At 72.3% G+C, this 55,423-nt stretch carries 58 protein-coding genes (1 of these 58 only partly in view); 30 read left to right on the top strand and 28 right to left on the bottom strand.

Annotation, left to right across the window (positions count from 1 at the left end):
• Positions 1-88 precede the first annotated feature (88 nt).
• The 7 genes from cysS to KME80_RS13045 all read right to left on the bottom strand — a co-directional run bounded on the left by cysS (position 89) and on the right by KME80_RS13045 (position 9,719).
• The gene (gene cysS / locus KME80_RS13015) at positions 89-1,462 is read right to left on the bottom strand and encodes a cysteine--tRNA ligase (RefSeq protein WP_219504741.1); all 1,374 of its coding nucleotides are present in this window, start codon (positions 1,460-1,462) and stop codon (positions 89-91) included.
• Positions 1,463-1,471: 9 nt separating this feature from the next.
• On the bottom strand, positions 1,472-3,313 hold the full coding sequence (locus KME80_RS13020; RefSeq protein WP_219504743.1) for a sigma factor-like helix-turn-helix DNA-binding protein: 1,842 nt from the start codon (positions 3,311-3,313) through the stop codon (positions 1,472-1,474).
• A 48-nt stretch (positions 3,314-3,361) separates the two neighbouring features.
• Positions 3,362-5,182 carry a UvrD-helicase domain-containing protein gene (locus tag KME80_RS13025; protein ID WP_219504746.1) on the bottom strand — a complete coding sequence of 607 codons (1,821 nt, stop codon included), beginning with the start codon at positions 5,180-5,182 and terminating at the stop codon, positions 3,362-3,364.
• Positions 5,183-5,185: 3 nt separating this feature from the next.
• Entirely contained in the window at positions 5,186-7,387 is a 2,202-nt protein-coding gene (locus KME80_RS13030; RefSeq protein ID WP_219504748.1) for a hypothetical protein, read from the bottom strand.
• Between the two features lie 145 nt (positions 7,388-7,532).
• Positions 7,533-8,309, bottom strand: coding sequence for a class I SAM-dependent methyltransferase (locus KME80_RS13035; protein ID WP_219504750.1), 777 nt, complete (start codon positions 8,307-8,309; stop codon positions 7,533-7,535).
• A 100-nt stretch (positions 8,310-8,409) separates the two neighbouring features.
• On the bottom strand, positions 8,410-9,471 hold the full coding sequence (locus KME80_RS13040) for an ABC transporter substrate-binding protein (RefSeq protein WP_219504751.1): 1,062 nt from the start codon (positions 9,469-9,471) through the stop codon (positions 8,410-8,412).
• 17 nt (positions 9,472-9,488) lie between these two features.
• Positions 9,489-9,719 (bottom strand): putative acetyltransferase, encoded by a 231-nt coding sequence (locus KME80_RS13045; RefSeq protein ID WP_219504753.1) that lies wholly within the window; start codon positions 9,717-9,719, stop codon positions 9,489-9,491.
• 115 nt (positions 9,720-9,834) lie between these two features.
• Between KME80_RS13045 and fdxA the strand changes: the two genes are divergently transcribed.
• From fdxA to KME80_RS13060, 3 genes are all read left to right on the top strand, one after another.
• Positions 9,835-10,158, top strand: a complete 324-nt coding sequence (gene fdxA / locus KME80_RS13050) for a ferredoxin (protein ID WP_219504899.1) — start codon at positions 9,835-9,837, stop codon at positions 10,156-10,158.
• Between the two features lie 74 nt (positions 10,159-10,232).
• The gene (gene dapC, locus KME80_RS13055; RefSeq protein WP_219504755.1) at positions 10,233-11,303 is read left to right on the top strand and encodes a succinyldiaminopimelate transaminase; all 1,071 of its coding nucleotides are present in this window, start codon (positions 10,233-10,235) and stop codon (positions 11,301-11,303) included.
• Positions 11,304-11,402: 99 nt separating this feature from the next.
• Positions 11,403-12,071: a DUF4178 domain-containing protein gene (locus KME80_RS13060; RefSeq protein ID WP_246644764.1), complete on the top strand. Its 669-nt coding sequence runs from the start codon at positions 11,403-11,405 to the stop codon at positions 12,069-12,071.
• Here the strand turns inward: KME80_RS13060 and KME80_RS13065 are convergent.
• Positions 12,068-12,895 (bottom strand): hypothetical protein, encoded by an 828-nt coding sequence (locus KME80_RS13065; protein ID WP_308125731.1) that lies wholly within the window; start codon positions 12,893-12,895, stop codon positions 12,068-12,070. The two genes, KME80_RS13060 and KME80_RS13065, sit on opposite strands and share 4 nt — an antisense overlap.
• A 37-nt stretch (positions 12,896-12,932) precedes the next feature.
• Between KME80_RS13065 and KME80_RS13070 the strand changes: the two genes are divergently transcribed.
• The 6 genes from KME80_RS13070 to KME80_RS13095 all read left to right on the top strand — a co-directional run bounded on the left by KME80_RS13070 (position 12,933) and on the right by KME80_RS13095 (position 17,859).
• On the top strand, positions 12,933-13,769 hold the full coding sequence (locus KME80_RS13070; RefSeq protein ID WP_219504757.1) for a 2,3,4,5-tetrahydropyridine-2,6-dicarboxylate N-succinyltransferase: 837 nt from the start codon (positions 12,933-12,935) through the stop codon (positions 13,767-13,769).
• A complete protein-coding gene (dapE, locus tag KME80_RS13075) occupies positions 13,769-14,824 on the top strand; it encodes a succinyl-diaminopimelate desuccinylase (RefSeq protein ID WP_219504759.1) in 1,056 nt (351 codons plus the stop codon). Before KME80_RS13070 ends, dapE begins: the two co-directional genes overlap by 1 nt.
• 210 nt (positions 14,825-15,034) lie before the next feature.
• On the top strand, positions 15,035-15,832 hold the full coding sequence (locus KME80_RS13080; RefSeq protein ID WP_219504761.1) for an LOG family protein: 798 nt from the start codon (positions 15,035-15,037) through the stop codon (positions 15,830-15,832).
• An 11-nt stretch (positions 15,833-15,843) separates the two neighbouring features.
• The gene (locus KME80_RS13085; protein WP_219504763.1) at positions 15,844-16,428 is read left to right on the top strand and encodes an LOG family protein; all 585 of its coding nucleotides are present in this window, start codon (positions 15,844-15,846) and stop codon (positions 16,426-16,428) included.
• Positions 16,429-16,483: 55 nt separating this feature from the next.
• Positions 16,484-17,302, top strand: coding sequence for a hypothetical protein (locus KME80_RS13090; RefSeq protein WP_219504765.1), 819 nt, complete (start codon positions 16,484-16,486; stop codon positions 17,300-17,302).
• Positions 17,299-17,859 carry a DNA-3-methyladenine glycosylase I gene (locus KME80_RS13095; protein ID WP_219504767.1) on the top strand — a complete coding sequence of 187 codons (561 nt, stop codon included), beginning with the start codon at positions 17,299-17,301 and terminating at the stop codon, positions 17,857-17,859. The genes KME80_RS13090 and KME80_RS13095 overlap by 4 nt, the downstream gene beginning before the upstream one ends.
• On the opposite strand, the gene KME80_RS13100 is transcribed toward KME80_RS13095, so the two are convergent.
• Both KME80_RS13100 and KME80_RS13105 read right to left on the bottom strand, forming a co-directional pair.
• Positions 17,844-18,623, bottom strand: a complete 780-nt coding sequence (locus tag KME80_RS13100) for an enoyl-CoA hydratase-related protein (protein ID WP_219504769.1) — start codon at positions 18,621-18,623, stop codon at positions 17,844-17,846. The two genes, KME80_RS13095 and KME80_RS13100, sit on opposite strands and share 16 nt — an antisense overlap.
• Before the next feature lie 20 nt (positions 18,624-18,643).
• Positions 18,644-19,420, bottom strand: coding sequence for a PaaX family transcriptional regulator (locus KME80_RS13105; RefSeq protein ID WP_308125732.1), 777 nt, complete (start codon positions 19,418-19,420; stop codon positions 18,644-18,646).
• Positions 19,421-19,601: 181 nt separating this feature from the next.
• Here KME80_RS13105 and KME80_RS13110 point away from each other — a divergent pair, with 181 nt between their 5' ends.
• Together KME80_RS13110 and KME80_RS13115 are read left to right on the top strand one after the other, a co-directional pair.
• Positions 19,602-19,769, top strand: coding sequence for a DUF3117 domain-containing protein (locus tag KME80_RS13110; RefSeq protein ID WP_020545024.1), 168 nt, complete (start codon positions 19,602-19,604; stop codon positions 19,767-19,769).
• Positions 19,770-19,847: 78 nt separating this feature from the next.
• Positions 19,848-21,257, top strand: a complete 1,410-nt coding sequence (locus tag KME80_RS13115) for a leucyl aminopeptidase (RefSeq protein ID WP_219504773.1) — start codon at positions 19,848-19,850, stop codon at positions 21,255-21,257.
• Positions 21,258-21,281: 24 nt separating this feature from the next.
• On the opposite strand, the gene KME80_RS13120 is transcribed toward KME80_RS13115, so the two are convergent.
• On the bottom strand, positions 21,282-21,920 hold the full coding sequence (locus tag KME80_RS13120) for an O-methyltransferase (protein ID WP_219504775.1): 639 nt from the start codon (positions 21,918-21,920) through the stop codon (positions 21,282-21,284).
• Between the two features lie 161 nt (positions 21,921-22,081).
• On the opposite strand from KME80_RS13120, the gene sigE reads away from it, so the two are divergent.
• From sigE to KME80_RS13140, 4 genes are all read left to right on the top strand, one after another.
• Positions 22,082-22,723 (top strand): RNA polymerase sigma factor SigE, encoded by a 642-nt coding sequence (gene sigE, locus KME80_RS13125; RefSeq protein WP_219504778.1) that lies wholly within the window; start codon positions 22,082-22,084, stop codon positions 22,721-22,723.
• Position 22,724: 1 nt separating this feature from the next.
• A complete protein-coding gene (locus KME80_RS13130) occupies positions 22,725-23,252 on the top strand; it encodes an anti-sigma factor family protein (protein WP_219504780.1) in 528 nt (175 codons plus the stop codon).
• A 164-nt stretch (positions 23,253-23,416) separates the two neighbouring features.
• On the top strand, positions 23,417-25,090 hold the full coding sequence (locus KME80_RS13135) for a S1C family serine protease (RefSeq protein ID WP_246644766.1): 1,674 nt from the start codon (positions 23,417-23,419) through the stop codon (positions 25,088-25,090).
• An 89-nt stretch (positions 25,091-25,179) separates the two neighbouring features.
• Entirely contained in the window at positions 25,180-25,533 is a 354-nt protein-coding gene (locus KME80_RS13140) for a sec-independent translocase (protein ID WP_219504782.1), read from the top strand.
• A gap of 42 nt (positions 25,534-25,575) precedes the next feature.
• Here the strand turns inward: KME80_RS13140 and KME80_RS13145 are convergent, their stop codons facing one another.
• A complete protein-coding gene (locus tag KME80_RS13145) occupies positions 25,576-26,715 on the bottom strand; it encodes an Mrp/NBP35 family ATP-binding protein (RefSeq protein WP_219504784.1) in 1,140 nt (379 codons plus the stop codon).
• A 169-nt stretch (positions 26,716-26,884) separates the two neighbouring features.
• Here KME80_RS13145 and KME80_RS13150 point away from each other — a divergent pair, with 169 nt between their 5' ends.
• A complete protein-coding gene (locus KME80_RS13150; RefSeq protein ID WP_219504785.1) occupies positions 26,885-27,340 on the top strand; it encodes a MarR family winged helix-turn-helix transcriptional regulator in 456 nt (151 codons plus the stop codon).
• On the opposite strand, the gene KME80_RS13155 is transcribed toward KME80_RS13150, so the two are convergent.
• The gene (locus KME80_RS13155) at positions 27,324-27,791 is read right to left on the bottom strand and encodes a DUF1003 domain-containing protein (RefSeq protein WP_219504786.1); all 468 of its coding nucleotides are present in this window, start codon (positions 27,789-27,791) and stop codon (positions 27,324-27,326) included. The genes KME80_RS13150 and KME80_RS13155 overlap by 17 nt on opposite strands.
• Positions 27,788-28,993 (bottom strand): magnesium transporter MgtE N-terminal domain-containing protein, encoded by a 1,206-nt coding sequence (locus tag KME80_RS13160; protein ID WP_308125733.1) that lies wholly within the window; start codon positions 28,991-28,993, stop codon positions 27,788-27,790. The genes KME80_RS13155 and KME80_RS13160 overlap by 4 nt, the downstream gene beginning before the upstream one ends.
• A 100-nt stretch (positions 28,994-29,093) precedes the next feature.
• Here KME80_RS13160 and KME80_RS13165 point away from each other — a divergent pair, with 100 nt between their 5' ends.
• Positions 29,094-30,041 (top strand): EamA family transporter, encoded by a 948-nt coding sequence (locus tag KME80_RS13165; protein WP_219504788.1) that lies wholly within the window; start codon positions 29,094-29,096, stop codon positions 30,039-30,041.
• A 4-nt stretch (positions 30,042-30,045) separates the two neighbouring features.
• On the opposite strand, the gene KME80_RS13170 is transcribed toward KME80_RS13165, so the two are convergent.
• The gene (locus tag KME80_RS13170) at positions 30,046-30,426 is read right to left on the bottom strand and encodes a hypothetical protein (RefSeq protein ID WP_246644768.1); all 381 of its coding nucleotides are present in this window, start codon (positions 30,424-30,426) and stop codon (positions 30,046-30,048) included.
• 61 nt (positions 30,427-30,487) lie between these two features.
• Between KME80_RS13170 and KME80_RS13175 the strand changes: the two genes are divergently transcribed.
• Complete coding sequence (locus tag KME80_RS13175; protein ID WP_219504789.1) at positions 30,488-31,420, top strand: HpcH/HpaI aldolase/citrate lyase family protein; 933 nt, start codon at positions 30,488-30,490, stop codon at positions 31,418-31,420.
• On the opposite strand, the gene KME80_RS13180 is transcribed toward KME80_RS13175, so the two are convergent.
• Together KME80_RS13180 and KME80_RS13185 are read right to left on the bottom strand one after the other, a co-directional pair.
• Complete coding sequence (locus KME80_RS13180; protein WP_219504790.1) at positions 31,417-31,959, bottom strand: DUF6529 family protein; 543 nt, start codon at positions 31,957-31,959, stop codon at positions 31,417-31,419. The two genes, KME80_RS13175 and KME80_RS13180, sit on opposite strands and share 4 nt — an antisense overlap.
• Complete coding sequence (locus KME80_RS13185) at positions 31,956-32,675, bottom strand: hypothetical protein (RefSeq protein WP_219504791.1); 720 nt, start codon at positions 32,673-32,675, stop codon at positions 31,956-31,958. Before KME80_RS13185 ends, KME80_RS13180 begins: the two co-directional genes overlap by 4 nt.
• A 101-nt stretch (positions 32,676-32,776) precedes the next feature.
• Here KME80_RS13185 and KME80_RS13190 point away from each other — a divergent pair, with 101 nt between their 5' ends.
• Complete coding sequence (locus KME80_RS13190) at positions 32,777-33,745, top strand: CPBP family intramembrane glutamic endopeptidase (RefSeq protein ID WP_219504792.1); 969 nt, start codon at positions 32,777-32,779, stop codon at positions 33,743-33,745.
• Between the two features lie 341 nt (positions 33,746-34,086).
• On the top strand, positions 34,087-36,945 hold the full coding sequence (locus KME80_RS13195; RefSeq protein ID WP_219504793.1) for a hypothetical protein: 2,859 nt from the start codon (positions 34,087-34,089) through the stop codon (positions 36,943-36,945).
• On the opposite strand, the gene KME80_RS51790 is transcribed toward KME80_RS13195, so the two are convergent.
• A complete protein-coding gene (locus KME80_RS51790) occupies positions 36,946-37,323 on the bottom strand; it encodes an NUDIX hydrolase (RefSeq protein WP_308125734.1) in 378 nt (125 codons plus the stop codon).
• Positions 37,324-37,364: 41 nt separating this feature from the next.
• Between KME80_RS51790 and KME80_RS13205 the strand changes: the two genes are divergently transcribed.
• From KME80_RS13205 to KME80_RS13220, 4 genes are read left to right on the top strand one after another with little or no spacing between them, the layout of a single operon-like run.
• Positions 37,365-38,039 carry a DUF6758 family protein gene (locus KME80_RS13205; protein WP_246644770.1) on the top strand — a complete coding sequence of 225 codons (675 nt, stop codon included), beginning with the start codon at positions 37,365-37,367 and terminating at the stop codon, positions 38,037-38,039.
• Between the two features lie 36 nt (positions 38,040-38,075).
• A complete protein-coding gene (locus KME80_RS13210) occupies positions 38,076-38,684 on the top strand; it encodes a MarC family protein (RefSeq protein WP_308125735.1) in 609 nt (202 codons plus the stop codon).
• Between the two features lie 11 nt (positions 38,685-38,695).
• Complete coding sequence (locus KME80_RS13215) at positions 38,696-39,403, top strand: MBL fold metallo-hydrolase (protein ID WP_219504796.1); 708 nt, start codon at positions 38,696-38,698, stop codon at positions 39,401-39,403.
• 28 nt (positions 39,404-39,431) lie between these two features.
• Complete coding sequence (locus tag KME80_RS13220) at positions 39,432-40,457, top strand: RecB family exonuclease (protein ID WP_219504797.1); 1,026 nt, start codon at positions 39,432-39,434, stop codon at positions 40,455-40,457.
• Between the two features lie 58 nt (positions 40,458-40,515).
• Here the strand turns inward: KME80_RS13220 and KME80_RS13225 are convergent, their stop codons facing one another.
• The 3 genes from KME80_RS13225 to KME80_RS13235 form a co-directional block, all read right to left on the bottom strand.
• Positions 40,516-41,424, bottom strand: coding sequence for an oxygenase MpaB family protein (locus KME80_RS13225; RefSeq protein ID WP_219504798.1), 909 nt, complete (start codon positions 41,422-41,424; stop codon positions 40,516-40,518).
• 13 nt (positions 41,425-41,437) lie between these two features.
• On the bottom strand, positions 41,438-42,328 hold the full coding sequence (locus tag KME80_RS13230) for an alpha/beta fold hydrolase (RefSeq protein ID WP_219504799.1): 891 nt from the start codon (positions 42,326-42,328) through the stop codon (positions 41,438-41,440).
• Between the two features lie 284 nt (positions 42,329-42,612).
• Entirely contained in the window at positions 42,613-44,514 is a 1,902-nt protein-coding gene (locus KME80_RS13235; RefSeq protein ID WP_246644777.1) for a DEAD/DEAH box helicase, read from the bottom strand.
• Positions 44,515-44,866: 352 nt separating this feature from the next.
• On the opposite strand from KME80_RS13235, the gene KME80_RS13240 reads away from it, so the two are divergent.
• Positions 44,867-45,511, top strand: coding sequence for a ferritin-like fold-containing protein (locus KME80_RS13240; RefSeq protein WP_219504803.1), 645 nt, complete (start codon positions 44,867-44,869; stop codon positions 45,509-45,511).
• A 348-nt stretch (positions 45,512-45,859) separates the two neighbouring features.
• Here KME80_RS13240 and KME80_RS13245 read toward each other — a convergent pair whose 3' ends face one another.
• The 5 genes from KME80_RS13245 to ligD (KME80_RS13265) form a co-directional block, all read right to left on the bottom strand.
• The gene (locus tag KME80_RS13245; RefSeq protein WP_049574576.1) at positions 45,860-46,090 is read right to left on the bottom strand and encodes a DUF3107 domain-containing protein; all 231 of its coding nucleotides are present in this window, start codon (positions 46,088-46,090) and stop codon (positions 45,860-45,862) included.
• A gap of 87 nt (positions 46,091-46,177) precedes the next feature.
• Positions 46,178-46,798 (bottom strand): TetR/AcrR family transcriptional regulator, encoded by a 621-nt coding sequence (locus KME80_RS13250; RefSeq protein WP_219504804.1) that lies wholly within the window; start codon positions 46,796-46,798, stop codon positions 46,178-46,180.
• Positions 46,799-46,859: 61 nt separating this feature from the next.
• Positions 46,860-47,072: a hypothetical protein gene (locus KME80_RS13255; protein WP_246644781.1), complete on the bottom strand. Its 213-nt coding sequence runs from the start codon at positions 47,070-47,072 to the stop codon at positions 46,860-46,862.
• Between the two features lie 48 nt (positions 47,073-47,120).
• A complete protein-coding gene (gene ligD, locus KME80_RS13260; protein ID WP_219504807.1) occupies positions 47,121-47,993 on the bottom strand; it encodes a non-homologous end-joining DNA ligase in 873 nt (290 codons plus the stop codon).
• Positions 47,990-48,871 carry a non-homologous end-joining DNA ligase gene (gene ligD, locus KME80_RS13265; RefSeq protein ID WP_219504810.1) on the bottom strand — a complete coding sequence of 294 codons (882 nt, stop codon included), beginning with the start codon at positions 48,869-48,871 and terminating at the stop codon, positions 47,990-47,992. The genes ligD (KME80_RS13260) and ligD (KME80_RS13265) overlap by 4 nt, the downstream gene beginning before the upstream one ends.
• An 83-nt stretch (positions 48,872-48,954) precedes the next feature.
• Here ligD (KME80_RS13265) and ku point away from each other — a divergent pair, with 83 nt between their 5' ends.
• Positions 48,955-49,839 carry a non-homologous end joining protein Ku gene (ku, locus tag KME80_RS13270; RefSeq protein ID WP_219504812.1) on the top strand — a complete coding sequence of 295 codons (885 nt, stop codon included), beginning with the start codon at positions 48,955-48,957 and terminating at the stop codon, positions 49,837-49,839.
• Position 49,840: 1 nt separating this feature from the next.
• Here ku and KME80_RS13275 read toward each other — a convergent pair whose 3' ends face one another.
• Entirely contained in the window at positions 49,841-50,569 is a 729-nt protein-coding gene (locus KME80_RS13275; RefSeq protein ID WP_219504814.1) for a hypothetical protein, read from the bottom strand.
• Positions 50,570-50,759: 190 nt separating this feature from the next.
• Positions 50,760-51,140, bottom strand: coding sequence for a hypothetical protein (locus tag KME80_RS13280; protein ID WP_219504816.1), 381 nt, complete (start codon positions 51,138-51,140; stop codon positions 50,760-50,762).
• Positions 51,141-51,369: 229 nt separating this feature from the next.
• Here KME80_RS13280 and KME80_RS13285 point away from each other — a divergent pair, with 229 nt between their 5' ends.
• The 4 genes in view from KME80_RS13285 to KME80_RS13300 are tightly spaced (at most 50 nt apart) and all read left to right on the top strand, a layout consistent with a single transcriptional unit that may run on beyond the window.
• Entirely contained in the window at positions 51,370-52,266 is an 897-nt protein-coding gene (locus KME80_RS13285) for an alpha/beta fold hydrolase (protein WP_219504818.1), read from the top strand.
• Between the two features lie 44 nt (positions 52,267-52,310).
• The gene (gene moeZ / locus KME80_RS13290; RefSeq protein WP_219504820.1) at positions 52,311-53,492 is read left to right on the top strand and encodes an adenylyltransferase/sulfurtransferase MoeZ; all 1,182 of its coding nucleotides are present in this window, start codon (positions 52,311-52,313) and stop codon (positions 53,490-53,492) included.
• Between the two features lie 50 nt (positions 53,493-53,542).
• Positions 53,543-54,262, top strand: coding sequence for a hypothetical protein (locus KME80_RS13295; protein ID WP_308125736.1), 720 nt, complete (start codon positions 53,543-53,545; stop codon positions 54,260-54,262).
• A protein-coding gene (locus KME80_RS13300; protein ID WP_308125737.1) for a S8 family serine peptidase crosses the window boundary here: on the top strand, positions 54,256-55,423 show its 5' portion. It continues 53 nt past the right edge of the window; only the first 1,168 of its 1,221 coding nucleotides appear in the window; it begins with the start codon at positions 54,256-54,258; its stop codon lies beyond the right edge, outside the window. Before KME80_RS13295 ends, KME80_RS13300 begins: the two co-directional genes overlap by 7 nt.

Here is a 55,423-nt window from a genome sequence, read left to right on the forward strand (position 1 = left end):
CCACCCGCCCCGCCGCACTGCGTACGGCGGGGCGGCTGGGCAGCGGATCAGGCGGGTCAAGCGGACCAGGCGGCTCAGGCGGCCGGGCTCAGCCCCAGCTCTGGCCGTCCGGGGTGTCCGACACCCTGACCCCCAGCTCGGCCAGCTCGTCGCGCAGCCGGTCGGCCGCCGCCCAGTCGCGCGCCTCGCGCGCCCGCGAGCGCTGCTCCAGCAGCTCGGCCGCGCCCCCAGGCAGCGCCGCCGGGGCCCTGCCGATCTGCGTCGACAGGTCCAGCGCCAGCACCTGGTCCAGGTGCAGGAACGACTCGAACTTGGCCCCGGGAGCCACCTCGGGGTCGCGCTCCAGCTCGCGCATCAGCCGCAGCGCCGACGGCGTGTCGAGGTCGTCGTCGAAGGCCGCCTCGACCCGCTGCACGTAGTGCGCGGCCATGGGCGAGCTGGGCGACTCCGACCACTCGGCCACCCGGGTCCGCCAGCGGCGCAGCGTGCGGTCGGCGGCCCGCAGGGTGTCCCAGGTGAGGTTCATCTGCTGGCGGTAGCGGTGCTCCAGGAACGCCAGCCGCACCGCCAGCGGGTCGAGCCCGGCCTCGGTCACGTCGGACAGCAGCACCACGTTGCCGCTCGACTTGGCCATCTTGCGCCCGTCGAACAGCAGGTGCTCGCCGTGCACCCAGTGCTTGACCACCTCGTGCCCGGTCGCCGCGCCGGACTGGGCGCGCTCGTCCTCGTGATGCGGGAAGCGCAGGTCGATGCCGCCGGTGTGGAGGTCGACGCGCTCGCCGAGGAACCGCAGCGACATGGCCGAGCACTCCAGATGCCAGCCGGGGAACCCGGCCCCCCAGGGCGCCTCCCACGACAGGTCGCCCTCGGCGGGCTTCCACAGCGCCCAGTCGGCGTGGAAGCGCTTGCGCGGGTCGACGGCCTCGATGCGGTGGGCGGGCTGCAGATCCTCCAGCCGGTTGCCCGAGATCTCCCCGTAGGAGGGGAAGGTCCGTACGTCGAAGAACACCGATCCGTCCGGGACCGTGTACGCGTGTCCCCGCTCGATCAGCTTGGCCACCAGCTCGACCATCGGCTCGATCGTCTCGGAGGCGCGCGGCGTGTGCTCCGGCGGGCGCAGGTTGAGCGCCAGCGTGTCGCGGCGGAACTCCTCCTCGTACGCGCGCGCCAGCTCGGCGGGGGAGCGCCCCTCGGCCCGCGCCTGCATGCGGACCTTGTCCTCACCGGTGTCGGCGGCGCTGTCGTCCGTCACGTGGCCGACGTCGGTGATGTTCTGGCAGACGACCATGCGCACCCGCTGCCGCTCCAGCACCCGCCTGATCAGGTCGGACAGCAGGTAGGAGCGCAGGTTGCCGACGTGGGCCGACCGGTAGACGGTCGGCCCGCAGGTGTACATGCGCAGGGCGCGGGATCGCTCGATCTCCTCGACCTGCCTGGCACGCGTGTCGTAGATCCGCAGCATCCCCCGATGCTAGCCGCCCAGGTAGCCGAGGATGTCGCGGTCGCCGCGCTCCCGCAGCCTGGCGAGCACCTCCTCGCGTGTCGCCGTCTCCGGCAGGCCGATGCGCGCGCCGATCAGGCGCAGCCCCTCGGCCTCGGAGCTGACGGGCGCGGTGTAGCCGATCAGGTAGAGGGCCCGGTTCAGCGGCGGCATCGCGGTGGCCGCCGCCGGCAGGTGACGGGTCAGCAGCTCGCCGCCGTCGGAGACGGTCAGGAAGACGTGGTCGCCCTCGCTCGCCTTGAAGTCGGCCAGCACGTTGCGGATCGACCCCATCGTCGGCTGGTTGTGCCAGCTGATCACCACGTCGCCGGTCGCCGTGGACGCGGTGAGCTGCCCGCCGGGCGCCATCCCCAGGTAGGCGGCGAACCCGGTCGGCAGCGGCGACCCCGAGCCGCGCAGGTGCTCGGCGTTCACGTCCACCCGGTGCCACCAGCGGCCGTCGCGGCTGCGGAAGCTGCGCCGCGTCTCGGAGACGTCCTTGCGCGGCTGGTACGGCTCCGACTCCCCGGTGGGCGAGGTGCCCGCGACGCGGATCCAGCCGCGCTGGGTCCGCTCGAACCCCGGGCCGCCCGAGTAGGCGCGCACCGAGCTCTCGCTGACGTCGTAGCGGGAGGTGAGGTTGGTGACGATCGTGCTGACCGACGCCTCGCCGCCGGCCCGCTCGATCTCCCGGGCGATCATCTCCCGGATGCCCAGGTACTCGTCGCCGCCCCAGCGGGTCAGGCCGTACTTGTTCCTGTCGACGCGGCGGAAGCGCTCGTCGGCGGTGAGCTGGTTGCGGATGCCGACCAGGCTGTAGTCCTCGCCGATGCGCTCCTGGATCTCCTCAGGCGTCAGCGGGCGCCCGGCCACGGCCAGCACCGCCTCGGCCTTCTCGTTGATGCTGCGCGGCCACGGCACCACGTGCTGGTCGAGCACGCGCAGTTGCGGCACGGCGAGGATCCAGCGCTCGGCCACGTCCTCGCGGACGCCGAGCTGGGTGACCATGGCTACGGCCTCGCCCAGCGGGTGCGGGCCGTCGGCGAACAGCTGCCTGGTCTTCTCGCGCAGCTCGTCGGCGCCGCCCGCGACCAGCCACCCGTCGGCCTGCTCGTAGCCGGTCAGCAGCGTGCGCACGAACCGCCAGGCGGGGATGCCCAGCGTGCGCAGGTCGCCGCGGTGCCACGGCACGGCGGCGGCCAGGTCGTCGGCGGGCACGGCCGAGCCGAGCCGGCCGCGCAGCCAGGCGACGTGGGCGACCAGCGCGGCGGCGTCCGGCCCGGCCAGCCAGGCTTCGACGTGGTCGCGCAGGTCGCGTTCGATCTGCCGGATCCGTTCCCTGGTGACCGAGAAGCGCTGCGCCAGCTCGTCCAGCGTGGCCCGGTCGGCCGCGTACAGCCGGTCGCGCGCGATAGCCTGCTGGCGGTCGTCCAGCGCGCCGAACAGGGCGTCGATCAGCTCGGGCAGCGGCTTGTCCTGGCGGGCCGGCACGGGCGCGACGGCGGCGGGTTCGAGCAGCCGGTCGAAGACGCCCCCGTACAGCTTCTGCACCACGTCCTTGCCGAGCATCTCCGGGGTCCGCTCGGCCTCGGCCGGGTCGGAGAAGCGCAGCAGGGGAAGGATGTCGCCCAGGAGCAGGTGTCCCCAGAAGGCCACGGACAGGTCGGCGAGCCGGGACGCGACGGCCTGCGTGCCGGCGATGGCGCACACGCGGTCGAGCGGGATCGCCTGCCACCACGCCTCGGGCAGCTGGGGCTCTTCCGCGATCGGCGCGATCTGGCCAGGGGAGGTCCAGCGCAGGGGTGGCGCGAGGTCACTCAGGCTGAGGTTCATTGGGGTCCAACCGGCAAAGGGAAGATATCCGCAGTTCAGACTATGTGATCAGAAGGACAGAAAGGGGCTACCTCTTCCGGAATGGGATATGTAGAGCAATGATCGGGCACGCGTGCACGCGACGAACAGCATGCTCCGCTCCCGCTGCAACGCCCTGGCCCGGGCCCCCGGATCGTCGGGCGGACGCTCGGGGACGACGCCCTCGGCCACCCCGATCAGCGCCACCCGGTCGAACTCCAGGCCCTTCAGATGCGCGAACGCCGACACCCGCACCGGCACGTCCCGCAACGCCCGCCGGGCCGCGCGCACCTGCTCCGGGCCGCGCGCGCCCACGGCGATCCGGTCCGCCGGCACGCCGTCATCCAGCCAGGCAGCGATCACGCTCTCCAATCCGGACAGCTCCGCCTCGGGCGACTCGAAGGCCCGCACCACCGGCCGCGCACCGAAGTGCGAGCCGCGGAAACCGTACATCGCCGACATGCCCTTGACCAGCCCATCGGCCGGACCGCCGCCACGCACCCGCACCGCGAACGCCAGCGTCTCGCGCGAGAGCCGGTGCGACAGCCGAAGCTCGTGCGACTCGGCCGGGATGCCCACCGCGCCCAGCGCCACCCGCGTGTCGGTCACCCGCTGGTGCGGGTCCCCGACGACGAACAGGTCGTCGTGCGCGCGCGGCGCAGCCGCGCGCAGCAGCCGCCACTGCGCCGGGCTCACGTCCTGCCCCTCGTCCACCACGATGTGACGGTACGGTTTGCGCCCCGGCTCCAGCTCGTCGAGCACGTCGCCCGTCGTCCTGGCCAGCAGCCGCAGCGCCTCCTCGGTCAGCTCGGCCATGCTCCGCGCGCCCGGCCCGACCAGCGCCGGACGACGCCCCTCCGCCAGGCCCACGATGCGCATCGCCAGCCGTTCCGGATTGTCCACGTCGATCCGCTTGCGCAACGCCACGTCCCGCACGAGCAGGTCCAGCCGCGTCGCCAGGTCCTCCGCCAGCCCCTGCGAGAACGTCACCAGCAGCACCGGCCCGCGCCCGTGCGCCGCCAGATGCGCCGCCCGGTGCAGCGCCACCACCGTCTTGCCGGTGCCCGCCCCGCCCACCACCAGCACCGGACGCTCGTAACGCGCCGCCCTGGCCAGCCGGTGCTGCGGCGGATGCACGTACGTGCACCACTCCGGCGCCGTCAGCACCTGGTCCAGCTCCGACTTGTCCGCCGCGAACGCCGCCCGGTCCGGGCTGCGCAGCAGCGCCGCGTGCAGATCCTCCGGATCGACCGGCTCCTCCGGCTCCGCCAGCGCGCGGCAGCCGTCCAGCTCCCGCCACGCCTCCGTCAGCGTGCCGCCCCTGGCCAGCACCGCCAGCGGCAGATACTGCGTCGGCGGAAGCAGCGGCTCCAGCGCCTCCAGGTCCGCCTCGGTCGTCACGAGCCGCACCAGAGGCAGCGCCCGCGCGTCGATGCCCAGCGCCAGCAGATCACCATCACAGATCCGCTCGAACAGCCGCGAAGCCCCCGCAGACCGGCGTAACGCCGGCTCCACCCGCTCCAGCGCCTGCGCGTCCCACTCCTCGACCACGCCGATCACCGGGTTGACGCCGTAACGATGCCGCTGCGCGAACGACCAGGCGTCCGCGTCCGGCAGCACCGTGCGCAGCCAGTAGACGTCCCGCTGCCGCACCACCACCCCGCGCAGCCCCTCGGCCAGCCGCAGCGTCGCGACCCGCGCGTCCCGGCCGCCCCGCACCCGCTCGGGATGCGGCGCGCCCGCCACGTTCAGCAGGAACCGCCGCAACGCGACCACGGCGTCCCTGCGCACCGGCTGGGCCAGTGCGCTGAGCTCCCTGGGGGACTCAGGGCCGATCGCGAGCCGCGGCACGGCTCAGTCCAGAAGGCCGAGCAGGTCGCGGTCCCCGCGCTCACGGAGCCTGGTGAGCAGCTCGGGCAGCCCCACCGGGCCGGTCATCCCGATCCGCGTCGCGATCACCCGGGCCGCCTGCTCCCGCGTGCCGCCCGGAGCCGTGTATCCGACCAGGCGCAACGCCTTGGTGATCTTCTCGGCGCCCTGCGCGGCCACCGGCAGGTGCCGGGCACGCAGCACGCCCTCGTCCGACAGCGTCAGGAACAGGTGGCCGCCCTCCTTGGCGCCCACGTCCACCAGCAGCCGCTCGATCGACTCCAGCACCGGCCTGCCGTGCCAGGTCATCGTCAGCTCACCCGCCGCGCTCCTGACCGTCCTGCTCTCACCCGGTGACAGCCCCAGGTAGGAGGCGAACCCGGTCGGCAGCGCGCACTCGCCTCCGGCGAGCTGCTCGGCCGTCACGTCGATCCGTAGCCACCAGCGCCCGTCCGGCTGGCGGAAGCAGCGGCGGGTCTGCGACACGTCCTTCAACGGCTGGTACGGCTTGCCGTGCTCGCCCGAGTTCCCGTTGCCGTCCCCCGGCACCGGCACGGCCGGGGCGAACGCCTGGAACTGGGACGGCACCGGATCCGGCGGCACGAACCCCGGCGGCAGCGCCCCCAGCGGCCCGAGAGACCCGAGCGGCGTCGGCGGCTGCAACGGCGCCGGGGCCGGCTTCGGCGTGAACGCCGACGGGGCCGGGGGCGCCGGAGGTGCCTGAGGGACGGGCGGCGCCGGCGGTCCGGGTGGTGGAGCCGGCGGGCGCGGCGGCAGCGTCGCCAGCACGAACTGCCACGCGGGCACCTCCAGCGCGCGGATCTCCACCCCGTGCCAGTCGGCCGCGTCGATCAGCCGCTCCTTCGGCGCCGCCGGGCCGATCGTCCTGCGCAGCTCGTCCAGATGCGCCCGGTACGGCGCCGCCTCCTCGCTGGCCAGCCAACTGTCCAGCTTCGCCCAGAGCCGCTCCTCCGTGGCGGAGATCTCCGCCGGCGGCACCGCGAACAGCTTCGCCAGCTGGTCCACGGCCGACGGCTGGTCGGTGAACACCCGGTTCTGCGCGACGGCCCAGCTCTTGTCGTCCAGCCCGGCGAACGCCGCCTCGATCAGCTCAGGCAGCTCACCCGCCTGCGCCGACCCTTCCCCGGCGGAGTCCTGGCCGCCCGCCTCCTCGGCCCCCTCACCCCAGCCGGCCTGCGCAGCGAAGGCCCCAGCGGGCTCATCCGCGGCGTGCTCCTCGTCGGCGGCGGCATCCTCGTGCTCGCGCTCGTCGTCGTCGGCGGGGGCCGCGTCCTCGTGCTCCTCCGCGAGGGCCGCGTCTCCGGCCTCTTCGGCGGAGGCGGCGTCCTGGCGTTCGTCCTCTTCGGAACGGTCACCCTCGGCGGCGGGGTGCGGGGCCTCCTGGGGCGCGCCGTCCGCGGCGAAAAGCGCGGCCGCGCGCTCCTCCACGGGAGCCGCGTCCTCGTGCTCCTCGGCGGCGGCGTGCTCGCGCTCGTCGTCGGCGGCGTCCTCACGCTCCCCAGCGGCGGTGCCGTCCTCACGCTCCTCGGGGGAGGTGGCGTCTGCGCGCTCCTCCTCCCCATCCGGACGCCCGCCCTCGGCGGCGGGGCGCGGGAGCTCCTGGGGCGCGCTGTCCGCGGCGAGGGGCGCGGCTGCGGCCTCCACAGCGGGCGCCGCGTCCTCGGCGGGGGCGGCGTCCTCGGGCTCATCGTTCTCGGGACGTTCGCTCGCGACGGCGGGGAGGGGCGTGGCGGGGAGTTCGCGCTCGTCGTCGAGGGTGACCGCACCGGACCCGGGGCCGGCCCAGGCGCCGGCGCCCGGGGCCAGCCGGTGGAGTGCGGCCGAGAAGAGGGTGCCGAGCACGGGCCGGGCCTGGATGAACGGCTGGTCGGCCAGCTCGCGCCCGGTGAGCGCCAGCAGCCCCGGCCACGACCCCGCGCGGTCGAGCGCGATCGCGACGTGCGGTTCGTCCGCCTCGTCGGGGTCGAGCACGTGCAGCGCGGGCAGGATGTCGCCCACGGCGGCGGCGGGCCAGTGCTCCAGGGCGATCTCGGTGAGGAGTTCGCCGAGCGATTCCGGTCCGATGGCGGCGAGCACCCGGGGCATGGGCAGGCTGCGCCACCAGGCGTCCGGCAGGTCCGGCTGCCCGGTGAGCAGCGTGATCGTGGACGAGTCGCTCCACCTCAACGGTGGTACGAGGTCGCTCAGGCAGAAGTTCATCCCGTTCCGTTCACCAGCCCCTCACGCCGCCGTCTTGTAGCGGTGCCATCGTCGTCGCCCACGGAACAGACCATAGTCCGGCAAAACAGCCCTACGCATCATGCACTACGCATCAGCGTCGAACGGCGGCAAACCGTAGGCGCACGTAGTCGGCCATCCAGCCGCTCTCCCTGCGAAGGGCGGGCGCGGCGAGCTCGTTCACCCGCTGGAGCAGGGGTTCCACGAGGTCCTGGGGCAGCCCGTCGAGCGCCGAGGCGGCGAACATGCGCACCCAGTCGGCGGCCCCGCGCGGGCATTCGTCGAGCGGGGTGGGCCGGTCGAAGTACTCCAGCAGCCGCACGACGAAGCCTTCCTGCTCCAGGCGGCGGGCGTACTCGGCGGGGGTGGGGAAGTACCACGGCAGTTCGGGCTCGCGCAGGCCGTGCTCGCGCCAGGCGGTGAGCATCGCGGCGGTGAGCTCGGCGCAGTTGCCGGAGCCGCCCATCTCGGCGACGAAGCGCCCGCCGGGGGTGAGGGCTTCGCGCACGCTGGCGATGACGGCGGAGGGCTCGCGGCTCATCCAGTGGAGCGCGGCGTTGGAGAAGACGGCGTCGTACGGCCTGGCCACGGTGAAGTCGTGGCCGTCGCCGACGATGAAGTTCATGCCGGGGTACTGCGCGATGGCCTTCTCGATCATGGCGGCGGAGCCGTCGATGCCGAGCACCTCGGCGCCGCGGAAGGCGATCTGCGCGGTCAGCACCCCGGTGCCGCAGCCGAGGTCGAGAACCCGTTCGCCCGGTTGGGGGTCGAGCAGGTCCACGAGCGGCGCGCCCTGCGTGGACACGTAGCCGAAGCTGCTGTCGTAGGCGCGACTGTTCCACCGCTCCACGCTCGGTGTGTCGTATCGCAAGCCGATCAGCTCTCATTCGTCAGACATCGGGCCCCCGTGGCCGTGCTGTCCGTTCACTTTAGAGCCAATTGTCGCTACGACATATCAGGTCACTTCAGGCTCATCCCACGCTGCGCGCCCACTCCTTCCTCAGGTACGCCTTGGCGGCGTCCGTCTGCGGGATGGTCAGCAGCACGGGCGGCCCGGGGGCGACCGGCAGCTTGGCCGCCTGCTCGGTGTCGAGCGTGCCCTTCATCAGCATGGCCTCGCCGCGCGCCGGCCTGGCGTACCCCTTCTGGAACAGGTTCTGGCCCTCGTCGGAGAAGAGGAACTCCTGCCACAGCCGGGCGGTGGCCGGGTGCGGGGCGTCCTTGTTGATCGCCTGTACGTGGTAGGCGCCCAGTTCGGCGCCGCGCGGGATCGTCACCTTCCAGGAGGTGGCGTCCTGGGCGGAGCGGGCGGCGTTGAGGTGGTCCCAGTCGACGATCACGTTCGCGTGGGCCGGGTCGGTGAGCTGCCCGGCCTGCTTGAGCCTGCCGAACAGGTCGACGGCGCGCTTGGGCTGCGGCATGCCGCCCTGCAGCGACGCCGCCATCACGCCCTTGAACGCCGCGGCCGAGCGCAGCGGGTCGCCGTCGAGCGCCACCTTGTAGCCGGGCTTGAGCAGGTCGCTGAACGACGCGGGGGCGGGCACGGCACGCGGGTCGTACCCGAGCGACATGTAGCCCCCGTAGGCGGCGTACCAGGCGCCGCGCGGGTCCTTCACGTGGTCGGGCAGGTCGAGCCAGCCCTGCACCTTGTACGGCGCGAACCGGTGCGCGTTGGCCACGGCCACGTCCATCGTCAGGTCGAACACGTCGGGTTTGAGCTGTGCGGCGGCGTCCAGCGAGCGCTTGCTGTTGGCCCCGGGCTCCAGTTCCTTGACCTCGATGCCGTACTTGTCGGCGAACGTGTCGATGATCTCGCCGTAGTTGACCCAGTCGCGGGGCAGCGCGATCACGTGCAGCGTGCCCTCCTGCTTGGCGGCCTGGGCCAGGCGCTCCATGCTGGTGAAGCCCTCCTTCATGGAGGCGGCCCTGGCGTTGACCGGCGGCCCCGTCGGGGCGGCTTCTTGGGTGGACGACGCGCCGCATCCGGCGCTGGCGAGGATGGCTACTGCGGCGGCGCAGGTACGTACGGTCACAAGCTGAATACTTACGGTTACTTCCGCCCGGGTCGAGGAGGCGCGGCGGGAACGACGCGCCCGGCCACCAGCGTTTCCTCGGAAATCTCCACCAGGGTGCCGTCGCGCTTGCGGACGCGCAGCACGCCGCCCTCCCACGATTCGAGGATTCCCACGGCGTCGCGGAACCCTCCGGGCACCTTCCGGCGTGTGGTGATCCGTGCGCCGATGTCCGCGGCTGAGATAGTGATGACGAGGCGAGCGGCCACGAGTTTGCCACCCTCCGTTTCAGCCGGGGTCCGGGCACGGCAATACTAGGGCCTAGCAAACCGCGGTCAGAGTCATGCCATGGTGCGGAATGGTGCGGAGAAGAAGGAGCTCGAGGTGACCTACGTCATCGCGCAGCCTTGCGTGGACGTCCTGGACAAGGCGTGCATCGAGGAGTGCCCCGTCGATTGCATCTACGAGGGCGAGCGCATGCTTTACATCCACCCCGACGAGTGCGTGGACTGCGGCGCGTGTGAGCCTGTGTGCCCGGTCGAGGCGATTTTCTACGAGGACGACCTTCCCGAGCAGTGGAAGGACTTCTACAAGGCCAACGTCGACTTCTTCGAGGACCTGGGCTCGCCCGGTGGCGCCTCCAAGGTCGGCAAGATCGAGAAGGACCACCCGGTGGTGGCGGCCCTGCCGCCGCAGGCCGAGGGATAGCGGGCGCAGGCACGCCCGCGGGTGCTCTGCCCGCGGGTCGTTCCCGCATGTACGGCGCCCGACCAAGGAGAAACGTGAACAACCTGCCCGACTTTCCCTGGGACCGGCTGGAGCCGTACAAGGAACGCGCCCGCGCCCATCCCGACGGCATCGTCGACCTGTCGGTCGGCACGCCCGTCGACCCGGTGCCCGCACTCGTCCGTGACGCGCTCGCCGGGGCGGCGAACAGCCCCGGCTATCCCTTCACGCACGGCACGAAGGCGCTGCGCGAGGCCGCGGCCGGCTGGCTGCGCCGCAGGCACGGCGTCAGCGTGGGCGAGCAGGACGTGCTGCCGCTGATCGGCTCCAAGGAGTTCGTGGCCTGGCTGCCGACCTACCTGGGCGCCAGGCGGGTGGTCTTCCCCGAGCTGGCCTACCCCACCTACGACGTGGGCGCGCGGCTGGCCGGGGCCGAGGCGACGGCCGCCGACGGGCTGCTGAAGCTTGGGCCGGAGCGCGCAGACCTGGTCTGGGTCAACTCGCCCGGCAACCCCACCGGCAAGGTGCTGCCTGTCGAGCACCTGCGCAAGGTGGTGGCGTGGGCGCGCGAGCGCGGCGCGGTCGTGGCGTCCGACGAGTGCTACATCGAGCTGGGCTGGGAGGACCGGCCGGTCTCGATCCTGCACCCCGACGTCTGCGGCGGCTCGCACGAGGGGCTGCTGGCGGTGCACTCGCTGTCCAAGCGCTCCAATCTGGCCGGCTACCGCGCCGGGTTCGTGACGGGCGATCCCGTCCTGGTCAAGAGGCTGCTGGAGATCCGCAAGCACGCCGGCATGCTGATGCCCCAGCCGGTGCAGGCGGCGATGACGGTGGCGCTCGGCGACGACGCGCACGCCGACGCGCAGCGCGAGCTCTACGCGGCCCGGCGGGCGGCGCTGCGGCCCGCGCTGGAGGCGGCCGGATGGCGGATCGACCATTCGACGGCAGGGCTGTACTTCTGGGCCACTAACGGGCAGAACTCCTGGGACCAGGTAAGCAAGCTTTCCGAAATCGGCATATTGGTCGCGCCGGGCGAATTCTATGGATCAGCAGGTGAGCGGCACGTGCGCATCGCGCTCACGGCCACTGACGAACGGATCGGTGCGGCGGTGCGCCGCCTCCAGTAGGATCGCCCCGCAAGCGCCCCTTCCCGGGGGTGACATCCGCGAGCACAAATAGATATCGGTCGTTTGCCTAGGCGAACCGCGAGTGGAGCGAGCCGAACGATGAGCATGACCTCCGTGGTCGTCCTCGGGCTGAGCATCGCCACCGTCCTCCTCCTTCTGGGGGCCTTCCTGGCCACCCTCCGCCAGGACAGGAAAGGCCGCACGACAGCGCCACCGGTCGAGGCCGCTCCCGTCGAGCCCCCGCTGCCGGCGCCGGTCAGCGAGCCCGCGCATGCCGGTGCCGACTACACCGACCCGCGCACCATCAAGGTCGGCGACAAGATCGAGGTGTACGGGGCTCCCGCCCGCGTGCTCGGCGCGATGCACCTGTCCTGGCAGGGCCAGCAGTGGATCGAATACCGGCTGCGCGACGCCGCCCGGCGCGTCCAGTGGCTGTCCGTCGAGATGCGCCAGGGCCCGGCCGCCGGCGACCCGCCCTTCCTGGAAGTGCTGCTCTGGACCGGAGTGCCGACCCAGGGCATGGTCCCCGCCCGCAGCTCGCTGGTCATGGACGACGTCGAGTTCCACCCGCTGGAGCGCGGCACCGCCGCCTTCCGCTCCGAAGGCAACACCGGCGCCCCCGACCGGGGCCTGCTCGACTTCGCCGACTACCGCGCCACCGACGGCCGCCTGCTCTCCTTCGAGCGCATCCAGGGCCAGGCGTGGACCGCCTCCTACGCCCAGCCGCTCCCGCCCGGCTCCATCTCGATCGTCAGCCGCGCCACCTAGGCGAGCTCGACCTGCCTGGCCCCCGCCTTGCCGCCTTCCTTCCAGCCGGTCGTCTCGACGTCGTTGACCCAGGTGGCCCCGCTATAGGCGACCTGGCTCAGGCCATACTCCTGCGCGTGGGCCACCGACCAGGCGGCGATCAGCCACCCGCGCTTCTCACTGGTGACGGCGGCGCTGCCGAGCGCCCGGGTGAGCTGGCGGCGCGCCTCCCGGGTCCGCGCCTTGCGGGCCGCCTGCGTGACGCCGGGGTCCGACGGATAGACGCAGTGCACAGCCCTGGGCAGCCTGCCGGTGAACGCCGCGGCGAGGATGCGGGCGTCGTGCTCGTGCTGGGCGTAGGCGTAGCCGGCGGCCGAGCGCTGCACCGCCTGGGCCGCGTCGGCGATCGGCATCTTGCGGTAGCCCTTGACCTTGGCCAGCGCGGCGAAGAACTTGTTGGCCGAGTAAACAGGGTCCATGATCTGCTTCTTGGTGCCCCAGCCCTGCGACTCGCGCTGCTGGAAGACGCCCACCGAGTCGCGGTCGCCGTAGTTGACGTTGAAGAGCTTCGACTCCTGCAGCGCGGTCGCGTAGGCGATCACCACCGCCCTCTCGGGCAGCTTGCGCCGCGCCGCGACGGCCGCGATCGTGGCGGCGATCTGCGCCTGCTCGACGTCCAGGCTGAGGGCGACCTGGTCCTTGGTGAGCGCGACGCAGCCCGGCTCCGTGACGGCCAGCGGCTTGGCCCGCTTGAGCAGCTGGTAGAGGCCGAACGAGATGGCCACGGCCAGGACGACGACGATCACCGCGATGGTGACGACGCCGCGGGAGAAGCGCAGGTGCACGCAGAAGAACCTACCCGGCCAGATAGGCTCCGTGGCCATGACAGACGTGAGCACCATGTCACCGTTGCCGGCGGTGATCGACGAGCTGTGGGAGCGTCGTGCGGAGTTGTCGGCTGCTGACGCGGAGGCGCGCCACGCGGTGGTCGCCGCCGTGGACCTGCTCGACACCGGCAAGGCCCGCGTCGCCCAGGTGACCGGCGACGGCCTGGTGGCGGTCGACGAGCGGGCCAAACGGGCGATCCTGCTGAGCTTCAAGGTGCTCGGCATGGCCAGGTCCCAGGTGGGCGACTTCCAGCACCACGACCGGGTGCCGCTCAAGAGCACCTTCGACGGCGTGCGGGTGGTGCCGGGCGCGATCGCACGCTGGGGCTCCTACCTGGCTCCGGGCGTGGTGCTCATGCCGTCGTTCACCAACATCGGCGCGTACGTGGACTCCGGAACCATGGTCGACACCTGGGCCACGGTCGGCTCGTGCGCGCAGATCGGCCGCGACGTCCACCTGTCGGGCGGCGTCGGCATCGGCGGCGTGCTGGAGCCCCCGAACGCCGTCCCGGTCGTGGTCGAGGACGAGGCGCTGATCGGCAGCCGCGCGATGATCGTCGAAGGGGCCCGGGTGGGCCGCGGCGCGGTCGTCGGAGCGGGCACGATCCTGTCGGCCTCCATGCCCGTCATCGACGTCCACACCGGCGAGGAGCTCGGCCGCGGCCGCGTCCCCGACTGGTGCGTGGCCGTGGGCGGCACCCGTCAGAAGGAGTTCCCCGGTGGCACGTTCGGCCTGCCGTGCGTGCTCGTGCTCAAGCGTCTGGAGCCGGGGCAGCGGCACGACAAGGCAGCGCTCAACGACGTGCTGCGCGAACACGGAGTGAACACCTGATGCTCGACCTCACCCAGGACGTACGCACACTGACCGCCCGCATCGTCGACGTCGAGTCGGTGAGCGGCGCCGAACAGGCCCTCGCGGCCCAGGTCGAGCAGGCGCTGACCGCGCTGCCCCACCTGAAGGTCGACCGGTCCGGGCAGACCGTCGTCGCCCGCACCGAGCTCGGCCACGCCGAGCGGGTGCTGATCGCCGGCCACCTCGACACCGTCCCCGTCGCCGCCAACCTGCCCAGCCGCGTCGACGGCGACCTCCTGTACGGGTGCGGCACGTCCGACATGAAGGCCGGGGTGGCCGTCGCGCTCAAGCTGGCCGCCACGGTGCCCGCCCCCGTGCGCGACGTCACGTACGTCTTCTACGACTGCGAGGAGATCGAGGCCGACCGCAACGGCCTCACCCGCGTCGCCCGCGACCACCCCGACTGGCTCGCCGCCGACTTCGCGGTGCTGATGGAGCCCACCGACGGCGTCATCGAGGGCGGCTGCCAGGGCACGCTGCGCGCCGACGTCGTCGTGCCCGGCAAGCGCTCCCACAGCGCCAGGTCGTGGTACGGCATCAACGCCATCCACCGCGCCGAGCCGATCCTGGCCAGGCTCAACGCGTACGAGGCGCGGCTGCCGGTGGTCGACGGGCTGGAGTACCACGAGGGGCTCAACGCCGTCGGCGTCCGCGGCGGCGTCGCCGGCAACGTGATCCCCGACGAGTGCGTGGTCACCGTCAACTACCGTTTCGCCCCCGACCTCACGATCGAGCAGGCGCAGGAGCACGTGCGCGACGTCTTCGACGGGTACGAGGTCCGCTTCGTCGACGCGGCGCCCGGGGCGCGGCCCGGCCTGACGCACCCGGTGGCCGCCGCGTTCACCGCCGCCGTGGGCGGCACCCCGAGGGCCAAGCTCGGCTGGACGGACGTGGCGCGCTTCTCCGCGCTCGGCGTGCCTGCCGTCAACTACGGCCCCGGCGACCCCAACCTGGCGCACCAGCAGGGCGAATACGTGTCGCTGACGCGGATCGTGGAGAGCGAGCAGGCGATGCGCACCTGGCTGACGACCTGACACCCGGCAGACAACATGAAAGTGGCTCTCCTCGCCGGCCATTTGGCGGGGAGAGCCACTTTCAGTCCCGAGCAGCACCCTCGCCGGTTAGACGCAGGGTCCGCGAAATTCGGTTCCAGGTTTCCCGGGAAGTTTTTCAAGATTCTTCCGAGCCGGGTAGACGTGGAGTTCGGGCACGATCCGCACCACACGAAGGGCTAGCGTGAACTCATGAAATCAACCCGCCGGGAAAGGCGTCAGGGGCAGGCGGTCGTACGCGGCGACATGGTCCCCTCCTCCACCCACGACCAGCGGCTGCTCGCCCGACAGGGCCCGGCCGACTGGGTGCACATGGACCCGTGGCGGGTGCTGCGCATCCAGTCGGAGTTCGTCGAGGGCTTCGGCCAGCTCGCCGAGCTGCCCAGGGCCGTCACCGTGTTCGGCTCCGCCAGGACCCCCGGCGACTCGCCCGAGTACGCGGCCGGCCGCGCCCTCGGCAGCGCGCTGGCCAAGGCCGGCTACGCCGTCATCACCGGCGGCGGGCCCGGCGTCATGGAGGCGGCCAACCGCGGCGCCTCCGAGGTCGACGGCGGCGTGTCGGTCGGGCTCGGCATCGAGCTGCCCTTCGAACAGCGCATGAACGACTACGTGGACCTCGGCATCGAGTTCCGCTACTTCTTCGTGCGCAAGACCATGTTCGTCAAGTACTCCTGCGGCTTCATCGCCCTGCCCGGCGGCTTCGGCACGCTCGACGAGCTGTTCGAGGCGCTGACGCTGGTCCAGACGCACAAGGTCACCTCCTTCCCCGTCGTGCTCATGGGCAGCGAATACTGGGGCGGCCTGATCGAATGGATCAAGGGCACGCTGCTCGGCACCGGCAAGATCGCGCCGCAGGACCTCGACCTGATCACCGTCACCGACGACGTGGACGAGGCCGTCAGCATCATCGTCGAAGCCGACCGGGCCCGCTCCCAGCAACGCGAGGAGGAGATCCGGGCCACCCAGTCGCAGGTCGCCGAGCCGCAATAGGCTGGCTCCTCGTGAACATCTGCGTCTACTGCTCCTCCAGCCAGAACATCGACGGCAAGTACCTCCGCCTCGCCTCCGACGTGGGCACCGAGCTCGCCAAGCGCGGCCACACGCTGGTGAGCGGAGGCGCCACCGTGTCCTGCATGGGCGCCGTCACCACCGCCGCCCGCGCCGCCGGCGGCCACACCGTCGGCGTCATCCCCCAGGTGCTCGTCGACATCGAGGTCGCCGACCGCGACTCCGACGAGCTGATCATCACCGCCGACATGCGCGAGCGCAAAGGCGTCATGGACGCCAGGTCCGACGCCTTCCTCGTCCTCCCCGGCGGCATCGGCACGCTGGAGGAGCTGTTCGAGATCTGGACCGCGCGGGTGCTCGGCATCCACGACCGGCCGCTGGTCATCCTCGACCCGTGGGGCCTCTACGGGCCGCTCAAGGAGCTGATCGTCGGCATGCACGACGCCGGGTTCACCCGCGCCGGGGTTTTCGACGCCATCGCCTGGACCACCACCCTGGAAGAGGCGTTCGACCAGCTCGAAGGCCGTGCCACCCCCGTCAGGCCGAGCGTCGCCGAGCTCGGAGAGGCCGTCGGCTGAGCGGGATGCGGCAAGTGCGGGACTCATGCCTCCGTGGTATGAGTACGATGCCAATGTGCTGGTCATACTCGCCATTGCCGCGCTCGCCATCCTGGCCTGCGTGGTGCTGGTCTCCCTCGGCAGGGGCGGTGAGCTGACCGAGTTCCCGCCGGACGTGCCGCCGCTCAACCTTCCCGAAGCCGGCAAGCTCACCGCCGTCGACTTCATGGCGCTGCGGCTGCCCGTCAACCTCGTCGGCTACCACACGCAGTCCGTCGACGAGACCCTGCGCCGGGCCGCCAACGCGATCAGCGCCCGCGACACGCGGATCGCCGTGCTGGAGCAGCGGGTGTCGGAGCTGCTGTCGAGCCGGTTGCACGCGCGCCAGGAGGTCTACGCGGCCCCCGGCGCCGGCCTCCGCACCGACCACGAGCCCCCGGCCGCCCCCCACACCCTCCCCGACCCGGACCCCACACCATCGCCCGCCACCGTGACGGCCTCCGAGGAGCCCGCCCCCGGTGAGGGCGCCGCCGCAGGGGAGGCCGTGAGCGCCTCCCCGGCGGAGCCCCCCGTTCCCGGTGAGGCGGCTGTCCCGGAAGAGACCGCTTCCACAGGGGAGGACGTCGCGCACGACGCCGAGCCGCCCGCGCCCGCCGAGCCGCCCGCGCCCGCCGAGCCGTCGGCGTCCGGCGAAGCCGCGAGCGCCCCCGTGGAGCCCGCCGCCTCCGACGAGGCCGCCGACGAGGTCGCCGTCCCTGGTGAGGGGGCCACCGCGTCCGGCGAGGTCACGTACGTCGACGGGGTGGACGGCGCGGAGCGGGCCGGAGGCGGTCCGGCGCAGAACGGCGAGGGGGAGACGGTGCGGGTGGCGCGGGACGGGGACGAGCGGGCGTGAGCGAGGTGATCCGCTGCTCGTGGACGGGGATGACGGACCCGGTCTACATCGCCTACCACGACGAGGAGTGGGGCCGCCCGGTGCGCGGCGACGACGGGGTGTTCGAGCGCGTGACGCTGGAGGCGTTCCAGTCGGGCCTGTCGTGGCTGACGATCCTGCGCAAGCGGGAGAACTTCCGCCGGGCCTTCGACGGGTTCTCGATCCCGAAGGTGGCGGGCTACACGGACAAGGACGTGGAGCGGCTGCTGGGCGATCCGGGGATCGTGCGCAACCGGGCCAAGGTGGAGGCGGCGATCGGCAACGCGCGGGCGGCGCTGGAGCTGCCGGACGGCATTTCCGAGCTGGTCTGGAAGTATGCCGATCCCGACTCGCCGGTGCCCGCGTCGATGGCCGACGTGCCCGCCGTCACCCCGGCGTCCAAAGCGCTGGCCAAGGAGCTGAAGGGGCGCGGCTTCAGGTTCGTCGGGCCGACCACCGCCTATGCGTTGATGCAGGCGATCGGCCTGGTCAACGATCACATCGAGGGCTGTGTGGCGAGGAGTCAGGCGGGCCGGTGAAAGACGGGGCGTTCCTTGTTGAGGAACGCCTTGGTGGCGGCCAGGTGGTCGTCGGTGGCGACGCATTCGTCCTGGAGGTCGGCTTCCAGGGCGAGCGATTCGGGCAGCGAGTGCGTCGCGGCGTGGGCGAGTGCGCGCTTGGTGGCGGCGTACGCCTGGGTGGGTCCTTGCGCGAGGCGGGCGGCCAGGTCGGCGGCGGCCTCGGCAAGCGCGTCGGCGGGGACGACGCGGTTGACCAGGCCGAGCTCCAGGGCGCGGGCGGCGTCGATGGGCTCGCCGAGCAGCATGATCTCGGTGGCGCGGCCGAGGCCGACCAGGCGTTGCAGCGTCCAGGAGGCGCCGGAGTCGGGCGCGAGCGCGATGCCGGCGAAGGCGAGCGCGAACTTGGCCTTGTCGGAGGCGACGCGCAGGTCGCAGGCGAAGGCGAGGGAGGCTCCCGCCCCGGCGGCGACGCCGTTGACGGCGGCCACGACGGGCTTGGGCATGGTGGTGATGAGCTCGACGATCGGGTTGTAGTGCCGGCGCACGGTGTCGGCGAGGCCGCGGCCGGCGTCGAGGTTGGCGGCGTGCTCGCGCAGGTCCTGGCCGGCGCAGAAGGCGCGGCCTGAGCCGGTGAGCAGGACGGCGCGGACGCCGGGGTCGGCGGCGGCCTTCCGGAGCGCGTCGAGGAGCGCTTCCTTGAGGCCGGCGGTCAGCGAGTTCATGGCGTCGGGGCGGTCGAGCGTGATGGCGGCGACGGCGTCGCGCACGTCATAGCGGATCAAGGCGTCTCCCTCAGCGGCGGTCAATGCATCTCCCTGTCGACGAACGCGGCGGCCGTGGGCAGCAGCCGGGCGGCCTCCTGCTCGAAGTAGGCGCGGGCCTTCTCGCCCGGCCAGCCGGCCGGCAGCAGTTCGGGCGGCAGGCCGGGGTCGCGGAACAGGAAGTTGCGCCATCCGTGCACGAGCCTGCTCCTGGTGGCGAACACCCGGTCGGGCGGGGCCCCGTCGGGCAGGGCGCTGATCAGCGTGACAGCCTCGGCGTGCCATTGCTCGTACGCCTCGCCGATGGCGGTCAGATCCCAGGCGCGGGAGACCAGCTCGCACGGGTCGCCTTCGAGCGCGGCGTCGAACCGGTCGGCGCGCACGCCCTCGGCGTCCAGCAGGTTGTCCAGCTCGGCGGAGGAGTGCGGGCCGATCCAGGTCGTCTCGGACAGCGCGGCGTAGCCGAGGAACGTCAGCTCGGCCCTGATCCGCTCGCGGCGCGCCCGGTCTCTCACGGAGCCGAAAACGATCACGTGCCAGCGGCCGTGCCAGGTCACCGTCCCGGCTCGGTAAATTCTCAGCGCCGCCTCGTCCAGCCGTCTGACGCACTTCGGAGTGAGCCCGTACCCGGGTCCCCGGGGCAGTTTGACGGGCCGCAGCCAGCCCTGCCTGACCATGCGCGAAACGGCGGTACGCACGGCGGGAGCGGCGATTTCCAGCGGTCGCATGAGGCGGACGAGAGCGGCCACGGACGCCTGCCCACCGCGTGAGCGCAGGTGGTCTCCATACAGGTCGAACAGGGCGGCGCGTGCATGCACGAAGTCCAGTTTGGCTGCCTTCGCCCCCCTGGACAACGCATTCTGGGAGGAGATCGTTACCCATGAGGGCTCTCGATGCGGGAGAATAGGACATCACAGAAGACGTGAATGCGCCGACCACCCCCCACGGGCGGTCGGAAATCGCGGGCCGCGGGAGCCCAAGGCAGGAAGGGATGCACGCATGGCGGCGATGAAGCCGCGGACCGGCGATGGTCCGCTCGAGGTCACCAAGGAAGGGCGCGGCATTGTCATGCGGGTCCCCCTGGAGGGCGGCGGCCGGCTCGTCGTGGAGATCTCCGCCGACGAGGCGAAGGCCCTCGGCGAGGCGTTGAAGAACGTCGTCGGCTGAGAGATCCCGGGACAGGTTTGACCCACGACCCTGGCGTACGCCCGTCGCCAGGGTCGCTGACGTTGGAGGAGAGCGAACGTGCCCATTGAGACCGCTGCGTCGGTGGTCGCCGAGGTTCCCGCGGACGCCGCGTTGCTGGCCGTCCCGTACTCGGCGGACCTGGACCCGCCGGCCGTGGTCGACCTGCGCGTGCCGGTCGCGGGGCTGTTCGCCCACTACGAGGCCAAGGGCGAGGCCGGCGAGATCGTCGAGGTTCCCGTAGCGCGCGGCGACGGCGTCGGCCGCGTGCTCCTCTACGGCGTGGGCGACGGTTCGCCGCGCGCCCTGCGCAAGGCCGCGGCCACGCTGACCCGCCGCGTGCGCGGCCAGGACGAGCTCGTGGTGCTGACGCCCGAGGGCGACGTGACGGCGTTCGCCGAGGCCGCGCTGCTGGCGGCCTACTCCTTCAAGATCGGCGCGCCGGGCAGGCAGCCGGTGGCGGCGCTGACGTTCGCGGGCGCCGACGAGGGCCAGGTGCGGCGCGGCGAGAGCGTGGCGCGGGCCGTGGCGCTCGCCCGCGACCTGGCCAACACGCCGTCGTCGGTGAAGAACCCGGCCTGGCTCGCCGACCGCGCCGCCGAGCAGGGCCTGCCGGTGCGCGTGTGGGACGAGGAGGCGCTGCGGGCCGAGGGGTTCGGCGGCATCCTGGGGGTCGGCCAGGGCTCGGCCAGCCCGCCGCGGCTCATCCAGCTCTCCTACACGCCCGCCGAGCCGGCCGCGCGGCACGTGGTGCTGGTGGGCAAGGGCATCACGTTCGACTCGGGCGGCCTGTCGCTCAAGCCGACCGACAACATGAAGACGCAGAAGACGGACATGGCGGGCGGCGCCGTGGTGATCGCCGTCCTCGGCGCGCTGGCCCGGCTGGGCGCGCCCGTGCGCGTCACCGGCCTGATCGCCGCCGCCGAGAACATGCCGTCCGGCACCGCCCAGCGGCCCAGCGACGTCATCAGGCAGTACGGCGGCCGCACGGTCGAGGTGCTCAACACCGACGCCGAGGGCAGGCTGGTGCTGGCCGACGCGCTCGCCTACGCCGACGCCGAGCTCGACCCGGACGTGGTCGTCGACATCGCCACGCTGACCGGCGCGATGAGCGTGGCGCTCGGGCGCAACGTCGGCGGCCTCTACGCCACCGACGACGAGCTGGCCGGCCAGCTCGTGGCGGCCGGGCGGGAGAGCGACGACAGGCTGTGGCGGATGCCGCTGATCGACGACTACGCCGACGGGCTGCGCTCGTCGGTGGCGGACCTGGCCAACATCGAGGTCGGCTCCACCTACGGGGCCGGGTCGATCACGGCGGCGCTGTTCCTGCGGGAGTTCGCCGGGAAGCGGCCCTGGGCCCACCTGGACATCGCGGGCGTGGGGCGCAGCACGGTCGACGAGGGCGTGCTGACCAAGGGCGCCACAGGCTTCGGCGTGCGGGTGCTCCTGGAGTGGCTGACCCGCTCCTGACGGCCCGTACGGAGCGCGTACGGGCTAGTCGGCGATCTTGATGGCGGCGAGCAGGCCGTCGCCGAGCGGCATGAGCACCGAGCGCAGCCGGTCGTCGGTCTGCACCAGCTTGCCCAGCTCGCGCAGTGAGACCGTGTCGGGGTCGCGCTGGGCGGGGTCGGCGACCCGGTTGTGCCACAGCACGTTGTCGAAGGCGACGATGCCGCCCACGCGCAGCAGGCGCACCGCCTCGGCCAGGTAGTCGGCGTACTCCTGCTTGGCGGCGTCGGCGAAGACCAGGTCGTAGCCGCCGTCGGACAGGCGGGGCAGCACGTCGAGCGCGCGGCCGGCGATCAGCCGCACCCGGCCGCCGGAGAACCCGGCCTCGGCGAACGCTTGCCGGGCCAGCCGCTGGTGCTCGGGCTCGACGTCGACGCTGGTCAGCGTGCCGTCGGAGCGCATGCCTCGCAGCAGCCAGAGCCCCGAGACGCCGCAGCCGGTGCCGACCTCGACGACCGACTTGGCGTTGACCGCCGTGGCGAGGAAGCACAACGCCGCGCCGCCGCCGGGAAGGATGGGCGTGGCGCCCATCTCCAGCCCGCGCTGCCGCGCCGCGTGCAAGATCTCATCTTCCTGATGGAACTGCTCCGCATAGGCCAGAGTGGCCTCTACCGGACTGGTCATCGGCCTCCTCCCCCCACTTTCGTGCGATTGGTCACCGATCGCAGCCTAGGGGAGACACGCCGGGACGGGAACTCAGGAGGCCCCCGAGGCGTTGCAGGTTTAAACGGGCTTTGCCGGTCCTGAAGGCAGCCAGTGCGCATGAAGGGACAAAACCAGGCACTATGGCGGTAGCGGTGGTCCCAAAGAGAGGAGTTCTGGTGGACGAAAGTGACCACCAGGCCGAGACTCCGACGAGCATGTCCGAATCCGACTGGACTCCCCCCACATGGGAGGAAGTAGTGCGGACGCATTCCGCACGCGTCTATCGCCTGGCTTACCGCCTGACCGGCAACGTCCACGACGCCGAGGACCTCACCCAGGAGGTCTTCGTCCGCGTCTTCAGGTCGCTGTCGAGTTACACCCCGGGCACGTTCGAAGGCTGGCTGCACCGGATCACGACCAACCTGTTCCTCGACATGGCGCGGCGCAAGCAGCGCATCAGGTTCGAGGGGCTGGCCGACGACGCGGCGGAGCGACTCCGTGGCCGCGAGCCGTCGCCGGCGCAGGCGTTCGACGACGCGCACCTCGAGCCGGACATCCAGGCCGCGCTCGACGCGCTCGCCCCGGAGTTCCGGGCCGCGATCGTGCTGTGTGACATCGAGGGCCTGTCGTATGAGGAGATCGCGGCCACGCTCAGCGTCAAGCTGGGCACGGTCCGGAGCCGCATTCATCGTGGCCGGGCGCAGTTGCGGGAGGCGCTCGACCATCGGGCTCCCCGTAATTCCCAACTCCCCCCGACCGTTACCCGTGGGGAGGAAGTCTGATATGGCTCATCTTGGAGAACGCGTATCCGCGCTGGTCGACGGAGAACTCGGCCACGCCGATCGTGAGCGCGCGCTCGCGCATCTGACATTCTGCGCTGACTGCAGGCGGGAGGTCGAGTCGGTGCGGGCGCTGAAGTCGCGCCTGCGCTCGCTCGACGGCCCGTCGATGCCGGCCGACCTCACCATGTCGCTGCTGCGCATGGCCGAGCCGGGCGGCCCGTTGCCGCCCCGCGAGCGGCCGTTCCCGGCCCGGACGTTCGGAGGTGTGCCGATCCCGGGCCCGCACAGCATCGCCCCTTTGGACAACAGGCCCCGCAGGGGCGCCAGTGGTGGCGCTTCTTCGGGGCCGGGCCGAGGCGCTAGGCGGCGCACCGCGTACGTGGCCGTCAGCGTGGTCTCGGCGGCCGTGGCGCTCGGCACGTTCTTCGCCGTGTCGGGCGGCGGCCAGACCACCGCGCCTCCGGTCGAGCTCGTCAAGCGGGTGCAGAACTCGCCCTCGACCGCGCAGACGAGCGCGCCCACGCCTTGACCGGTTCGCTCCTGGGATACTCGGGATGGCGTAGTCCATGGCGTGGTGGGCATACGATCTGAGATCGGGATTTGTCGGGCGATTTTGCTGACAATTGCTTTACGACTCTCGTATGCCGATCACGCCATGATTGCGGTGTCCGAGCAAGGAGTGGTGAGTAGTAGATGACCGACGAGACGCGCCCCGACGATGGACGCACGCCGTCGGACAACCCTGATCCACAGGGGCGGCCGGAGTTCCTGCCCGCCGGCGACCAGCCGGAGCGGCGGCCCGAGCCGGGCTGGGGCGCACCGTCGGGCGAGCCCGGCGACACCACGATCTACGGCTCCCCGCCGCACACGTTCGGCTCTCCGGAGTTCGGTTCACCGGAGTTCGGCTCGCCTGAGGGGGTCAGGGGCGACACACGCGCCTACGAGACCCCCTCCTTCGGTTTCGGCAACCCGGGCGGCGAAGGCCCCTCCTACGCCCCTCCGGGCCCCGAGAGGCCGCCCTACGGGCTCAGCAGCCCCAGCGGCGAAAGCCCCGCCTACGGCTTCGCCAGCCCCAGCGGCGAGAATCCCTCGTTCGGCTTCGGCAACCCCGGCGGCGAAGGCCCGGCGTTCGGCCGGCACGGCACGCCGCCCCCGCCCCAGCGCGCGCTCGGCATGGGCGCCGGATGGGCGCCGCCTCCCGGCGGGTTCGGCGGCGGCGCGATGGCGCTGCCCCGGCGCGGGCCCAGCACCTCGTTCCTGATCGTGCTCGCCGTCGTCATCGCGCTCGTGGCCTCCCTGCTCGGCAGCGTCGGCACGTACCTGCTGACCAGGCCGGGCAGCGGCACCGACCCGAGCTTCAACCTCGGCGCCGCGCCCACCGGCAACACCAACAGGCCGCCCGAGTCGGTGGCCGGGGTGGCCTCGCGGGTGCTGCCCAGCGTGGTGTCGCTGGAGGTCGGCAACGTCGGCAACACCGAGGGCGCCTCGGGCTCCGGCTTCCTGATCAAGGACGGCTACGTGGTGACCAACAACCACGTGGTCGCGCTCGCGGCCAAGGGCGGCGAGATCAAGATCCAGTTCAACAACCGCAAGACCACCACGGCCCGCATCGTCGGCCGTGACCCCGGCTCCGACCTGGCCGTGGTCAAGCCGGAGGAGACGTTCGGCACCCCGGAGATCCGGCTCGGCAACTCCGAGGAGGTCGTCGTGGGCGACCCGGTCATCGCGATCGGCTCACCGCTGGGCCTGACCGGCACGGTCACCACCGGCATCGTCAGCTCGCTCAACCGGCCCGTGATCGCGGGCGACGAGAGCGGCGCCACGGGCGAGGAGCCCGCGTACATCAGCGCCATCCAGACCGACGCCGCCATCAACCCGGGCAACTCCGGCGGCCCGCTGGTCAACGCCAGGGGCGAGGTCGTCGGCGTCAACTCGGCGATCGCCACGCTGAGCCGGTCGGTCACCAGCCAGAGCGGCAGCATCGGCCTCGGCTTCGCCATCCCGGTCAACCAGGCCCGCCGCGTCGCGCAGGAGCTCGTCACCACCGGCAAGGCCAAGCGGCCCAAGATCGGCATCGTGCTCGACCCCGAGTGGCGGGGCGAGGGCGTCCGCATCGCCTCCGGCAACCGCAGCGGCCGCCCGCCGGTCGACGCCGGCGGCCCCGCCGAGAAGGCCGGCCTCAAGGCGGGCGACGTGATCCTGGAGGTCGACGGCCTGCGCCTGCAGGACGGCAACGAGCTCATCGCGCTGATCCGCAGCAAGGCGCCCGGCTCCAAGATCGAGATCAAGTACGAGCGCGACGACCAGGAGCACATCGCGACCCTCGTGGTCAGCGCCGACGAGGAACCCGTGCCCACCCCGTCCTGACGCGGGTGCCGACCGCTTCGCAGGAGCCCGTACTCTGTGGATAGGCCGGGGGTTTTGTCCTCGGAGCGGATGGACCGGTAGGAGCTCAGGTGTTCGGACTTGGCTGGTTGGAGATCGGCGCGCTGATCGTCATCGCGCTGCTGGTCTTCGGTCCGGAGAAGCTGCCCCAGGCGGCCGCACAGGCCGGCAAGACGCTGCGCAACCTGCGGCAGATGGCCAACAACGCGCGTGACGACCTGCGGGCCGGGCTGGGGCCGGAGTTTAAGGACTTCGACCCGGCCGACCTCAACCCGCGCAACTTCGTGCGCAAGCACCTGCTCGACGACCTCGAGGACGACTGGAACGCCAAGCCCGCGCTGGACCCCGCTCCCGCCTACGCCGCGCCGATGGCGGAGGAGCTGGGCGTGGGGGAGATCCCCCCGTACGACACCGAGGCGACCTGACGGGCCCACCCGCGTGGTGGGCCCGCCGTGATCGTGATCGTGTCAGCCCCGGTTGGGTGAAAGGCCGAGCTGCATGCCCTTGAGGCTGGAGCCGCGCTTGCTCAGGCCCGCGGCGATCGAGCGGAGCTCGGCGGCGGCGGGCGAGTCGGGGTCGGTGAGGACGAGCGGCTTGCCCTCGTCGCCGCCCTCGCGCAGCCGCAGGTCGATCGGCACCTGGCCGAGCAGCGGCACCCGGGCGCCGAGCGTGCGGGTCAGCGCGTCGGCGACCGTCTGGCCGCCGCCCTCGCCGAAGACCGCGATGCGCTCGTCGCAGTGGGGGCAGGGCAGCCAGGCCATGTTCTCGATGACGCCGGCGATCTGCTGGTGGGTCTGGGCCGCGATGGACCCGGCCCGCTCGGCCACCTCGGCGGCGGCCATCTGCGGCGTGGTGACGACCAGGATCTCGGCCCCCGGCAGGCGCTGGGCCACCGAGATGGCGATGTCGCCGGTGCCGGGCGGCAGGTCGAGGAGCAGGACGTCGAGGTCGCCCCAGTAGACGTCGGCGAGGAACTGGTGCAGCGCCCGGTCGAGCATCGGCCCACGCCACACGACCGGCGTGTTGCCCTCGGGCTTGAACATGCCGACCGAGATGACCTTGATGTCGTGCGCCACCGGCGGCATGATCATGTCTTCGACCTTGGTGGGCCGCTCGGCGGCGCCCAGCATGCGCGGGATGCTGTGGCCGTAGATGTCGGCGTCGACGATGCCGACCTTGAGGCCGCTGGAGGCCATGGCGGCGGCCAGGTTGACGGTCACGGACGACTTGCCGACGCCGCCCTTGCCGCTGGCCACCGCGAACACGCGGGTCAGCGAGCCGGGCTGGTTGAAGGGGATCTCCTTCTCCGGCCCCCGGTCGCCGCGCAGCGTGGTCTGCAACGTCTTGCGCTGCTCGGCGCTCATCACGTCGAGCTCGATCTCGACGCCGGTGACGCCGTCGAGCTTGGCGACGGACGTGGTGACGTCGCGCCGGATGGTGTCCTTCATCGGACACCCGGCCACCGTGAGGTAGACGCCGACCCGCACCTTGCCGTCTGCGGCGATGTCGATGCCCTTGACCATGCCGAGGTCGGTGATCGGGCGGCGGATCTCGGGGTCGATGACGGTGGCGAGGGCGGCCGTCACCTGTTCCTGGGTTGGTGCCATCGAAGTCTCGGCACGCCCGCGAACGAGGGTGCCGTCCCTCCTTTGCCGGTATATGTGTGACAGGCGCCTGCACGCCAGTGAGGATGCCCCTCCATGGTATGAACCAGGCGGGCCGTCCCGTTAATCCAGCGCGGTTTTAGGTGTTTGTGCAACGTTCTAAGGTTACTCCGTGACTGTTCTGCCCGACGAGGGGCTCACCGCCGGGGAGCTGGCGGTCTGGCGCGGTCTGCAGCGAGCCCAGCTGGGCATCACCCGTCACCTGGAGGCCGAGCTGCTCGACGGCCACGACCTGCCGCTGGCCTCGTTCGACGTGCTGACGCACCTGGCCGAGGCGCCGGGGCGGCGGCTGCGGATGAACGACCTGGCGGGCCGGGTGCTGCTGTCGCGCAGCGGGCTGACCCGGCTGATCGACCGGTTGCAGCGTGACGGGCTGGTGACGCGCGAGGCGTGCGCCGACGACGCCCGCGGGCTGTTCGCGGTGCTGACGCAGGCCGGCGTGGAGCGGCTCGCGGAGGCCACGCCCACCTACCGGCGGGGCGTGCGGGCGATGTTCCTGGACCGGCTCACGCCCGGCGACCTGGCCCAGGTGCGCGGCCTGCTCGACCGGCTCACGGACGCTCCCTGAGGTCCTCGGCCAGCCGCTGGAGCTCCGAGCGCAGGTAGTCGCGGGTGGTCACCTCGCCCAGCGCCATCCGCAGCCCGGCGATCTCCCGGGTCAGATACTCGATCTCCGCCTGGTTGCGCTCGGCGGTCTCGCGGTCCTGCTCGTACTGGACGCGGTCGCGGTCGTCCTGGCGGTTCTGCGCCAGCAGGATCAGCGGCGCCGCGTACGAGGCCTGCAGCGACAGCATGAGCGTCAGGAAGATGAACGGGTACGGGTCGAACTGCAGGCGGTCCGGGGCGGCGACGTTCCAGAGGATCCACACCGTCACGAACACGGTCATGTAGACCAGGAACCGCGCGGTGCCGAGGAAGCGCGCGATCCGCTCCGACAGCCGCCCGAACGCCTCGGGGTCGTAGTGCGGGCGCAGCGAGCGGCGCAGCTCCCTGGGCTGGTCGAGGCGCTCGCTCGTCACGGCTCCGGCCTCTCGCGCCAGTCCTCCGGCAGCAGGTGGTCCAGCACGTCGTCCACGGTGACGGCGCCGACGAGCCGGTTCAGCTCGTCGACCACCGGGGCCGCGACCAGGTTGTAGTTGGCCAGGTAGAAGGCCACCTCCGGCAGCGTGAACTCGGGCCTGATCGGGTCGATCGACGGGTCGATGACGGCGCCGAGCAGCGTCGACGGCGGGTCGCGCAGCAGCCGCTGGAAGTGCGTCACCCCCAGGTACGGGCCCGTCGGCGTCTCGTTCGGCGGCCGGGTGATGTAGACCTGGGCGGCCACGGCGGGCGTCAGGTCGTGCTGCCGGATGTGCGCCAGCGCCTCGGCCACGGTGCCGCTCGGCGGCAGGATCACCGGCTCGCTGGTCATCATGCCGCCCGCGGTGTCCTGCGGGTAGGTGAGCAGCCGCCGCACCGGGGCGGCCTCCTTGGGCTCCATCAGCGCCAGCAGCTCGGCCGCCTGCTGGTCGGGCAGGCCGCCGAGCAGGTCGGCGGCGTCGTCCGGGTTCATCTCCTCCAGCACGTCGGCGGCCCGCTCGGGCTCCAGCATGCCGAGGATGCCGATCTGGTCGCCGGGCGGCAGCTCCTCCAGCACGTCGGCCAGCCGGTCGTCGTCGAGCGCGCGGGCGATCTCGATGCGCCGCTTGCCCGGCAGGTCGTGCAGCGCGCTGGCCATGTCGGCGGCCCGCATCTCCTCGAACGAGGCGATCAGCCCGGCCGCCCCCTGGTCCTTCTGCAGGATGTCGAACCCGGACACCTCGTCCCAGCCGACGACCTTCGGCTCGCGCCTGCGCCTGCCCTTGTAGACGGCGACCTTGGTGATCTCCCAGGTGGACGGCTTGATCTCGGCCATGGCCACGTCGTAGACGGTCATCTGCTCGTCGCGCACCCGGACGGTCAGGTCCAGCATCTCGCCGATCACCAGGGTCTCCGTGACGCGCTGCTCGAACCGGCGCATGTTGATCCGCCCGGTGAAAATCACCGCGCCTGCCTCGATGCCGCGCACGCGGGTGATGGGCAGGAAGACGCGGCGGCGCGGCTGGACCTCCACGACCATGCCGTGCGCGCTCGGCGGCCGGCTGCCCCGCAGGGTGGTCACCACGTCGCGGATGCGGCCGATCTGGTCGCCGGCGGGGTCGAAGACCGGGGTGCCGGCCAGTCGTGCCACGAAGATCTGCACGTCAGCCACGTTAACAGGGGCCCGGCGTTGCGCCGGGGACCCCGAGCATGTCAGTATCAAACGTTTCGAACGGTGATTACTCCTCCCTGGTGGTGCGCCCATGCGGTATGCGGGACTCGCGATCGCTTTCGTGTCCTCGGTGTGCTTCGCGTTCTCCGGACCGATGGCGAAATATCTCATCGCGGCCGGGCTCGCCCCCATCGAGGCCGTATGGGCGCGCATGGCCGGCGCCGGGCTGCTCCTGCTCGCCGTGCTCGCGCTGGTCAAACCGGCCGCGCTGCGCATCCCGCGCTCGCGCCTGCCGTTCTTCGGGGCGTACGCGATCGTCGCGGTCGCGGGCGTGCAGGCGCTCTACTTCGTGGCGATCACCCGGCTGCCGGTCGGCATCGCGCTGCTGCTGGAGTTCATGGCGCCGGTGATGGTCGTGCTCTGGGTGCGGTTCGTGCGGAAGGTACGGCTCGCCAGGGCCGCGTTCGTGGGCGCGGTGACGGCGGTGCTGGGGCTGGGCATCGTGGTCGAGTTCTGGGACGGGCTGCGGCTCGACGCGCTGGGGCTGTTGCTGGGGTTGGCCGCGGGGGCGTGCTGCGCTGGATATTTCCTGATGAGCGATAGCTTCGGCGACGACGTGGACCCGCTCGGCCTGATCGCCTGGGGCATGACCGGGGCGGCCGTCGTGCTGCTGCCCTTCGCCCGGCCCTGGGACATCCCGTGGAGCGCCTTCGCCACCGCCGCCACCCCGGCCGCCGGGGCGTCGGAGCTGCCGGTGCTCGGCGCGTATCTGTGGATGGTGCTCGTCGCCACCGTGACGGCCTACATCCTGGGCGTCAACGCGGTGCGCCGCCTGTCGGCCGCCGTGGGCGCCACCGTCGCCTCGCTGGAGGTCATCGGCGGCGCCGTCGTGGCCTGGGTGCTGCTCGGGGAGGCGCTGGGCGTCTTCCAGATCATCGGCGGCCTCATCGTGCTGTCGGGCGCGCTGCTCGCCCAGACCGCCACCGCGGGCGCTCAGCCCTCGCCCGCCACCGGCCTCGCCGAGCCGGTGCGCACCTGACGCCTCAGCAGGTGCACACCGGCTTGGGCGTCAGCCGCAGCACCGAGGAGCCGGCCGCCCACCGCTCGGCCAGATGCTCGCTGTCGGTCGTGTTGAGCCGCTCCTTGACCAGCGCCGCGACGGCCTCGGGCTCGGCGGCCTGGTCGACCAGCTCGATCCTGGCCTCGAACTCGGCGAGCCTGGCGCCGTTGTCCTTGCTGCGCAGCGTCACCCAGACGCTGCCGAGCCCCTCCAGGCCGGGCAGATACTGCTCCTCGCCGCCCGTCACCACGTAGATGGCGCCGTCGTGCCAGGTGTGCCAGGCCAGCCGGGCACGGTCGAGAGAGAGCCAGAGGACGCCGGACTTCTTGGCGCCCTCGATGATGGCCCCGTTGATGTCGGTCACGGCTCGACCTTAGCCGGGGGGCCGATTCCGGGAGGGCCGAACGGGCCACTAGCGTGGGCGCATGCGTTCACGTCGCTCGGTCCTCGCGGTGCCCGGCAGCAATCCCCGGTTCCTGGAGAAGGCGCAGGGCCTGCCCGCTGACGAGGTGTTCCTCGACCTGGAGGACGCCGTCGCGCCCCTGGCCAAGGAGGAGGCGCGCCGCAATATCGTGGCCGCGCTGCGCGAGGGCGACTGGACCGGCAAGACCCGGGTCGTGCGGGTCAACGACCTGACGACGCAGTGGACGTACCGGGACGTCATCGAGATCGTCGAAGGTGCCGGCGACAAGCTCGACTGCCTGATGCTGCCCAAGGTCCAGGACCCCACCGAGATCGTCTGGCTCGACACGCTGCTCACCCAGATCGAGAAGACGATGGGCTTCGAGGTGGGCCGCATCGGCATCGAGGCGCAGATCGAGAACGCCCGCGGGCTGGTCAACGCCGACTCCATCGCCGGTTCGTCCAAGCGGCTGGAGACGCTGGTGTTCGGGCCGGCCGACTTCATGGCCTCGATCAACATGCGCACCCTCGTCGTGGGCGAGCAGCCGCCCGGCTACGAGGAGGGCGACGCCTACCACTACATCCTGATGCGGCTGCTGATGGCCGCCCGGATGCACGACCTTCAGGTGATCGACGGGCCCTACCTGCAGATCAGGGACGTCGACGGCTACCGGCGGGTCGCCCGGCGGGCCGCGGCGCTCGGCTTCGACGGCAAGTGGGTGCTGCACCCGTCGCAGATCGAGGCGGCCAACGAGGTGTTCTCGCCGTCGCAGGAGGACTACGACCACGCCGAGCTCATCCTGGAGGCGTACGAGCACTACACCACCGTGGAGCGGCGCGGCGCGGTCATGCTCGGCGACGAGATGATCGACGAGGCGTCGCGCAAGATGGCGCTGGTCGTGGCCGCCAAGGGCCGGGCCGCCGGGCTGACCAGGACGACCCGGTTCGAGCCCTAGACCTTCAGCCCGATCGTCGTGAAAAACCAGAACGACGAGGTCAGCCAGAGCCCCACCAGCGCGGTGAACGCCAGCCCGCCCAGCACCGGCAGCGTCCAGCCCGGCGCGTCGGCCCTGCGCAGCGACAGCATCTTGGCCACGAACACGCCGTAGAAGAAGCAGCCCAGCAGCGAGTGGACGGCGACCCTGGCCACGTCGTACTGCAGCCCGAGCGCGTACAGGCAGTGGAACGCGACCGGGATCGTCAGCAGGAACGCCAGCCTGCCCGACCAGCGGTGCACGCCCGCCGGGATGTCGACGCCGAGCCGGCCCCACAGCGACAGGGCGGAGACGACCTGCACCAGCGCCAGCACGGTGGCGCCCGTCGTCAGCCACACCTTCATCGGCAGCGCGGCCGAGAAGCCCGCGACGCCCACGGCGAAGCCCGTCGGGGTGTGCGCGCGGCCGTACACGCCGAGCGCGACCATGATCAGGCCGCCGGCGAGCAGCGGCAGGAGCAGCGCGGCGGCACGGGCCGGGCGGTGCTGGATGGCGGTCATCGCATCTCCTCGATGAAGCCGTCGACGTCCTCCGGGTAGACGGTGGTCCCGCCGACGGTGACGGGGCCGGTCGGCTCGTCGCCGTCCAGCCGGGGGACCGGCACCTGCTCGTCGCCCGCGAACGCGGTCCCGACCTGGGTGAACCCGCCCTGCGGATCGCGCAGCACGATCCAGCCGGCGCGGATCCTGGCCCCTCTGACGATGGCGCTCGCCCGGTACAGGCCGGACGGCTTCTTCGCCACCGGGGCCACGAAGGTCCAGCTCTTGCCGCCTACCGACACCCGGCCGGTGGCCCTGCCGTCGCCGAGCTCGGCCTCGACCTTGGCCCCGCCGGAGCCCTTCAGCACGAGCTCGTCGCCGGTCGCGTCGCCCTTGAACCAGACCTCGGTTCTGCCGTCGCAGAAGTAGCCGATGGCCTTGCCGTCGCGGACGGAGATCGCGATCAGGCCGCCGTTGCCCTTGACGCGGCCCGCGTAGTCGGCCCTCCTCGGCGCGGCGGGCACGGACTCCTCGAACGTGGGGGTGGCGCTCGGCTCGGGCGTGCTCTCCGCCACCGGCGCGTTGGTCCCGGTGGTGTTCCCGGTGGTGCCGGCGGCGTTGTCGCCGGTTACGGCGGGGGTGTCCGCCGCGGGTGTCGCCGTGATGCTGGCGACACCCAGCCCCACGGCGAGCACGGCGCCCGCCGTCAGGGTGATGACTGGTCCCAGCCTTGACATGGATGCGCTCCCAGGGTCGACATGACCTACGTCCCTGAGCATCCGCCGAAATCGCCGCGCCGTCTGTGAACTATTGCGTACAGGCTGGGAAGATTCTGTAGATGCAGGAGAATCCTGGGCCACCGCATTCCTACGGCACGTACCCGTACCCGCCGCCGCAGCCGTCCTGGTACGTGCCGACACCGCGCGGCGCCCGCTACGACCATCTGGCGCGCACGCCCGCCGCGCAGCTCTGGCGGCAGGTCGTCGGCACGCTCGTGGTCGCCGCCGGGTTCTTCGCGGTCGGGTTCGTCGTGCTGCTCGCCGGGATGATGCTCGGCACGATCCTCGGCATCCCGCCGCCCGCCAACCCCGAGCAGATCTCCGGCGACCCGGTGTTCGGCATGGCCCAGCTCCTGCTGTCGCTGGCGGTGGTGCTGCCGGTGGTGTTCGGCACGGTCGCGCTCGTGCAGCGGCGGCGGCCGGGCACGATCTCCTCCGTCGCCGGGCGGCTGCGGTGGGGCTGGATGCTGCGCTGCGCCGCGCTGGCCGTGCTGGCGCTGGTGCTCGGGCAGGCCGCCCAGCTCGTCACCCTCGCGATCACGGGGGAGCCGGTCGACGACTTCTTCGGCTGGGTCGGGTGGGCGTACTTCCTGCCGGCGCTCGTCGTCATCGTGCTGCTGGTGCCGTTCCAGGCGGCCGCCGAGGAGTACGTGTTCCGCGGGTGGTTCCTCCAGGCGTTCGGGGCGCACGTGCGCAATCCGGTGTGGAGCATCCTGATCAGCTCGGCGGTGTTCGCGGGGATGCACGGCTACTCGTCGGCGGGGCTGGTGGACGTGTTCCTGTTCGGGGCGGTCATGGGGTTCCTGGCGGTGCGGACCGGCGGGCTGGAGGCGCCGATCGGGCTGCACGTGGTGAACAACATGGTGGCGTTCGGGCTGAGCGCGGCCTCGGGGCAGCTCGACGACGCGCTGTTGCAGGACCAGGTGCCGTGGCAGTCGCTCGCGGGGTCGCTGGTGCAGCTCGCGGTGTACGCCATCGGCGTGCTCTATCTCGCTAAAAAGCGGTCAATCAGCGCCTATTCCGGATAAATCGCCGCGCAGTGCCGGGAATCTCGCTAGAGAGGTCTCGCCATTCCGGCTCCGGCATGCTGGTCTGGATGTCGTGGGTTGCGAGCGTCATTCGGAAGTGATCATCGGCGCCCCCCGGGGTAGAAGCAGTTGGAACGGTCCGCCTCCCCGCGGCCCGATCCACCCGCCGACCAGGCCAGACCTGACACGTGGAGGAGGTACGGCGCGTGGCCTCCGGCGCCAGTGACGAGCCTCGGCTACCGCCGGGCGACGACGACCCGGGTTCCGGGAGCGGATCCGGCGAACCCCGGATCCGGCACACCCCGCCGGGTCCCAGCGACGACCGTGCCCGCGGCTTACCGGTGACATCCCCCTGGGGCATGCCGCCGTTCGCCGCCCCCACCCCCGAGGACGACGACGAGGCCGCCGAGGACCCGCCCAAGGGCCGGCGCCCCTACAGCTCCCCGACGGCCGACCCCGAGACCGAGCCGCGCCGCCGTCCCCGCCGCACGGTCAACCGGCCCGACAAGCTCGTCGCCTCCGGACCGCCCCGCCCCACGCCGGAGGCCGCCAAGCCCAAGGAACCTCCCTACCACCTGCCTCTCCCGCAGACCGACGACGACGAGCCGCGCCCCGTCCGCATCCCCCCGTACCTCCTCACCCACCATCCCCCGGCCCCCGCCCCACCCGACGCTCCCGTACGGCCTCCCGCCCCGGAAGAAGCGGATCCCGTACGGCCCTCCGATCCGGAAGAAGCGGACCCCGTACGGCCCCTCGCTCCCGAGGAGGCGCGGGCCGAGGGCGGCGAGGCGGACGAGGAGACCGTGCGGCGGGTGGGGAGGCCGCCGGCGGGGCGGCCGACGCGGCCGGACCTGCTCGTGGCGGCCGGCCCGGAACGCCCCGGCAACGGGGGCAGGCACGAGCGGGCCCCGGCCCCGTCGGCGATGCGCCGGGCGAGCCCGATGCGGCGGCGCCGGCGCGGCACGGTGCCGATGGCCGTCACGCTCGTCGTCGCCCTGCTCGTGGCGGGCGGCGTGCTGCTGTGGCAGTGGGTCACCCCCGACGACCCCGGCCTGAGGCTGGCGGCGGGCGTCGGCAGGCCGGGAGACAGCCTGTTCACCGTGCCCGCCTCCACCGGCCTGGGCTCCAACCAGAAGCTCAACGACATGGCCTCCGTCGGCGGCGCGGTCGTGGCGGTGGGCAGTGACATGACGAGCCCGACGCCGCGCCCGCTGTTCCTGTTCTCGCCCGACGGCGAGCGGTGGCGGCTGGGCCGGGTGACCGGCGCGGCGGCGCCCACGGTGCAGCGGGTCGTCGGCGGCGGCGGACGCTGGCTGGCGAGCAGCGGCGACGAGCTGACCGGGCGCGCCATGTGGACGAGCGCCGACGGCCTGACCTGGGAGGCGGTGGAGCCGGCCGGGCTGGCCGCGTTCCGCGACGGCGACGTGGTGCACGACATCGCCAGGACCGGGTCCGGGTTCGTGGCCGTGGGCCGCTCGACCCTGCAGAACGGCGGCGCGGGCGCGGCCGCCTGGCACTCCGCCGACGGCCGCTCCTGGGACCGCGTCGACACGCGCGGCCTGGACGTGGGCGAGCTGCGCGCGGTGGTGGCGAAGGGCGACACGGCGGTGGCGCTGGCCCAGCCGGGGCAGGGCGACGGCTCGCGGGTGCTGCGCTCGGCCGACGGCGGCCGGAGCTGGGTGGCGACCGGGTTCCAGCTTCCTGAGGCGATGCCGAGGGCGGGCTCGCTGGCGGTGGCGCCGAAGCGGTTCGTGCTGGTGCCGGTCCGCCACCGCACGGCCTCGGGCGACGTGCGCGTCTACTGCTCGCCGACGGGCGCGGAGTGGTCGCAGTGCGGCACGATCGACGAGCTGGGCGGGCAGAGCCCGGGCGTGGAGTCGCTGATCTCGCACGCGTCGGGCGTCGCGGCCGTCAGCCAGGCGAACCTGGGCGGCTACTCGGTGCTGACCAGCGCCGACGGCGGGTCGTGGAAGGAACGGGCGGAGCTGGGCGACCTGGCGGGGGCGACGCTGCGCGGGTTCACGATCTCCGGTGACGGCACCCTGTTCGCGGGCGGCGACCAGGCGGCGGCCGACGTGGACAACCAGCTCGTGCTGATGGCGGCGCCCGAGCGCGGCAAGCCCGCCCGGGTGCGGCTGGCAGGGGTGGACGGCCTGTCGCGGGCCGCCCGCGAGACCTCCCGGGTGGCCGGGCACGACGGCCGTTACGTCGCGGTGGGCTCGGCGTCCGGCGACGCCGGCATCTGGACCAGCCTCAACTGGCAGGACTGGACGTCCATCAGCCTGGGCGGCCCGCGCCAGCAGCGGCTCAGCGACGTGGCCCACGGCCGCAGGGGCTGGCTGGCGGTCGGCGCCACCCAGACGGACGTGCAGGTCACCGAGCCGCTGCTGGTGGCCTCGGAGGACGGCCGGGCCTGGCGCAAGGTGGCCGCCGACGGCGATCTGGCCCGGCCGGGCGACCACCCGTACCTGGACGCGCGCGTCCTGGCCGCCGGGCCCGACGGCTACGTGCTCGCGGGGGAGGACCGGGGGCCGACGGGCACGGTGTCGGCCGCGCTGTGGTTCACGCCGGACCTGCGCCGGTTCACCCGCTCGGACAAGCTGCCGCAGGGCGGCTCCGACGTGCGGATCCACGACCTGGCGGCCACCTCCGACGGCTATGTCGCGGTCGGCGGCGCGGGCGTGGGCGCCGGCGAGAGCGGCGTCGTGTGGGTCTCCGACGACGGCGTCAACTGGAAGGCGCGCAAGCGCGTCGCCCCGCCGGGCACGTCCTCGGCCGGGCTGCGCCAGGTGGCCGCCTACCAGGACCGGCTCGTCGCCATCGGCGCCGCCGTGACGGACGAGGGCGCCCGCCGCGCCTTCTCCGCCGTCTCCGAGGACGACGGCGCGACCTGGCGCACGGCCTGGCTGCCCGCCGAACGGGCGGCGGCGGTGTACGACCTCGCGGCGGCCGGCCCGGGGCTCGTCGCGGTCGGCTGGCACGGCACGCCCGGCGACGGCGACAGCGCCGCCTGGACCTCCGAGGACGGGATCGGCTGGAGCCGCCTGGACCTGACCGAGGACAGCCTGGCGGGGCCGGGGGCGCAGTGGCTGACGGCGGTGACGGTGGCGGGCGAGGAGGTCGTGGCGCTGGGCCGCTCCACCACCTACAGCGACGACCACCTCATCCTGTGGACCTCCACCCTCACGTCCAGCCGCTGATCAGGGCGGGAGCGCGTCCCACTCCCGCAGCGCCTCCAGCAGGCCGGGCGAGAGGGCCAGGCGGGTCAGCTCCGTGCGGGCGCACCAGCGGGCGTCGACGGCGTCGTCCGACGCGCTGAGCACGCCGCCGGTGACCGTGGCGAAGTAGTCGCGGATCTCGTACGTGACGCCGGCCGGGCCGGGACGGTCGACGGCGCCGGCGAGCGGGCCGACGGCGACGCGCAGGCCGGTCTCCTCCATGACCTCGCGGCGGACCGCGGCCTCGTCGCTCTCGCCGGGCTCCACGCGACCGCCGGGAAGCGACCACAGCCCGGCCGACGGAGCATGGCCGCGCCGTACGAGAAGCAGCCGCCCGGCGTCGAAGATGATCGCTCCCACACAATTTACGCGCACATGGCCAAGATTACGACGGGATAACGATGAGCGGCCTTGACGGGGCCGGGCCCGAGGAAGCACCGTGGGTAGCTGTGAGAGCGGCTCCAACGTGCCCACGGTGTTTTGGCCCGCTTCACGGGCCCGGTGCGTGGTCCAGCGCATGGCGTTGTGACGCGCACGGAGACGTCCTGCCGTATCAGCCGCCCCGGCCGCCGTCCGCGACGGCCCTGGAGGCGATGCGGAAGAACTCCATGGTGCCCGTGTGGCTGCCATGGCCGTTGCCGTCCAAATGGATGGTGACCGGCTTCGCGGAGGTGGGCGACGAGCACAGAGGCGTCCGGGCCAGCGTGGTGGCGCTGAGCGGGCCGTCGTTCATGCACGGGCCGGCCGACCTGCTGATCGTCGCCGAGGAGCCCGGGGTGGGGCTGGGCGCGGCGTTCGCCGGGCTCGACGGGCCCGACCCGGGCGAGGGGTTCGACCACGGGCCGCCGAACGCGAAGATCGAGGTGCTCGGGCACCCGACGCCGCTGTGGTGCGTGGGCGCGGCGGCCGACCGGGCCGTCTACGCGGGCGAGGCGGCGGGCAACTGGCTGTGGACGATCGCCTGGCCGTCGGAGGCCGGCTGCCTCATCGCGCTCGCCGAGCTCAGCCTGCTCGATCTGCGCGACCTCGACCTCGACGTGCCTTACGGGGCGTTCTCCCCGAGACTGGAAGACTGACAGGCGTTCCCCCTCGTACGGCGTGCTGGGGGAGCGGTGCTGAGGTTCTTCGTCGAGGCGTTCGTGACGATGTTCGTCATCATGGACCCGCCGGGAGTCATCCCGCTCTTCCTCGCCTACACCTTCGGGCGCACCGCCCAGGAGCGCAAACGGGTCGCCTGGCAGGCGTCGGTGACCGCGTTCTGCCTGATCGTGGTGTTCGCGGTGTTCGGCCAGGCGATCCTCGGCTACCTGCACGTCGAGGTGGCCGCCATGCAGATCGCGGGCGGGCTGCTGCTCCTGCTGGTCGCGCTGGAGCTGCTGCGCGGGGCGGCCGAGCCGCGCGCCGACACCGTCCGCTCCAACGTGAACGTCGCCCTGGTGCCGCTCGGCACGCCCCTGCTCGCCGGGCCCGGCGCGATCGTGGCGACCATCGTCTTCGCCCAGCAGGCCGCCGGGGTGCCCGGCGGCATCCTGGCGCTCGGGCTGGCGATCGCGGCCGTGCACATCCTGCTGTGGCTGTTCATGCGCTTCTCCGTGAGCATCATCCGCCTCATCAAGGAGAACGGCGTCGAACTCGTCACCAGGATCGCCGGTCTGCTCCTGTCGGCGCTGGCCGTGCAACTCATCATCAACGCGATTCGCTCACTCACGCAGACGGGCTAGAGTTCGGAGGCGTGACAGCGCGTATCGAGCGAGTGGTGACCGAGGGCGTCGTCGAGATCGACGACGTCGAGCACAAGGTCGAGAACAACACGTGGATCATCGGCGATGACGACGAAGTGATCGTCATCGACCCGGCGCGTGACGCCGACAAGATCCTTGAGCAGGTCGGCGAGCGCGAGGTGCTCGCCGTCATCTGCACCCACGGCCTGCCCGACCACGTCGGCGCGGCCATCGAGGTGGCCAGCCGCGACGAGGCGGTCATCGCCCTGCACCCCAAGGACAAGCCGCACTGGCGGGAGACCTGGACCGAGACCTGGCCCGACATCGACATGGAGGACGACGGCATCTTCGGCGTCGCCGACGTGCAGCTCGATGTCATGGAGACGCCCGGGGTGACGCCGGGCGGCGTCTCGCTCTACTGCGAGGCGCTGGAGGCGGTCTTCACCGGCAAGACCCTCCAGGCCGACGGCCCGGGCAAGCTCGGCGGCGAGTACCCCCGCCTGGCCGACCAGCTCACCGCGATCGGCGGGCGGCTGTTCACGCTGCCGGCCGCGACGCGGGTGCTGCCCTCGCACGGCGAGGAGGTCACCGTCGGCGACCTGGAGCCGCACTTCGACGACTGGATCTCCGGCTCGCTGACCCGTGAGCCCGCTCCCGAGGGCCCGCTCTCCGACGGCACCCGGGTGTCGGGCATCAAGCTCAACCCGGGCGACGAATAGGGTGCAGGGCCAGCTTCCGCTGGAAGGGATGCCGCGGCGGCTCTATTCGTGCACGCCGTCGCGGTTGAACGCCTGGCTCGACTGCCGGCGCCGCTACCGGTTCACCTACCTGGACCGGCCGCAGCCGTCCAAGGGCCCGGCCTGGGCGCACAACAGCGTCGGGGCGAGCGTGCACAACGCGCTGGCGGCCTGGTGGCGGGAGCCGTACGAGCGGCGCACCCCGCTCACGGCGGCCACCCTGCTCACGAGCGGGTGGATCACCGAGGGGTTCAGGGACGGGGAGCAGTCGGCGCGGTGGCTCGCGCGTGCCCGCGACCTCGTGTCCGGATATGTCGCGACTTTAGACCCCAGTGATGATCCGGTCGGCGTCGAACGCACCGTCGCCACCCGCACCAAGGTCATCGCGCTGTCCGGCCGCATCGACCGGCTCGACCGGCGCGGCGACGAGCTGGTGGTCGTCGACTACAAGACCGGGCGGCGGCCCCTCACCCAGGACGACGCGCGCTCCTCGCTCGCGCTGGCGGTCTACGCGATCGCGGCGTCCCGGATGATGCGCACCCCCGCCCGCGCCGTCGAGCTGCACCACCTGCCGACCGGCGAGATCGTCGAGTGGCGGCACACCGACGAGTCCCTCGGCCGCCACCTGAGCCGCGCCGAGGAGATCGCCCTGGAGGCGGCCGACGCCGACGACCGCTATCGCGCGGCGGTGTCCTCCGACGCCTCCAGCGCCCCGAGCCGCCGCTCCCGGTCCGCCCCGGCCTGGGAGACCGGACCCGGCGGCCCGGCTCCCCACGCGCCGCCTCAGCCGCGTCCAGCGGAGCCTGAACCACGGCCCTCGGCGGATCCGGGCAACCCGGGAGCCGCCTGGCCGTCCAAGGACGACCTGCGGCGCGAGCGCGCGTCCGTGGGCCCGGCCGCCGTGCCCGCCGAGATCGACGCGCTGTTCGCGCCCAGCCCGGGGCCGATCTGCGGGTGGTGCGACTTCCGCCGCCACTGCCCGGAGGGGCTGGCCGCCGCCCCCGAACGCCGCCCGTGGGACGGCCTGGCGGAATAGCGCACCCCTGACCGGCCCGGTCAGGAGGTGGGCCAGTGGCGAGGATGGATGGCGCCGGTCAGGGGCTGGGCCAGTGGCGCGGGTCGACGGCGCCGCGCAGCCCCTTGCGGACGTCGTAGCCCGCCGCCGCCAGCCGCTGCCGGGAGTCGCGCAGCATCCGCCGCGTCGCGGGCAGGAACGCCCGGTCGTGCAGCGGTTCCGGCAGCGCGTTCATGGCCAGCCTGAACGCCGCCAGCCCCGCCGTCACCGCGCCCCGTGGCACCTCAGGGAGCATCCCGTACATCCGCCTGGCCCAGTCCGGCAGCGTGTAGTAACACAGCGCCCCGAACGGGAAGTAGACCGGTTTCCCGGCCGACAGCAGCCGCAGCCGCGGCGGCATCTTCGGCCACAGCAGGAACCGCACGGCCGCCCTGGCCTCCTCCGTGACCCGCAGCGCGGGCCTGGCCGCCTTGAAGTAGGCCGCCATCTCGGCGCGCGAGCCGGGCACGTCCTCGGGGTGCAGCCCCACGTAGGCGGCGCTGCGCCGCTGCTCGGCGAGGTAGCGGTCGGCCTGCGGCCCGGTGAGCGCGAGCCCGCCGCGCCGGGCGACCTCCAGGTAGGACGAGACCTCCGCGCAGTGCACCCACAGCAGCAGCTCCGGGTCGTCGACCCGGTGCGTCCGGCCGCCGGGCCCGACGACGCGCAGGCTCCGGTGGATGCCGCGCACCCGCCTGCCGATCGCGCCGGCCTCCTCCGGAGTGCCGAACGTGACCCGCCCCACGAAGTCGGCGGTACGGCGCAGCCGTCCGAACGGGTCGGTGCGGAAGTCGGAGTTCTGCCAGACGCCGAGCATCGCCAGCGGGTGCAGAGCCTGGAGCATCAGCCCCCGGACGCCGCCGACCCACATCGTGCGGTCGAGGTGCACCCGCCAGGTCGCGCTGCGCGGTGACTGGACGGCGAGGGTCGGGACGGCGAGGTCTTCGGACATGGTGGACGCATGGTTACACAGCGCCCGATCGAGTGTCCAAAAAGTGGCTTTCGGCGTCGTTCCAGAAGCGGACCAGCGCGGCGGCCGTCGTCTCGGGCGCCTCCACGGCGGGTGAGTGCACGGCGCCCGGCACCACCACGCACTCCGCCTCCAGCGTGGCCGCCATCTCCGCCTGCGTCTCGGCCGGCCAGCCGTCGTCGTGCTCGCCGTACAGGACCAGCGTGGGCACCTCGATCTGGCGCAGCTCGGGCGTGCGGTCGTGCATGGTGAGCACCTGCTCGGCCATGCACGCCAGCCCGGTCGGGGAGTTGGCCAGCAGCCGCTTGCGCAGGAACGCCATGATGTCGTCGGGCACCCCGGCGGCCACGGCCTCCGGCTCGAACCTGGCGTGCCACACGTGCTCCAGGCCCAGCTCGGGGATCTCGCGCAGCATCTTGCGGCCGTGGTGGGCGCGCTTGCCGGCGATCGCCGACGGCCCGGAGCTCATCAGCGTGAACGAGGCGAACTTGGTGCGCCCGTCGATGACGGCCTCCCGCGAGACCAGGCCGCCGAAGGAGTGGCCCACCAGGTGCACCGGCTCGCCGCCGCCGAGGGTCTGCGCGAGCTGGTCGACGTCGGCGCCGAGCGCCGCGCAAGTGTAGGCGCCGGGGTCGTCGGGGCCCGGCGACTCGTACTGGCCGCGCAGGTCGATGGCCAGCACCCGGCGGCCCGACTGGGCCAGGGTCTGCAGGACCGCGATGAAGTCTTCCTTGCTCCCCGTCAGGCCGGGCACCAGGAGTGCGGGCCAGCGCTCCACCACGCCGCTCACCGGCGACGCCTCCAGGGCCGCGAACGTGCCCTCGGGGGTGTCGATCTTGCGTGGTGCAACGCCGGGAGGCAGCTGCAGGAATCGCGGCGTACTCACGTGGGGCAACAATACCCAGAGCTCAGTGCGTCAACACCGGCTAACCTCCTACGCTGGTGCCGGATTTCGGGGGAGTTGCCAGCTTATGGGGGTGCCGGACGCCGGGTCCGGGACGCGCGGCGCGTACCTGGGAGGCCGGTGGGCGAGGTTCCGGCCGGAGCGCTCACCCGCCCGTCACGGGGGCCGCTGACACGCGGAAGGGCGCGCACCCGGGTGGGTGCGCGCCCTTCACACTGCGCTCTTCACACTGCGCTCTTCACACTGTGCTCTTCACACTGCGGTCGTCAGCCCGCGCGGCGGCGGTTGCCGCCACCGCCGCTGCCACCGCCACGAGCCTGGCGGCGCTGCTGCTTGCGCTCGGTGGCGGCGGACGGGGCGATGTCGTCGTCGTCCGTCGCCAGGTCGGGCGACTGGAAGATCACCGTGAACGGGCTCGGCGGGATGATCCGCTCCGGCTCCCTGGACGCCGCGGGCGGCGGCGGGGTGGTCAGGAAGCTGGGCACCGGCTCGGCCGGCGACGGCTCGACGGCAGGCGCCACCCGGACCGGCTCCGCGGCCCGCGCCGGCTCCGGCGCCCGCGTGGGCTCCGGCGCCCTGGCGGGCTCAGGAGCGCGTACGGGCTCGGCGGCCTTGACGGGCTCCGGCGCCTTGACCGGCTCGGCGGCCTTGACCGGCTCGGCGCTCACCACGGGCTCGGCGGCCTTGACCGGCTCTGTGACCTTGGCGGGCTCTGTGGCCTTGGCCGATTCGGCGGACGCCCGCTCCGCCGACGAACGGCGGGTGCGGCGGCGCGGCTCGGCGGCCACGGCCTCCACCTCGTCAGCAGAGATGATCGCGGGCGTCTCCTCCGGCTTGCGGGAGCGACCGTTCACGAGCTCGACCTCCGGCGTCTCGACGGGAGTGCCCTCTTCGGCGGACTTGCCACCACGGGTGCGGCGGCGCTGGCGAGGCGTGCGGGCCGGACGGCGTTCGTCACGCTCCTCACGCTCGTCACGGCGTCGGCCGCCGCGGTTGCGGGGGCGGCCCGTCTCGCCGAGGTCCTCGATCCGCTCCGCCGACAGCCCCGCCCGGGAGCGGTTGGCGTGCGGCAGCACGCCCTTGGTGCCCTCGGGGATGTTGAGCTCGGTGAAGACGTGCGGCGAGGTGGAATAGGTCTCGACGGGCTCGGCGAAGTCCAGGCCGAGCATCTGATTGATCATCTTCCAGCGGGTCAGCTCCTCCCACTCCACGAACGTGACCGCGATGCCCGTGCGCCCGGCCCGGCCGGTGCGGCCGATGCGGTGCACGTAGGTCTTGTCGTCGGTGGGAGCGTCGTAGTTGACCACGTGGGTGACGTCGTCGATGTCGATGCCTCGGGCCGCCACGTCGGTGGCCACCAGCACGTCGATCTTGCCGTTGCGGAAGGCGCGCAGAGCCTGCTCGCGCTGGCCCTGGCCGAGGTCGCCGTGGACCGCCGCGACCGCGAAGCCGCGGGTGTCGAGCTGCTCGGCGACCATGTCGCAGGCCCGCTTGGTCTCGCAGAAGACCATGGTGAGCCCGCGCCCCTCGGCCTGGAGCAGCCGGGCGACGATCTCGATCTTGTCCATCCGGTGGGTGCGCCAGACGATCTGGCGGACCTGCGGAGTGGCCTCACCCTCGCCGCTCTCGTGCTCGGCGCGCACGTGGGTGGGACGGTTGAGGTACTTGCGCGAGAGCGAGACGATCTCACCCGGCATGGTGGCCGAGAACAGCATCGTCTGCCGCTGCGCCGGGATCAGCTTGAAGATCCGTTCGATGTCGGGCAGGAAGCCCAGGTCGAGCATGCGGTCGGCCTCGTCGAGCACCAGGCTGGTGATCTGGCTGAGGTCGAGGTGCTTCTGCTTGACCAGGTCGAGCAGGCGTCCGGGGGTGCCGACGATGACGTCGACTCCGGCCTTCAGCGCCTCGATCTGCGGCTCGTACGCGCGACCGCCGTAAACGGTCAGGACGCGCGAGCCGAGCTTGCCCGCGGCGGTGACGAGGTCCTCGCTCACCTGGTGGGCCAGCTCGCGGGTCGGCACGACGACCAGCCCGCGGGGCTTCTTGCGGTTCTTGCGCGGCTTGCCGATGCTCTGGAGCATCGCGATGCCGAACGCGTAGGTCTTGCCCGTGCCCGTGCGTGCCTGTCCGATGAGGTCCTGGCCGCCCAGTGCGAGCGGGAGAGCCATCTCCTGGATCGGGAACGGTGTGGTGATGCCCTCGGTCTCGAGGGCATCGGCGATTTCTGGTGTGACTCCGAGGTCTCGGAAAGTCGTCAGCGTGGCCTGCCTCAGTCTCAAATGAAGGCGGGCCTGCCGGGACCGATCGGGCGGAAAAATACCCCCGTGCCTGGGTCCTCGCGGTAGAGCCAGCCCTCTCATGTCATCAGCGACCGCGCACCCGGGGAGCGGGGGCATCCGGGAGAGATTCCCCCGAATTTACACAGTGCGGTCGCACTTTCACAGAGCAGTGTACTCGATACCACAACGCTGGCCGAGCTCACGTATGTTCCCGAAGATTGACCGAAGTACGCTGCGACGTATGAACGAGTCCCCTGCGGTCGTCGATTTGCTCGGCGTCCTGGCCTATGCCGAGCTCAGCGCCTTCACGCGGATGACCGACGACGCGGCGCGGCTGGCGCCCACGCTGGCCGACCGGGCCGCGCTCAGCGAGCTGGCCGTGGCGGAGTACGCGCACTTCCGGCTGCTGCGCGACCGGCTCACCGAGCTGGGCGCCGATCCGGACGCGGCGATGCAGCCGTTCGCCGAGGCGCTCGACGCCTGGCACCGCCAGACCACGCCGACCGACTGGCTGGAGGCGCTGGTCAAAGCCTATGTCGGGGTCGGCATCGCGCTCGACTTCTATCGGGAGGCGGCCCGGCGGCTGGAGCCCGCGATCGCCAAGCTCGTGGACGAGGTGCTGGCGGACGAGGGGCGGGCCGGGTTCGCGGTCGAGCGGGTCAGGGCGGGCATCGCCGCCGACCCGGTCGTCGGCGGGCGGCTGGCGCTGTGGGCCAGGCGGATGGTCGGCGAGGCGCTCAGCCAGGGGCAGCGGGTGGCCGCGGCCCGGCCGGAGCTGGCGATGATGCTGGTCGAGTCGGGGGCCGACGACCAGGCCGAGATCTCCCGGATGTTCGCCCGCCTCACCGAGGAGCACAACAAGCGCATGGCGGCGCTCGGCATCTGAACCCGGTGCAGGGCTGTCGAGGGGATCGCACGGCGCGGGGCGGCGAACGGCTGTAGCGTGCCAGGCATGAGGGCCTCGCGCCGCTACGGCAGTTCCTTGACCAGATGTGGGCCGAATCGCTGGCCGTCGCGGGCCGTGCTGCGCAGGGGAGGCGCGTGGTGCCCGGCCCGGGGGCCGGAGATCGCCCCCCGGCGCCGCCGCCCACGCGGCTGCCGCCTCGCCTGACCTGATCTGACCTGACCTTGATCGGGCACTGATCGGGCCCGGCCTGGTCCGGCCCGCCAGACCCGCGACCCCCGGGGCCGGTGGAACGCGGTCCCGGGAGTCAGGTCGTGCGGGCCGGAAAGGTCAGAGGGTGCCGCCGAAGCCCACCGGGCGGGATTCGTCCTCGCCGATCTCGATGAAGCCGAGCGCCGCCACCGGCACGACCACGCGCCTGCCCTTCACGTCAGTGATGGCGAACACGCCCCGCTCGGCTGCCAGCGCCTGCCTGATCTCCTCCTCGACCTGCTCCGACGACAGGTCGGTCTCCACCACGAGCTCGCGGTGTACGGAACGTACCCCGATCTTGACTTCCATCGTGCTCCCTTTCGACGGGGCTGTGCTGGTCCCATCGTGGCCGCTGCGTGCCGGAAACACGCCGATTGATCGCGCCCAGCGAACGGGTTATGCCGTACGCGGAAAACCGCTGATGCCCCGCCAGGCCAGCCGGGCCATGAGCTGCTCGGCCGCGTCCTTCGGGATGGAGCCGTGCTTGGTCACCCAGTAGCGGGCGCTGACCTCGGCCATGCCGACCAGCCCGACCCCGAGCAGGTGCGCCTCGTCGCTGGTGCAGCCGGTGTCCTCCTGGATCACCGCGCTGACCATCTCGGCGCACTCGCTCAGCGACCGCTCCACCCGCTGCCGCACCGGCGCCACGTTGCGCAGGTCGGACTCGAAGACCAGGCGGAACGCCTCGCCCTGGGTGGAGACGAAGTCGAAGAACGCGCTGAACGTCGCCTGGACCCGCAGCTTGTTCTCGCTGGTGGAGGCGAGGGCGTCGCGGCAGCGGTTGACCATGTCGTCGACGTGCAGGTCGAGCAGCGCCAGATAGAGCTCCAGCTTGCCGGGGAAGTGCTGGTAGAGCACCGGCTTGCTGACCCCGGCCCGCTCGGCGATCTCGTCCATGGCGGCCGCGTGGTAGCCGTTCTCGACGAACACTTCCTGCGCGGCGCTGAGCAGCTGCCGGCGGCGGGCGAGTCGGGGCAGCCGGGTGCCCCGGGGCTTGGCGTCCGGGGTAGCGGTCACGCGGGTCTCCAACGTCTTCGTGCGGATCGTGCCGACATCCTACGCGCGGGTAGCCGCCGCCTCAGCGATAGTCGTCATCGTCGAGCTCGACCACGCGGTCCTGGTCGGCCGCGTCGGCGGGGTCGACGTCGAACGGGACCTCCCGGCGCGGCCGGGACTCGTCCTCGCTCAACCGGCGCCGCTGCTCGACGGCGTCGGCCTCCGGCGCCTCCAGCGGCCGCTCCTCGTCGTCGGCGAAATTCGCCTCGTCCCCGCGTACGTCCATCTCCGACATGTCGTTCCCCCTTCACATGTGGCCCCGTTGCGTGCGGACGCACCCAGCCTACGCCGCGTCGAAAAGGTCGCCGTGCTTCTCCACCCTGGCGAGCACGTCGGCCGTGGTGAACACCAGGTCGTCGGCGTGTTCGCAGGTCTCGACCTCCTTCCACAGCAGCGGCGTGGAGACCGTCGGCCTGGCCCTGGCGCGCAGCGAGTAGGGGGCCACGGTGGTCTTGGCCGGGTTGTTCTGGCTCCAGTCGATGAACACCTTGCCGGGCCGCAGCTTCCTCGCCATGACGCTGACCACCTCGCCCGGATGCTCCTTGGCCAGCGCCTGGGCCAGCCGCTTGGCGTACGCGGACGGCTCCTCGCGGCCGTCCCAGGCGGCGTAGAGCTGCATGCCCTTGCTGCCGCTGGTCTTGGGCCTGGCGGTGAGCCCGTCGGCGGCCAGCACCTCGCGCAGCATGAGCGCCACCCGGCAGCACTCGACGATCGTGGCGGGCGGGCCCGGGTCCAGGTCGAACACGAGCGTGTCGGGCGGCAGCGCCTCGCCGTCGTCCGAGACGCGCCACTGCGGGACGTGGAGCTCCAGGGCGGCCAGGTTGGCGTAGTAGACGAGGGTAGGCAGGTCGTCGACGACGGCGAAGTCGATGCTCTCGCGGTCCTTGGTGCTCCCCGGCACCGGCAGCCGGACGCGCCGGACCCAGCCGGGGGTGTGGTCGGGGGCGTTCTTCTCGAAGAACGAGGCCCCCTCGACGCCGTTGGGGTAGCGCTTGACGGTCAGCGGGCGGCCCGCCAGGTGGGGCAGCAGCACCGGGGCGACGCGGCTGTAGTAGTCGATGACCTCGGCCTTGGCGAATCCCTCCTCCGGGTAGAGCACCTTGTCCAGGTTGCTCAGCGTGAGCTCGCGCCCGTCCACCTTGACGGGGACCTTCACCGCGTCACCTCCGCAGGGAGCTTGTCCGCCCGCAGCCCGCGCCACACGGGATGGCGCAGCCGTTGGTCGTCGGTCCACATCGTGTAGGCCACCTCCCCGACCAGATCGGGTCTAACCCATCGATTACGCCACGGGACCGCGTTGCTGAACGGACTCCGCGCGATCTCCAGCGGCGCCAGCATCCCGTACAGGAGATCCAGGGCCTCCTCGGTGAAGCCGGTCCCGACGTGGCCGACGTACGTGAGGCCGGCGGGCGTGAACACGCCCATGACGAGCGAGCCGATGCCGCCCGCCCGGCGGCCCTTGCCGGGCTTCCAGCCGCCGATCACCACTTCCGTGATGCTCAGGTTCTTGACCTTGATCCAGGCGGGGGAGCGCACGCCGGGCTGGTAAGGAGAATCGAGCCGTTTGGCCACCACGCCTTCGAGGCCCTGCTCCGAGGTGGCCGCCAGCAGGCCGGAATCGCCGGGGAAGTAGGGAGGGGCGCCGATGTCGAGCTCGTCCAGGAGGCTGCGCCTGGCCCGGTACGGCAGGTCGCACAGGGACATGCCGTCGAGATAGAGCAGGTCGAAGGGCAGGTACGTGACGGGGTAGCGCTCCAGGATCAGCGGCTCGGGGTCGGTCAGGTGCATGCGCCGCTGCAGCCGGACGAAGTTCGGCCGGCCGTGGCGGTCCAGCGCCACCACCTCGCCGTCGATGACCGCACTTTTCATGCCGAAGTCCGAAATTTCGGGGTAGCGGCGGGTGTAGTCAGCCCCGTGCCTTCCCGTCACCCGGAGGCCACCGTCCACGTGCACGATGGCGCGAATGCCGTCCCACTTGACCTCGAGGCCGTACCGGTCGTGATCGGAGGGTAGTTCCCCTGGTACAGCCAGCATTGGTTCAATCGAGTGTGGCATTGGTTGCACCATGACGGGTATGTGCCCATTGGTGGACCGCCCGCTACTGCTGAGGAGTGCCCATGCGCAGCATCTGGAAAGGTGCGATCTCCTTCGGGCTGGTCACCATCCCCGTCAAGCTCTACTCGGCCACCGAGCAGAAGGACGTCAGCTTCCACCAGGTGCACCGCGAGGACGGCGGCCGCATCCGCTACAAGAGGGTGTGCACCGTCGACGGCGAAGAGGTCGCCTACGCCGACATCGCCAAGGGTTATGAACTCGGCACCGGCGAGATGGTCGTGCTGACCGACGAGGACTTCGAAGGACTGCCCCTCAGCACCTCCCGGCGCATCGACGTGCTGCAGTTCGCCCCGGCCGAGCAGATCGACCCCATCTACTTCGCCAAGTCCTACTACCTCGAACCCGACGCCCAGGGCGCCAAGCCGTACGTGCTCCTGCGCAACGCCCTGGAGAGCTCCGGGCAGGTCGCCGTGGTCAAGGTGGCGCTGCGCCAGCGTGAGTCGCTCGCCACGCTGCGGGTCCGCGACGGCGTGTTCGTCCTGGAGACCATGCTGTGGCCTGACGAGATCCGCAAGCCCGACTTCGAGTTCCTGGACGAGGACATCGAGGTACGGGCCCAGGAGCTCAAGATGGCCGAATCGCTCATCAACACGATGGAGGCCGACTTCGACCCCACCGAGTACCACGACACCTACCGCGAGGCGCTGCAACAGGTGATCGAGGCCAAGGTGGCGGGCAAGGAGGTCGTCGCGGCCCCCGAAGAGGAGGAGGCCGGGCCGGCCGTCGACCTCATGGCCGCGCTGCGCGCCAGCGTCGACGCCGCCAAGCGCGAGCGCACCGGCGGGGGCGCCGCCAAACCCAAGAGGGCCGCCAAGGAGTCCAAGGAGTCGAAGGAGTCCAAGGAGAAGGAGGCGGCCCCCAAGCGCAAGGCGCGCAAATCCGCGTGACTCAGACGGACAGCCACTTCTTCGGGCCGAGGTTCTTCAGCCTGTCGGTGCGCGCGTAGCCGATCTTGCCGCGCTCCGGGGCCAGGACCTTCGTCCACTTCTCACCGGGGCGCGAGGCGCACGCGCCCAGTGTGCGGCCCTGGGAGCCGAAGTGCTCCAGCTCCTTCGCGCCCCGTTCCGGCTTCACGTAGACCCGCGTCCCGGCCTTCACCCGGTAGGCGCACGTGGTCAGCCGCGCCTGGGCGGTGGCGTTCCCCCGATCCCGGGTCTCCGGCCTCGGCCCCCGCGCCTCCCTCTCGACGCGCCCCTCCGTCAGCCCGGGCCCCTGCCGGGCGTCGCGCCGGTCACCTGCTCGGCGGTCGCGCAGGTCGCCGGGGGTGCGGGTGTCCTGGAGAGCGCGGGTACGGGCCTCACGGGCCTCACGGTGGTCGCGGGTCGGGTGGCGGTCGTTCGCCCAGTGGTCCGGGTGGGTGGGGAGGTTGTCGGCCCAGTGGCCGCGCCGGTCGTGCCGGTCGTGCCGGTCGCGCTGGTCGGCGGACCAGCGGTGGCGGGCTTCCTGGAGGTCGCGGGCCCGGGCGTGGCGGGACTCGTGGAGCTCCTGCCGCAGCTCGCGCAGGTCGCGGTGGGCGTTCGGGCCGGGCGGTGCGGGGTCGGCGAGCACGGGTGGGGCGGTCGCCAGGGCGGCGCCGGAGGCGGCCAGCAGGACGGCCGCGATGCGGGTGAATGCCATGGAAGCAGCTCCTATGTCGATGAAACTCCTCCTTGCATCGCATTTCCGACCCCGGACGGGAATGCGCCGCACAGTCGTATGACCGAATGCGGGTCCACGGCTTACCCGCACACATGAAAGCGAGGACACCGGAGATGATCCGGCGCCCCCGCGTTAGCTCTGCCCGGAACCCCGGGCCGAGATGATCGGTTTACCAGTGGCCACCGTGGTTGTGGCGGATCTTCAGGCAGCCGCGACGGTGCACGGAGCGGACCTTGTCCTCGGCCAGGTTGAGGAACACCTTGACACGGTTGACGTAACGGCCGTGGCCGTGACGGTGGCCGTGGTGGCCCCAGCCCCAGCCGTGGCCGTGGCCGCGACCCCAGCCGTGGCCGTGGCCCCAGCCGTGGCTGCGGTGCCAGCGGCACCAGCGCGGGTGAGCGACGAAGTTGGAGACGTTGGTGGCCGCGCCGACGCTGGTGGAGGCGTTGGCGGTGGTGGTGGCGGAGGCCGCCTCGCCGACACCCACCATGCCGCCGGTGAGGGCGGTGGTCAGCGTGGCGGCAGCCATCATGGTCTTGAGCTTGGACATTGTGCTTCCCCCTGAACGGTTCCTTGCACTTGCGGCAATTTCCGTGATGACGGAGAGTGCCTGAGATGTCACGCTGGGTGTCATCTGGTTGTCATACTTTCCGGGGGTTGCAGGCCATAAACGGCGATCAAGTCCTTTTGCCGCACGCTTGGCCTGTCGTTAGATCAATTAGAGATGTATGAAGCGATATAAGCTGAAATGTCCAGAAACTCGTGTGTGAGGAGGAGGCATGGCAGAGCCGGTCCCGCACTGGCCGGGGCGGATGGTCGGTGACGTCCACGTCAGGTCCACCCCGCCCGGCGCCCCCGAGCAGGCGGTCTTCGTACACGGTCTGGCAGGGGCGGCCACCAACTGGACCGACCTCATGGACGAGCTGAAGGACGACGTCACCGGGCACGCGATCGACCTGCCGGGCGCCGGGCACTCGCCCGCGCCCGCCGACGGCGACTACAGCGTGGCCGCGCACGCGGCCGCGGTCGTCCGGCTGCTGGACCAGGTCGGCCCGGCGCACCTGTTCGGCAACTCGATGGGCGGGGCGGTCTGCGTGCGCGTCGCCGCCGGACGCCCCGAGCTGGTGCGCTCGCTCACGCTCATCTCGCCGGCGCTGCCGGACCTGCTGCCCCGCTCCGGCCCGGTGCGGGTGGCCGCCGCCGCGACGCCCCGGCTGGGCGAGTGGGTGGCGAGCCGGCTCAAGCTGATCCCCGCCGAACAGCGGATCAACGCCTCGTTCGCGGTGGTCTGGGCGGACATGGCCGCCGTGCATCCGGTACGGCTGCGCGAGGCGATCGAGGAGCAGCGGCGCCGCGACGAACTGCCGTACTCCGCGGCCGCGATGATCGGCTCGGCCCGGGGCATCGTGGCGGAGTACTTCCGGCGCGGCGCGGACAACCTGTGGCGCCAGGCCGAGAAGGTCCAGGCCCCCACGCTGATCATCCACGGCCGCCACGACCGGCTCGTCCGGCCCGCGATGGCCGCCAGGGCGGCGCGCGCGTTCCGTGATCTGAGACTGGTGCTGCTGCCCAGGGCCGGGCACGTGGCGATGATGGAGGTGCCGCGCGTGGTGGCCGCCGAGGCGCGCCGTCTGATCCGTGAGACGCGATTGGGGAATGCCCCACTGCCCGGCTAGGTTTCACATGGAGATAGAGACCCCCTGAAACGGGAGCGTAGAAAGTGTCGTTGCCACCGCTGGTAGAGCCGGCCGCCGAGCTCACCGTCGACGAAGTGCGCCGTTACTCGCGTCACCTGATCATTCCCGACGTGGGGATGGCCGGGCAGAAGCGGCTCAAGAACGCCAAGGTGCTGTGTGTCGGCGCCGGCGGTCTCGGGTCGCCGGCGCTGCTCTATCTCGCCGCGGCGGGTGTGGGCACGCTCGGCGTCGTCGACTTCGACGTCGTGGACGAGTCCAACCTGCAGCGCCAGGTCATCCACGGCCAGTCCGACGTGGGCCGGCTGAAGGCCGAGAGCGCCGCGGCGTCCGTCCGGGAGATCAACCCGCTGATCGACGTCGTGATCCACAACACGGCGCTGACCACCGAGAACGTCATGGAGATCTTCTCGGGCTACGACCTGATCCTCGACGGCACCGACAACTTCGCCACCCGCTACATGGTGAACGACGCCGCGGTGCTGCTGGGCAAGCCGTACGTCTGGGGCTCGATCTACCGCTTCGACGGCCAGGCGAGCGTGTTCTGGGCCGAGCACGGCCCCTGCTACCGCTGCCTCTACCCGGAGCCCCCGCCTCCCGGCATGGTGCCGTCGTGCGCCGAGGGCGGCGTGCTCGGCGTGCTGTGCGCGTCGATCGGCTCCATCCAGGTCAACGAGGCGATCAAGCTGCTCACCGGCATCGGCGACCCGCTCGTCGGCCGCCTGATGATCTACGACGCCCTGGAGATGAAGTACCGCGACGTCAAGGTCCGCAAGGACCCCGAGTGCGTGCTGTGCGGCAAGAACCCGACGGTCACCCAGCTCCTGGAGGACTACGAGGCGTTCTGCGGCGCGATCTCCGACGAGGCGGCCGAGGCGGTCAGCGGCTCCACGATCACCGCCCAGGAGCTCAAGGCCATGCAGGACAACGGCGAGAACATCTTCCTCGTCGACGTCCGCGAGCCGAACGAGTACGAGATCGTCTCCATCCCGGGCGCCACGCTGATCCCCAAGGGGGAGTTCCTCAACGGCTCGGCCCTGGAGAAGCTGCCGCAGGACAAGCGGATCGTGCTCCACTGCAAGTCCGGCGCCCGTTCGGCGGAGGCGCTCGCGGTCGTCAAGAACGCGGGCTTCGCCGACGCCGTCCACGTCGGCGGTGGCGTGCTGAGCTGGGTCAAGACCGTCGACCCGAGCCTGCCGTCTTACTGAGTCTGCTTTCCGACGGATGACACGGGGTCGCCCGCATTAAGGTCGATCCCGTGGACAACGCCCGCCTCTGGCCTTCCCTGCTGGTGGCCTCCGCGCTGACTCTGGTCTGCGCGGTGGCCGCCGGGGTCGCGGCCGGTTCGGCGAGCGGCGAGCTGACCCGGGGTCCCACCGCGGCCGAGCTCAGGGCCGCCGCCGAGCGCGAGGTCGCCGAGCGCTGGCGCACCTGGGCGGCCGGGCGCGTCTTCCCGTCCAGCCTCGCCTACTCTGCCGAGCAGGGCGGCCGCGAGCGGGCCCGCCGGATCGGCATCTCGCCGCGCACCACCTGTCACGACGCCGTCGACGCCGAGGCCGCCGCCGCGCTGGCCGCCGCGGGCTGCCGCGCCGTGCTGCGCGCCACCTACATCGACGCCCTGCGCGGCGTGCTCGTCACCGTGGGCGTGGTCGCGCTGCCCGACAAGCAGCGCGCCGCCCGCGCCAGGTCCGCCTTCCCGGGCAGCGGCGCGCCCGTTCCCGGCCTGCGCCCGCTGGCCTTCCGCGGCACGGTGTCCGACCGGTTCACCCCCGCCGTGCGGCAGTCCGGCTCGGTACGGCAGGCGGGCCCGTACCTGGTGCTGACCACGGCGGGCCAGGTCGACGGCCGGCCGGCGAGCAAGTCGGGCGAGCAGCGGCCGGCGGTCTTCGCCTTCGCGACCGAGATCTCCGAGCGCGTCCTGGCCGACCTGAGCAGGCCCCGGATGCCCAACTGCGCGGCCGAGGAGTGGCGGTGCTGAGCCGCGGGCCGCTCGTGCGGGCGGCGCTCCTCGCCGGGCTGCTGCCGGCGCTCACGGCCCCGGCGTGGGCGGACGAGGTACGGTCCGGGCAGGAGCGGGTCATCAGGACGCTGGACCTGGCCAAGGCGTGGCGGATCAGCGAGGGCGACGGCGTCACCGTGGCCGTGCTCGACTCGGGCGTCGACCCGGGCCACCGCGACCTGGCGGGCTCGGTCACCGTCGGCCGCGACTTCACCGCGGGGGCGAACCCGCCCGGCGTCACGCCCCGCCGCCTGCACGGCACGTACATGGCCTCGCTGATCGCCGGGCACGGGCACGGCCCGGACGGGAAGCTGGGCGTCATCGGGGTCGCGCCACGCGCCCGGGTGCTGTCGGTACGGGTGATCCTGGAGGACGAGGAGCCGGGGTTCCGCACGTTCAACACCGACGAGCGGTTCGAGAACGTGGTCGCGCGCGGCATCCGCTACGCCGTCGACCGCGGGGCCGACGTGATCAACCTGTCGATCTCCAAGGAGCTGGCGACCCGCCAGGACCGGGCGGCCGTGCGTTACGCGGTGTCCAAGGGGGTCGTGGTGGTCGCGGCGGCGGGCAACGAGGGCACCCGCGAGGTCGAGGGCGGCGGCGCGGCGCCGTACTCCTACCCGGCGGCCTTCCCCGGCGTGGTGTCGGTGGGGGCGACCGACGGGAGGCTGCGGCGGGCGACGTTCTCCAACTGGAACTCCTCGGTGGTGGTGGCCGCGCCGGGCGTCGACATCATGGGCGCGGGGCCGGGCGACGCCTACTGGGTGGGCCGGGGGACGTCGCAGGCGACCGCGCTGGTGTCGGGGGTGGCCGCCCTGATCAAGGCCGAGTATCCGGACCTGTCGCCGCCGCTCGTCGTGCGGGCGCTCGCGGCCAGCGCCGACGACCGGCCGCCGGGCGGCTACGACACCGGCACCGGGTTCGGCGTCGTCAACGCCGCCAGGGCGCTGGCCGAGGCGGAGCGGCTGGCCGGGCACACCGAGACCGCGGCGGGCGCGCAGGCGGCCGACCCGGACAGGCCGCTGGGCCAGGCGCCGCCCGCCCCGATCCAGGTCGTGCACCGCGACGGCGCGCACATCCTGCTGCACGGGGGCCTCGCGGCGGCGCTGGCCGTGGTGGCGCTGGGATCGCTGGGAGCCA

Source organism: Nonomuraea ceibae (assembly GCF_019396325.1).
GTDB lineage: Bacteria > Actinomycetota > Actinomycetes > Streptosporangiales > Streptosporangiaceae > Nonomuraea > Nonomuraea ceibae.

Bases quoted from the DNA above. Each gene is read 5' to 3' on its own strand.
- cysS (WP_219504741.1), bottom strand. From the start codon at position 1,462: ATGCTGCGGATCTACGACACGCGTGCCAGGCAGGTCGAGGAGATCGAG.
- KME80_RS13020 (WP_219504743.1), bottom strand. From the start codon at position 3,313: ATGAACCTCAGCCTGAGTGACCTCGCGCCACCCCTGCGCTGGACCTCC.
- KME80_RS13060 (WP_246644764.1), top strand. From the start codon at position 11,403: ATGAGCATGACCTCCGTGGTCGTCCTCGGGCTGAGCATCGCCACCGTC.
- KME80_RS13070 (WP_219504757.1), top strand. From the start codon at position 12,933: ATGACAGACGTGAGCACCATGTCACCGTTGCCGGCGGTGATCGACGAG.
- dapE (WP_219504759.1), top strand. From the start codon at position 13,769: ATGCTCGACCTCACCCAGGACGTACGCACACTGACCGCCCGCATCGTC.
- KME80_RS13080 (WP_219504761.1), top strand. From the start codon at position 15,035: ATGAAATCAACCCGCCGGGAAAGGCGTCAGGGGCAGGCGGTCGTACGC.
- KME80_RS13110 (WP_020545024.1), top strand. From the start codon at position 19,602: ATGGCGGCGATGAAGCCGCGGACCGGCGATGGTCCGCTCGAGGTCACC.
- KME80_RS13120 (WP_219504775.1), bottom strand. From the start codon at position 21,920: ATGACCAGTCCGGTAGAGGCCACTCTGGCCTATGCGGAGCAGTTCCAT.
- sigE (WP_219504778.1), top strand. From the start codon at position 22,082: ATGGCGGTAGCGGTGGTCCCAAAGAGAGGAGTTCTGGTGGACGAAAGT.
- KME80_RS13130 (WP_219504780.1), top strand. From the start codon at position 22,725: ATGGCTCATCTTGGAGAACGCGTATCCGCGCTGGTCGACGGAGAACTC.
- KME80_RS13135 (WP_246644766.1), top strand. From the start codon at position 23,417: ATGACCGACGAGACGCGCCCCGACGATGGACGCACGCCGTCGGACAAC.
- KME80_RS13145 (WP_219504784.1), bottom strand. From the start codon at position 26,715: ATGGCACCAACCCAGGAACAGGTGACGGCCGCCCTCGCCACCGTCATC.
- KME80_RS13165 (WP_219504788.1), top strand. From the start codon at position 29,094: ATGCGGTATGCGGGACTCGCGATCGCTTTCGTGTCCTCGGTGTGCTTC.
- KME80_RS13175 (WP_219504789.1), top strand. From the start codon at position 30,488: ATGCGTTCACGTCGCTCGGTCCTCGCGGTGCCCGGCAGCAATCCCCGG.
- KME80_RS13180 (WP_219504790.1), bottom strand. From the start codon at position 31,959: ATGACCGCCATCCAGCACCGCCCGGCCCGTGCCGCCGCGCTGCTCCTG.
- KME80_RS13185 (WP_219504791.1), bottom strand. From the start codon at position 32,675: ATGTCAAGGCTGGGACCAGTCATCACCCTGACGGCGGGCGCCGTGCTC.
- KME80_RS13190 (WP_219504792.1), top strand. From the start codon at position 32,777: ATGCAGGAGAATCCTGGGCCACCGCATTCCTACGGCACGTACCCGTAC.
- KME80_RS13205 (WP_246644770.1), top strand. From the start codon at position 37,365: ATGAGCGGCCTTGACGGGGCCGGGCCCGAGGAAGCACCGTGGGTAGCT.
- KME80_RS13220 (WP_219504797.1), top strand. From the start codon at position 39,432: ATGCCGCGGCGGCTCTATTCGTGCACGCCGTCGCGGTTGAACGCCTGG.
- KME80_RS13225 (WP_219504798.1), bottom strand. From the start codon at position 41,424: ATGTCCGAAGACCTCGCCGTCCCGACCCTCGCCGTCCAGTCACCGCGC.
- KME80_RS13235 (WP_246644777.1), bottom strand. From the start codon at position 44,514: ATGGCTCTCCCGCTCGCACTGGGCGGCCAGGACCTCATCGGACAGGCA.
- KME80_RS13240 (WP_219504803.1), top strand. From the start codon at position 44,867: ATGAACGAGTCCCCTGCGGTCGTCGATTTGCTCGGCGTCCTGGCCTAT.
- KME80_RS13245 (WP_049574576.1), bottom strand. From the start codon at position 46,090: ATGGAAGTCAAGATCGGGGTACGTTCCGTACACCGCGAGCTCGTGGTG.
- KME80_RS13255 (WP_246644781.1), bottom strand. From the start codon at position 47,072: ATGTCGGAGATGGACGTACGCGGGGACGAGGCGAATTTCGCCGACGAC.
- ligD (WP_219504810.1), bottom strand. From the start codon at position 48,871: ATGCTGGCTGTACCAGGGGAACTACCCTCCGATCACGACCGGTACGGC.
- ku (WP_219504812.1), top strand. From the start codon at position 48,955: ATGCGCAGCATCTGGAAAGGTGCGATCTCCTTCGGGCTGGTCACCATC.
- KME80_RS13275 (WP_219504814.1), bottom strand. From the start codon at position 50,569: ATGGCATTCACCCGCATCGCGGCCGTCCTGCTGGCCGCCTCCGGCGCC.
- KME80_RS13280 (WP_219504816.1), bottom strand. From the start codon at position 51,140: ATGTCCAAGCTCAAGACCATGATGGCTGCCGCCACGCTGACCACCGCC.
- KME80_RS13285 (WP_219504818.1), top strand. From the start codon at position 51,370: ATGGCAGAGCCGGTCCCGCACTGGCCGGGGCGGATGGTCGGTGACGTC.